The sequence below is a fragment of the Streptomyces beijiangensis genome (genome assembly GCF_017315755.1).
GTDB lineage: Bacteria > Actinomycetota > Actinomycetes > Streptomycetales > Streptomycetaceae > Streptomyces > Streptomyces beijiangensis.
Genome location: NZ_JAFLRJ010000016.1, coordinates 1 through 53283 on the forward strand (window position 1 = coordinate 1; position 53283 = coordinate 53283).

The window sequence follows — 53283 nt, forward strand, 5'->3', positions numbered from 1 at the left end:
CTCCTCCTCTGGGGCTCCGCCCCAGGCCCCCGCTCCTCAATCGCCGGAGGGGCTTGAGTTTGCCTGGCGTGGGCTTGCGTATGCGGGCATATCAAGCCCGTCCGGCGATTGAGGACAAGCGGCCGGAGGTCGCTTGCGGGGGTGCAGGGGGCGAAGCCCCCGCAAGGCGGGGCGCAAGGCTCGGGCCCGCGCCCACCTGGCACTCCCCACGGGTCTCGTAGGCTGGACCCCGTGCAGGAACTCCACGAAGCGCCCCTCGCCCCCCTGACCACCTTCCGCCTCGGCGGACCCGCCACCCGGCTGATCACGGCGGAGACCGACGCCGAGGTGATCGAAGCGGTCCGCGAAGCGGATGCGAGCGCCACGCCCCTGCTCGTCATCGGCGGCGGCTCCAACCTGGTCATCGGAGACGAGGGCTTCCGGGGTACGGCCCTGCGCATCGCGACCCGCGGCTTCGCACTCTCCGGTACGAAGCTGGAGCTGGCCGCCGGCGAGATCTGGACGGACGCCGTCGCCCGCACAGTCGCGGCGGGCCTGGCCGGTATCGAGTGCCTCGCCGGGATTCCCGGCTCCGCCGGTGCGACCCCGATCCAGAACGTGGGTGCGTACGGCCAGGAGGTCTCCGCCACGATCACCGAAGTGATCGCCTACGACCGCGAAACCGCCGAGACGGTGACGATCCCCGCGGCCGACTGCCACTTCTCGTACCGCCACAGCCGCTTCAAGCAGGACCCGGACCGCTTCGTCGTCCTGCGTGTCCGCTTCGAACTGGAGGACGCGGACGGCCTTTCGGCCCCCATCAAGTACCCGGAGACGGCCCGCGCCCTCGGCGTCGAGGCGGGCGACCGCGTCCCCGCGGCGAAGGCACGCGAGACGGTCCTGGGACTGCGCGCGGGCAAGGGAATGGTCCTTGACCCCGCCGACCACGACACCTGGTCGGCCGGCTCCTTCTTCACCAACCCGATCCTGACGGCACAGCAGTACGAGGCCTTCCTCGCCAGGGCCCGCGAACACCTCGGCCCGGACGTCACCCCGCCCGCGTACCCGGCGGGGGAGGGCCTGACGAAGACGTCGGCGGCCTGGCTGATCGACAAGGCGGGCTTCACCAAGGGATACGGCTCGGGGCGGGCCCGTATCTCCACCAAGCACACGCTGGCGCTCACCAACCGCGGCGAGGCCACGACGGCGGACCTGCTGACCCTGGCCCGCGAGGTGGTGACAGGGGTACGCGACACCTTCGGCGTCACCTTGGTCAACGAACCGGTGACGGTGGGCGTCTCCCTCTGAATCAGGCGGCCAGCCAGTCGTCCACCCCGGCCAGCAGCTTCGCCTGTATGTCCGACGGTGCGGCCGAACCCCTGACCGACTGCCGTGCCAGCTCGGCCAGCTCCGCGTCGGTGAACCCCTGGTGCTTGCGCGCCAGCTCGTACTGCGCCGCCAGCCGCGATCCGAACAGGAGCGGGTCGTCGGCGCCCAGCGCCATCGGCACCCCCGCGTCGAACAGCCGCCGCAGCGGCACGTCCTCGGGCTTCTCGTAGACCCCCAGCGCCACATTGGACGCCGGGCACACCTCGCAGGTCACCCCGCGCTCCGCCAGCCGCCGCAGCAGCAGCGGGTCCTCGGCCGCCCGCACCCCGTGCCCGATCCGCGCCGCGTGCAGGTCGTCCAGGCAGGCCCGTACGGAAGAGGGCCCGCTCAGCTCACCGCCGTGCGGCGCGGCCAGCAGGCCGCCCTCGCGCGCGATCGCGAAGGCGCGGTCGAAGTCCCGTGCCATGCCCCGGCGTTCATCATTGGACAGTCCGAAACCCACCACCCCCCTGTCCGCATAACGCACGGCGAGCCGCGCGAGTGTCCGTGCGTCCAGCGGGTGTTTCATCCGGTTCGCAGCGACGACCACCCGCATCCCGAGTCCGGTCTCGCGGGAAGCCGCGTCGACCGCGTCCAGAATGATCTCCAGTGCGGGGATCAGCCCGCCCAGCAGGGGCGCGTACGAGGTCGGGTCGACCTGGATCTCCAGCCACCCCGACCCGTCCCTGACGTCCTCCTGGGCGGCCTCCCGCACCAGCCGCTGGATGTCCTCGGGGGTGCGCAGACAGGACCGCGCGATGTCGTAGAGCCGCTGGAAGCGGAACCAGCCCCGCTCATCGGTGGCCCGCAGTTTCGGCGGTTCGCCGCTGGTGAGCGCCTCGGGCAGGTGGACGCCGTACTTGTCGGCCAGTTCCAGCATGGTCGTGGGCCGCATCGACCCGGTGAAGTGCAGATGCAGATGAGCCTTGGGCAACAGCCTGATGTCTCTACTGGCGGCTTCGCCGCGGGCACGTACGTACTCCATCCCAAGATCCTGCCGCACGCACCCGCCTACCCGGTAGCGGCTTTCCCCTTATGTGTAGTTGCCCGAACGAAGAAACGGGTCCCCGGCCGAAGCCGCGGACCCGTTTCTATTTCCGTACGAACTAGTTGCGTACGAACTAGTCGCGCGCCTCGCCCAGCAGCTTCTGCAGCCGCGAGACGCCCTCGATCAGGTCCTCGTCGCCCAGGGCGTACGAGAGCCGCAGGTAGCCAGGGGTCCCGAAGGCCTCACCCGGCACCACGGCGACCTCGACCTCGTCGAGGATCAGTGCGGCGAGCTCGGTCGAGGTCTGCGGGCGCTTGCCCCGGATCTCCTTGCCGAGCAGCCCCTTCACCGAGGGGTACGCGTAGAAGGCGCCCTCCGGCGTCGGGCAGACGATTCCGTCGATCTCGCTGAGCATCCGCACGATGGTCTGCCGGCGCCGGTCGAAAGCGGTACGCATCTCGGCGACCGCGTCCAGGCTCCCGGAGACGGCGGCCAGCGCGGCGACCTGCGCCACATTGCTGACGTTCGACGTGGCGTGCGACTGCAGGTTGGTCGCGGCCTTGACGACGTCCTTCGGGCCGATGATCCACCCCACGCGCCAGCCGGTCATCGCGTACGTCTTGGCGACGCCGTTGACCACGATGCACTTGTCGCGCAGCTCGGGCACGATCGCCGGCAGCGAGGTGAAGGTGGCGTCCCCGTAGACGAGGTGCTCGTAGATCTCGTCGGTGAGCACCCACAGACCGTGCTCGACGGCCCAGCGGCCGATCGCCTCGGCGTCGGCCTCGCTGTATACGGCGCCGGTCGGGTTGGAAGGCGAGACGAAGAGGACGACCTTGGTCCGCTCGGTGCGGGCGGCTTCGAGCTGCTCCACGGAGACCCGGTAGCCGGTGGTCTCGTCGGCCACGACCTCGACCGGGACACCGCCCGCGAGCCGGATCGACTCGGGGTACGTCGTCCAGTACGGAGCCGGGACGATGACCTCGTCGCCCGGGTCGAGGATCGCGGCGAAGGCCTCGTAGATCGCCTGCTTGCCACCGTTGGTGACCAGCACCTGGGAGGCGTCCACCTCGTAACCGGAGTCGCGCAGCGTCTTGGCGGCGATGGCGGCCTTGAGCTCGGGGAGCCCGCCGGCCGGGGTGTAGCGGTGGTACTTGGGGTTGCGGCAGGCTTCGATCGCGGCCTCGACGATGTAATCGGGCGTCGGGAAGTCGGGCTCACCGGCCCCGAAGCCGATCACCGGACGCCCGGCGGCCTTGAGTGCCTTGGCCTTGGCGTCGACGGCGAGGGTCGCGGACTCGGAGATAGCACCGATGCGGGCGGAGACCCTGCGCTCGGTAGGAGGAGTTGCAGCGCTCATACGGCCCATCGTCCCAGACCCGAAACGTACTCGGCACACAGGTTTCACGGACTGGGCAGGAATGATCTGTTCGACGTCAGCGCCGTGAGCACGTACACTCACTCACCGTTGGCCCACACCGACCACATCTTCGGATGCGGTAGGTTGGGGGAACCACAAAGGGTCGTAGCTCAATTGGTAGAGCACTGGTCTCCAAAACCAGCGGTTGGGGGTTCAAGTCCCTCCGGCCCTGCTACACACACCTTCGCCGGTTGTGTGCGCATGTAAGTACTTCATTGATTGCCATGCGGCTCCACCGGGCGCGGCATGGTCACGACCCGGAATCAGGTGAGAGATCGTGACGGACGCCGTCGGCTCCATCGACATGCCTGATGCGCAAGATGAGGCGCCGGAGTCGAGCAAGAAGGCGCGCAAGGGTGGAAAGCGCGGCAAGAAGGGCCCCTTCGGCCGTCTCGCGCTCTTCTACCGCCAGATCGTTGCGGAACTCCGCAAGGTGGTCTGGCCGACGCGCAACCAGCTGTCGACGTACACGACAGTGGTCATTGTCTTTGTAGTCATCATGATTGGCATCGTGACCGTGATTGACTATGGGTTCAACCAGGCCGTCAAGTACGTCTTTGGCTGATCCCGCGAAGGGCGCCCGGAGCGGCGCCCCTTTCGCATGTTCCACACCTTTGTATCCAGGAAGAAGCAGCCACCGTGTCTGACCCGAACCTGAACGAGTCCGCCGAGGCCGAGCTCGACATCGTCGAGGCGGCAGACGCTGTGGACCCTGACCAGGCAGAAGCTGCTGATGCCGCTGCTGGCGTACCGGCCGAAGAGGCCGCTGTGCACATCGAGGACGAGGCCGTAGCGGTCGCCGAAGTCGACGAGGACGAAGCAGCCGTCGAGGCTGTCGAGGCCGACGCCGATGTCGAGGCGGACGCTGCCGAGACCGACGAAGCCCAGAACGATGACGCCCAGAGCGACGATGCCGAGACCGACGACTCCGAGAGCGACGAGGAGCCGGCCGAGGCCGAGCCCGTCGCGGCTCTCGACCCGGTCGAGGCCCTGCGCGAGGAGCTCCGCGGTCTGCCCGGCGAGTGGTACGTCATCCACACGTACGCCGGGTACGAGAAGCGCGTGAAGGCCAACCTGGAGCAGCGCGCCGTCTCGCTGAACGTGGAGGAGTTCATCTATCAGGCCGAGGTGCCTGAAGAGGAAATCGTCCAGATCAAGAACGGCGAGCGCAAGAACGTCCGCCAGAACAAGCTTCCCGGTTACGTGCTGGTCCGCATGGACCTCACCAACGAGTCCTGGGGCGTTGTCCGCAACACCCCCGGAGTCACCGGATTCGTCGGCAACGCCTACGACCCGTACCCGCTGACGCTGGACGAGATCCTCAAGATGCTCGCCCCGGAAGCCGAGGAGAAGGCCGCCAAGGCCGCCGCGGAAGAGGCCGGCCTGCCGGTGCCGCAGCGCAAGATGGAGGTCCAGGTACTGGACTTCGAGGTCGGCGACTCGGTCACGGTCACGGACGGTCCGTTCGCGACGCTCCAGGCCACGATCAACGAGATCAACGCCGACTCGAAGAAGGTCAAGGGCCTCGTCGAGATCTTCGGCCGCGAGACTCCGGTCGAGCTCAGCTTCGACCAGATCCAGAAGAACTGACACGTTCTGGACACACGCCTACCGACCAGGTCAGACAGGCTCTCGCAGCCGGTCTGACCTGCTTGGTTTTTGGTCGCGCAGCTATACCCGTTATCGTTGTGCGGTATGCCTCCATCCGGATGACCGGATGAGGGCGAAAAACTCTCACTAGGACCCGGAGAGAGCAATGCCTCCCAAGAAGAAGAAGGTCACGGGGCTTATCAAGCTCCAGATCAACGCGGGCGCCGCTAACCCGGCGCCGCCGGTCGGCCCCGCACTGGGCCAGCACGGCGTCAACATCATGGAGTTCTGCAAGGCCTACAACGCCGCGACCGAGTCGCAGCGCGGCATGGTCGTGCCGGTGGAGATCACGGTCTACGACGACCGCTCCTTCACCTTCATCACCAAGACTCCGCCGGCCGCGAAGCTGATCCTCAAGGCCGCAGGTGTGGACAAGGGCTCAGGCGAGCCGCACAAGACGAAGGTCGCCAAGCTCACGGCTGCCCAGGTCCGCGACATCGCCACGGTCAAGCTCCCCGACCTGAACGCCAACGACCTCGACGCCGCGTCGAAGATCATCGCTGGCACCGCCCGTTCGATGGGCATCACGGTCGAGGGCTGATCCAGCCCCCGTCTGACCTCTCAGTGGCAGGACCAGCGCTGGTCCGCACCACGACTCCATACCTGACACCACAGGAGCAGCAGTGAAGCGCAGCAAGACTCTCCGCGCTGCGGACGCCAAGATCGACTCGGCGCGCGCATACGCGCCGCTCGAGGCCGTCCGTCTCGCCAAGGACACCTCCGGCACGAAGTTCGACAGCACTGTCGAGGTCGCCATGCGTCTGGGCGTTGACCCGCGCAAGGCCGACCAGATGGTCCGTGGCACCGTGAACCTCCCGCACGGCACCGGCAAGACCGCCCGGGTCCTGGTCTTCGCGACCGGCGACCGTGCAGAGGCCGCGCTCGCCGCGGGCGCCGACATCGTCGGCTCCGACGAGCTCATCGACGAGGTCGCGAAGGGCCGTCTGGACTTCGACGCCGTCGTCGCCACCCCGGACCTCATGGGCAAGGTCGGCCGCCTCGGCCGCGTGCTCGGTCCGCGTGGTCTGATGCCGAACCCGAAGACCGGCACCGTCACCCCCGACGTCGTGAAGGCTGTCAACGACATCAAGGGCGGCAAGATCGAGTTCCGCGTCGACAAGCACTCGAACCTGCACTTCATCATCGGCAAGGTCTCGTTCGACGAGACCAAGCTGGTGGAGAACTACGCAGCGGCGCTGGACGAGATCCTCCGTCTGAAGCCGTCCGCCGCCAAGGGCCGCTACATCAAGAAGGCGACCCTGGCCACGACGATGGGTACCGGCATCCCGCTGGACGCCAACCGCACCCGCAACCTCCTCGTCGAGGAGGACCCGGCCTCCGTCTGATCCTCAGGGATTCTTCGGTAGCCGCGGGACACGCGACTCGTTGAACAACCGGGCCCCGCACCTCTATTCGAGGTGCGGGGCCCGGCTGCATTTCGTTTACGCCGGGGGCCGGGGGAGCGGATTTGCCTCTTGCCGTCCCCTTCGCGTAATCTTCCGAAGAAGCCAAAGACCGCTGGTCGTTGCCGTGTTCTCGCAAGAGAGTGCGGTGGCCGAAGGATCCGCTGGAAGCGGACGACCTGCGCAGGTGACTGTGGATGTGTTCCCGGCCGCTGTTCTTCAATGAACACAGCCGGTAGAGCTCACGCCCCGTGCACCTGTGCCGGGGCGTTTTCGTTTTCCAGCCCCTTCTGAGCGGTCCTCATCACCCGGAAGGAGGCCGACGCTCTATGGCAAGGCCCGACAAGGCTGCCGCGGTAGCCGAGCTCGCGGACCAGTTCCGCAGCTCGAACGCCGCCGTGCTGACCGAGTACCGGGGTCTCACCGTGGCGCAGCTCAAGACGCTGCGTCGTTCGCTCGGTGAGAACGCCCAGTACGCCGTGGTGAAGAACACGCTGACCAAGATTGCGGCCAACGAGGCCGGGATCACTTCGCTGGACGACCACTTCAGTGGTCCGACGGCGGTTGCCTTCATCACCGGTGACCCGGTGGAGTCGGCGAAGGGTCTTCGTGACTTCGCCAAGGAGAACCCGAACCTGATCATCAAGGGCGGTGTCCTTGACGGTAAGGCGCTGTCCGCCGATGAGATCAAGAAGCTTGCGGACCTCGAGTCCCGCGAGGTTCTGCTCGCAAAGCTGGCCGGTGCCATGAAGGGCAAGCAGACTCAGGCTGCACAGCTCTTCCAGGCGCTGCCGTCGAAGTTCGTCCGCACTGCGGAAGCCCTTCGCGTCAAGCTTTCCGAGCAGGGCGGTGCCGAGTAATTCGGCTCGCGCAATGACCGACGCCACTCGGCGTAGGTCGCAGCGGGCCTTTACGCCCGCCGACATGTACCTCGGCACCTGCCGAATTAGTGGAAGGACCCGCCATCATGGCGAAGCTCAGCCAGGAAGACCTGCTCGCCCAGTTCGAGGAGCTCACCCTCATCGAGCTCTCCGAGTTCGTTAAGGCGTTCGAGGAGAAGTTCGACGTCACCGCCGCCGCGGCCGTCGCCGCTGCCCCGGCCGGTGGCGCTGCCGCCCCCGAGGCCGCTGAGGAGCAGGACGAGTTCGACGTCATCCTCACCGGTGCCGGCGAGAAGAAGATCCAGGTCATCAAGGTCGTGCGTGAGCTCACCTCGCTGGGTCTGAAGGAGGCCAAGGACCTCGTCGACGGCGCTCCGAAGCCGGTCCTCGAGAAGGTCGCCAAGGAGGCCGCCGAGAAGGCTGCCGAGTCCCTCAAGGGCGCCGGCGCCTCGGTCGAGGTCAAGTAAGTACCTGACACCCGGCTACGGCCGCGTGGAGGCGAGTCTTCCGACTCTCTGAACCGAAGGGCGATCACCCGTAAGGGTGATCGCCCTTCGGCGTATGGTGACGCCCGGGCGGCAGCCTTGCTCTTCCGGCTGTGACGAGTATGGTGATCTTCGTTGTGCGCCGGACTGTGCCGCAGCGGGTACCAAGAGACCCTTGACGAACCGCACGCAGCGCGCAATTCTCAGGACGCGTCGTCACTTCGATCCGCATCCGAGGCATGGATCGAAGACGAACAGGGCAGGATCGTTGTGCGCCTCTGGCGCATGGTTTTCCGCAGGTCAGCAGCGCAGGTCAGCAGAACAGTGAAAGATCTGAGGGTGTCAAAAAACCCGCACTGGACATCGGTGTGCCTAGTGGCTACACTGACCCTTTGCGCTGCCTGTTAGCTGCCCCCTGCCCGTCACCAGGGGCATGCCCTTGCTTGAGCATCGAAGACCGAACTTTCCCGACCTGGCCTTTCCGGCTGATTCGGGAATGGGCTGTCTCTGTGCCCCGCCGGGACCGGTACGCGCGTAGTGAGTCCGAGCCCTCGGAAGGACCCCCTCTTGGCCGCCTCGCGCAACGCCTCGACCTCCAATACGAACAACGGCGCCAGCACCGCCCCGCTGCGCATCTCCTTTGCAAAAATCAAGGAGCCCCTCGAGGTTCCGAACCTTCTTGCGCTGCAGACCGAGAGCTTTGACTGGCTCCTCGGTAACGCCGCATGGAAGGGTCGCGTCGAGGCCGCTCTCGAGAGTGGACAGGACGTCCCCACGAAGTCCGGTCTGGAAGAGATCTTCGAGGAGATCTCGCCGATCGAGGACTTCTCCGGGTCGATGTCGCTGACCTTCCGCGACCATCGTTTCGAGCCCCCGAAGAACTCGATCGACGAGTGCAAGGAGCGCGACTTCACGTTCGCGGCCCCGCTCTTCGTCACCGCCGAGTTCACCAACAACGAGACCGGCGAGATCAAGTCCCAGACGGTCTTCATGGGCGATTTCCCGCTCATGACGAACAAGGGCACCTTCGTCATCAACGGCACCGAGCGTGTCGTTGTGTCGCAGCTGGTCCGCTCGCCGGGTGTCTACTTCGACTCCTCCATCGACAAGACGTCCGACAAGGACATCTTCTCCTCCAAGATCATCCCTTCCCGGGGTGCCTGGCTGGAGATGGAGATCGACAAGCGCGACATGGTCGGTGTCCGCATCGACCGCAAGCGCAAGCAGTCCGTCACCGTCCTGCTCAAGGCTCTCGGTTGGACCACCGAGCAGATCCTCGAGGAGTTCGGCGAGTACGAGTCGATGCGCGCCACCCTGGAGAAGGACCACACCCAGGGCCAGGACGACGCGCTGCTCGACATCTACCGCAAGCTGCGCCCGGGCGAGCCGCCCACGCGTGAGGCTGCTCAGACGCTGCTCGAGAACCTCTACTTCAACCCGAAGCGCTACGACCTCGCGAAGGTCGGCCGCTACAAGGTGAACAAGAAGCTCGGCGCGGACGAGCCGCTGAACGCGGGTGTCCTCACCAGCAAGGACATCACCGCCACCATCAAGTACCTGGTCCGGCTGCACGCCGGCGAGGTCGAGACGGTCGGCGAGTCGGGCCGGTCCATCGTCGTCGAGACCGACGACATCGACCACTTCGGCAACCGTCGTCTGCGTAACGTCGGCGAGCTCATCCAGAACCAGGTCCGCACGGGTCTGGCTCGGATGGAGCGCGTCGTGCGTGAGCGCATGACGACCCAGGACGTCGAGGCGATCACGCCGCAGACCCTGATCAACATCCGGCCTGTCGTCGCCTCCATCAAGGAGTTCTTCGGCACCAGCCAGCTGTCGCAGTTCATGGACCAGAACAACCCGCTGTCGGGTCTCACCCACAAGCGCCGTCTGTCGGCGCTTGGCCCGGGTGGTCTCTCCCGTGAGCGGGCCGGCTTCGAAGTCCGTGACGTGCACCCCTCGCACTACGGCCGCATGTGCCCGATCGAGACGCCTGAAGGCCCGAACATCGGTCTGATCGGCTCGCTCGCCTCCTACGGTCGCGTCAATGCGTTCGGCTTCGTCGAGACGCCTTACCGCAAGGTCGTCGAGGGCGTCGTCACCGACGACGTCGACTACCTGACGGCTGACGAAGAGGACCGATTCGTCATCGCCCAGGCCAACGCGACGCTGGGTGAGGACATGCGCTTCACCGAGTCGCGCGTCCTGGTCCGCCGCCGTGGCGGGGAGATCGACTACATCCCCGGCGACGACGTCGACTACATGGACGTCTCGCCGCGCCAGATGGTGTCGGTCGCGACCGCGATGATCCCGTTCCTCGAGCACGACGACGCCAACCGTGCCCTGATGGGCGCGAACATGATGCGTCAGGCCGTGCCGCTGATCACGTCCGAGGCTCCGCTCGTCGGCACCGGCATGGAGTACCGCTGTGCGGTCGACGCCGGTGACGTACTCAAGGCGGAGAAGTCGGGTGTCGTCCAGGAAGTCTCCGCGGACTACATCACCGTCACCAACGACGACGGCACGTACACCACGTACCGCATCTCGAAGTTCTCCCGCTCGAACCAGGGCACCTCGGTCAACCAGAAGGTTGTCGTCAACGAGGGCGACCGCGTGATCGAGAGCCAGGTTCTGGCCGACGGTCCCGCGACCGAGATGGGCGAGATGGCGCTCGGCAAGAACCTCCTCGTGGCGTTCATGCCGTGGGAGGGCCACAACTACGAAGACGCGATCATCCTCAGCCAGCGTCTGGTGCAGGACGACGTCCTCTCCTCGATTCACATCGAGGAGCACGAGGTCGACGCCCGTGACACCAAGCTCGGCCCGGAGGAGATCACCCGGGACATCCCGAACGTCTCCGAAGAGGTTCTCGCGGACCTCGACGAGCGCGGCATCATCCGTATCGGTGCCGAGGTCACGGCCGGTGACATCCTCGTCGGCAAGGTCACGCCCAAGGGCGAGACCGAGCTGACGCCGGAGGAGCGCCTGCTCCGTGCCATCTTCGGTGAGAAGGCGCGCGAAGTGCGCGACACCTCGCTGAAGGTCCCGCACGGCGAGATCGGCAAGATCATCGGTGTCCGCGTCTTCGACCGCGAAGAGGGCGACGAGCTGCCGCCGGGCGTGAACCAGCTGGTTCGTGTCTACGTCGCGCAGAAGCGCAAGATCACCGATGGTGACAAGCTCGCCGGCCGTCACGGCAACAAGGGCGTCATCTCGAAGATCCTGCCGATCGAGGACATGCCGTTCCTGGAGGACGGCACCCCGGTCGACATCATCCTCAACCCGCTGGGTGTCCCGTCCCGAATGAACCCGGGGCAGGTACTGGAGATCCACCTCGGCTGGCTCGCCAGCCGCGGCTGGGACGTCTCCGGCCTCGGCACCGAGTGGGCCCAGCGACTGCGGGACATCGGCGCCGACCAGGTCGCCCCCGGCACCAACGTCGCGACCCCGGTCTTCGACGGTGCCCGCGAGGACGAGATCACCGGCCTTTTCCAGGCCACGATCCCGAACCGCGACGGGGACCGGCTGGTCCAGCCCTCGGGCAAGGCCAACCTGTTCGACGGCCGCTCCGGTGAGCCGTTCCCCGAGCCGGTCTCGGTCGGCTACATGTACATCCTCAAGCTGCACCACCTGGTCGACGACAAGCTCCACGCGCGTTCGACCGGACCGTACTCGATGATCACCCAGCAGCCGCTGGGTGGTAAGGCGCAGTTCGGTGGTCAGCGATTCGGTGAGATGGAGGTGTGGGCGCTGGAGGCTTATGGCGCCGCGTACGCACTCCAGGAACTCCTCACCATCAAGTCCGACGACGTGACCGGCCGCGTGAAGGTCTACGAGGCCATCGTCAAGGGCGAAAACATCCCCGAGCCCGGCATTCCCGAGTCCTTCAAGGTGCTCATCAAGGAAATGCAGTCGCTCTGCCTCAACGTGGAGGTGCTGTCCTCGGACGGCATGTCCATCGAGATGCGCGACACGGACGAGGATGTCTTCCGCGCTGCGGAAGAGCTCGGTATCGACCTGTCCCGGCGTGAGCCGAGCAGCGTCGAAGAGGTCTGACGGGCCTGGCCGGGACTTCCCTCGGGGAGTCCCGGCCGCCCCGGACCGTTCAGACCATGTTTGACACTCGACCCTGAAAGAGGGATTGACGACAAGTGCTCGACGTCAACTTCTTCGACGAGCTGCGGATCGGCCTTGCCACCGCGGACGACATCCGGACCTGGTCGCACGGCGAAGTAAAGAAGCCGGAGACCATCAACTACCGCACGCTCAAGCCGGAAAAGGACGGGCTCTTCTGCGAGAAGATCTTCGGTCCGACCCGGGACTGGGAGTGCTACTGCGGTAAGTACAAGCGTGTCCGCTTCAAGGGCATCATCTGCGAGCGCTGCGGCGTCGAGGTCACTCGCGCCAAGGTGCGTCGTGAGCGGATGGGCCACATTGAGCTGGCCGCCCCTGTCACGCACATCTGGTACTTCAAGGGCGTCCCGTCCCGTCTGGGATACCTGCTCGACCTCGCGCCGAAGGACCTCGAGAAGGTCATCTACTTCGCCGCGTACATGATCACCTTCGTGGACGAGGAGCGCCGGACGCGCGACCTGCCCTCGCTGGAGGCTCACGTCTCCGTCGAGCGTCAGACCGTGGAGAACCGCCGCGACTCCGACCTGGAGGCCCGCGCCAAGAAGCTCGAGACCGACCTGGCCGAGCTCGAGGCCGAGGGTGCCAAGGCCGACGTGCGCCGCAAGGTGCGCGAAGGCGCCGAGCGCGAGATGAAGCAGCTGCGTGACCGTGCGCAGCGCGAGATCGACCGTCTCGACGAGGTCTGGGCCCGCTTCAAGAACCTCAAGGTCCAGGACCTGGAGGGCGACGAGCTCCTCTACCGCGAGCTGCGTGACCGTTTCGGCACGTACTTCGACGGCTGCATGGGTGCCGCCGCACTGCAGAAGCGCCTCGAGTCCTTCGACCTCGACGAGGAGGCCGAGCGCCTCCGCGAGATCATCCGCAGCGGCAAGGGCCAGAAGAAGACCCGTGCGCTCAAGCGCCTGAAGGTCGTCTCCGCGTTCCTGCAGACGGCCAACAAGCCCAAGGGCATGGTCCTCGACTGCGTCCCGGTCATCCCGCCGGACCTGCGTCCGATGGTGCAGCTGGACGGTGGCCGCTTCGCGACCTCCGACCTGAACGACCTGTACCGCCGCGTGATCAACCGCAACAACCGCCTGAAGCGGCTTCTCGACCTCGGTGCTCCCGAGATCATCGTGAACAACGAGAAGCGCATGCTCCAGGAGGCCGTGGACGCCCTCTTCGACAACGGTCGTCGTGGTCGCCCGGTCACCGGTCCCGGTAACCGCCCGCTCAAGTCCCTCAGCGACATGCTGAAGGGCAAGCAGGGTCGTTTCCGTCAGAACCTTCTCGGCAAGCGTGTGGACTACTCCGCGCGTTCCGTGATCGTCGTCGGCCCGCAGCTCAAGCTGCACCAGTGCGGTCTGCCGAAGGCCATGGCGCTGGAGCTCTTCAAGCCGTTCGTGATGAAGCGTCTGGTCGACCTGAACCACGCGCAGAACATCAAGTCGGCGAAGCGCATGGTCGAGCGTGGCCGCACCGTCGTGTACGACGTCCTCGAAGAGGTCATCGCCGAGCACCCGGTGCTGCTGAACCGTGCACCCACCCTGCACCGCCTCGGCATCCAGGCCTTCGAGCCCCAGCTGGTCGAGGGCAAGGCCATCCAGATCCACCCGCTCGTCTGCACCGCGTTCAACGCGGACTTCGACGGTGACCAGATGGCCGTGCACCTGCCGCTTTCGGCAGAGGCGCAGGCCGAGGCCCGCATCCTGATGCTGTCCTCGAACAACATCCTGAAGCCGGCCGACGGCCGTCCGGTCACGATGCCGACCCAGGACATGGTCCTCGGTCTGTTCTTCCTGACCACCGACGGCGAACTCCGTGACACCAAGGGCGAGGGCCGTGCATTCGGCTCCACGGCCGAGGCGACCATGGCGTTCGACAACGGTGAGCTGGCGCTGCAGTCGCAGGTCGACATCCGCTTCCCGGTGGGCACCATCCCGCCGCGTGGCTGGGTGCCGCCGGTCGCCGAAGAGGGCGAGCCCGAGTACCAGCCGGGTGACACCTTCCGGCTGCGTACGTCCCTGGGCCGCGCGCTCTTCAACGAGCTGCTGCCCGAGGACTACCCGTTCGTCGACTACTCGGTGGGCAAGAAGCAGCTCTCCGAGATCGTCAACGACCTGGCCGAGCGTTACCCCAAGGTCATCGTGGCGGCGACGCTCGACAACCTGAAGGCGTCCGGCTTCCACTGGGCGACCCGTTCCGGCGTCACCGTCGCCGTTTCGGACATCGTCGTCCCGGAGGCCAAGAAGGCCATCGTCCAGGGCTACGAGGCTCAGGACGAGAAGGTCCAGAAGCAGTACGAGCGCGGTCTGATCACCAAGGACGAGCGCACGCAGGAGCTCATCGCGATCTGGACCAAGGCGACCAATGAGGTTGCCGAGGCGATGAACGCGAACTTCCCCAAGACGAACCCCATCTTCATGATGGTCGACTCGGGTGCCCGAGGAAACATGATGCAGATGCGTCAGATCGCCGGTATGCGTGGTCTGGTGTCGAACGCGAAGAACGAGACGATCCCGCGTCCCATCAAGGCGTCGTTCCGTGAGGGCCTGACCGTCCTCGAGTACTTCATCTCCACGCACGGTGCCCGTAAGGGTCTGGCTGACACCGCCCTGCGTACCGCCGACTCGGGTTACCTGACCCGTCGTCTGGTGGACGTCTCGCAGGACGTCATCATCCGCGAGGAGGACTGTGGCACCGAGCGCGGTCTGAAGCTGAAGATCGCGGTCAAGGACGAGACCGGTGTACTCCGCAAGACGGATGACGTCGAGACCTCGGTCTACGCCCGCATGCTCGCCGAGGACGTCGTCATCGACGGCAAGGTCATCGCGCCGGCCAACGTCGACCTGGGCGATGTGCTCATCGACGCGCTGATCGGCGCCGGTGTCGAGGAGGTCAAGACCCGTTCGGTCCTGACCTGCGAGTCCGCGGTCGGCACCTGTGCCTTCTGCTACGGACGCTCGCTGGCCACCGGCAAGCTGGTCGACATCGGTGAGGCGGTCGGCATCATCGCCGCCCAGTCCATCGGTGAGCCCGGTACCCAGCTGACGATGCGTACCTTCCACACCGGTGGTGTGGCGGGTGACGACATCACCCAGGGTCTGCCCCGTGTTGTCGAGCTCTTCGAGGCCCGTCAGCCCAAGGGTGTCGCCCCGATCTCGGAGGCGGCAGGCCGCGTCCGTATCGAGGAGACCGAGAAGACCAAGAAGCTCGTGGTCACGCCGGACGACGGCTCGGAGGAGACTCCGTTCCCGATCTCCAAGCGTGCCCGCCTGCTGGTGGGCGAGGGCGACCACGTCGAGGTGGGCCAGAAGCTCACCGTGGGTGCCACCAACCCGCACGACGTGCTCCGGATCCTCGGTCAGCGCGCGGTGCAGATCCACCTGGTCGGCGAAGTCCAGAAGGTCTACAACAGCCAGGGCGTGTCGATCCACGACAAGCACATCGAGATCATCATCCGGCAGATGCTGCGCCGAGTGACGATCATCGAGTCGGGCGACGCCGAGCTGCTTCCGGGCGAGCTCGTCGAGCGCGGCAAGTTCGAGACCGAGAACCGTCGTGTGGTCACCGAGGGCGGTCACCCCGCCTCCGGCCGTCCGCAGCTGATGGGTATCACCAAGGCCTCGCTGGCGACGGAGTCGTGGCTCTCCGCGGCTTCCTTCCAGGAGACGACCAGGGTTCTGACGGACGCGGCGATCAACGCCAAGTCCGACTCCCTGATCGGCCTCAAGGAGAACGTCATCATCGGTAAGCTCATCCCGGCCGGTACGGGTCTGTCCCGTTACCGCAACATCCGGGTGGAGCCCACCGAGGAGGCCAAGGCAGCGATGTACTCGGCCGTCGGTTACGACGACATCGACTACTCGCCGTTCGGCACCGGCTCCGGCCAGGCCGTCCCGCTGGAGGACTACGACTACGGTCCGTACAACCAGTAGGAGCCATTGAGCTGCGTCCACTGGGCGGTCACCCCTCGCGGGTGGCCGCCCAGTGGCGTGTTCCGGTGTGTCTTCTGCCACGTCTGCGGTCGGTCTGTCCTGCGCGTGGGCATTTGTTTTGACCGCAGCCGATGCGGTAGGTACGATCTGACCTTGTGCCTGGGGTGTGCCCTGGCTCCTGTGTGTGTCCTCAACCGCACGGCGAGCCTAATCACGGCCACCGCAATCTGCGCCTTTTCCGCCTCGCGGCGGGGATCTGCATGATTCGACACACCCGACCGCGTGGGTCGGGGATGTTCCAGGTTAGTTTCACCGACGGCACACAGAAACCGGAGACGTAGTGCCTACAATCCAGCAGCTGGTCCGGAACGGCCGGCAGGACAAGGTCAAGAAGAACATGACGCCCGCGCTCGAGGGTTCGCCCCAGCGTCGCGGTGTTTGCACCCGTGTCTTCACGACCACCCCTAAGAAGCCCAACTCGGCGCTCCGCAAGGTTGCGCGTGTTCGTCTGACCTCCGGCATCGAGGTCACGGCGTACATCCCGGGTGAGGGACACAACCTGCAGGAGCACTCGATCGTGCTCGTGCGCGGCGGCCGTGTGAAGGACCTGCCGGGTGTTCGTTACAAGATCATCCGCGGTTCGCTTGACACCCAGGGTGTCAAGAACCGCAAGCAGGCCCGCAGCCGCTACGGCGCCAAGAAGGAGAAGTAAGAATGCCTCGTAAGGGCCCCGCCCCGAAGCGCCCGGTCATCATTGACCCGGTCTATGGTTCTCCTCTTGTCACGTCGCTGATCAACAAGATCCTGCTTGACGGCAAGCGTTCCACCGCCGAGCGGATCGTCTACGGCGCCATGGAAGGTCTTCGCGAGAAGACCAACGCCGACCCGGTCATCACGCTGAAGCGCGCGCTTGAGAACGTCAAGCCCTCGCTCGAGGTCAAGTCCCGCCGTGTCGGTGGCGCGACCTACCAGGTGCCGATCGAGGTCAAGCCCGGCCGCGCCGCGACCCTGTCGCTCCGCTGGATCGTCGGTTACTCCCGCGCCCGTCGCGAGAAGACCATGACCGAGCGCCTCATGAACGAGCTCCTCGACGCCTCGAACGGCCTCGGTGCGGCCGTCAAGAAGCGTGAGGACACGCACAAGATGGCCGAGTCCAACAAGGCCTTCGCGCACTACCGCTGGTAGTCCCTACCCACCTCGAGACCGAGAGAAGACTGAGCCTTATGGCCACCACTTCGCTTGACCTGGCCAAGGTCCGCAACATTGGGATCATGGCCCACATCGACGCGGGTAAGACGACCACCACTGAGCGGATCCTCTTCTACACCGGCGTGAGCTACAAGATCGGTGAAGTCCACGATGGCGCAGCCACCATGGACTGGATGGAGCAGGAGCAGGAGCGCGGCATCACGATCACGTCTGCCGCGACGACCTGCCACTGGCCGCTCAATGAGGTTGATCACACGATCAACATCATCGACACCCCGGGTCACGTCGACTTCACCGTCGAGGTGGAGCGTTCGCTCCGCGTCCTCGACGGTGCTGTCACCGTGTTCGACGGTGTCGCGGGCGTCGAGCCCCAGTCCGAGACTGTCTGGCGTCAGGCGGACCGCTACGGCGTTCCGCGTATCTGCTTCGTCAACAAGCTCGACCGTACGGGTGCCGAGTTCCACCGCTGCGTCGACATGATCTCCGACCGCCTCGGTGCGGTCCCGATCGTGATGCAGCTGCCCATCGGTGCCGAGATGGACTTCCAGGGCGTCGTCGACCTCGTGACGATGAAGGCCTTCGTGTGGTCCGCCGAGGCGGCCAAGGGCGAGGCGTACGACATCGTCGACATCCCCGACACTCACGTCGAGGCTGCTGACGAGTGGCGTGGCAAGCTCCTTGAGACCGTCTCTGAGCACGACGACGAGATGATGGAGCTGTACCTCGAGGGCGTCGAGCCCACCGAGGACCAGCTGTACGCCGCCATCCGTCGTATCACCCTTGCTTCCAAGGGTGCTGCCGACTCGGTCACCGTTTCCCCGGTGTTCTGTGGCACCGCGTTCAAGAACAAGGGCGTTCAGCCCCTGCTCGACGCGGTCGTCCGCTACCTGCCTTCCCCCCTCGACGTCGACGCCATCGAAGGCCACGACGTCAAGGACCCGGAGAAGGTCGTCAAGCGTCTGCCGTCGGACGACGAGCCGTTCTCCGGCCTGGCGTTCAAGATCGCGAGCGACCCGCACCTGGGCAAGCTCACCTTCGTCCGGATCTACTCCGGTCGCCTGGAGGCCGGCACCTCGGTGCTGAACTCCGTCAAGGGCAAGAAGGAGCGCATCGGCAAGATCTACCGCATGCACGCGAACAAGCGTGAAGAGATCCCCTCGGTGGGTGCCGGTGACATCGTCGCCGTCATGGGTCTGAAGCAGACCACCACCGGTGAGACCCTGTGCGACGACAAGAAGCCAGTCATCCTGGAGTCCATGGACTTCCCGGCGCCGGTCATTCAGGTCGCGATCGAGCCGAAGTCCAAGGGTGACCAGGAGCGTCTGGGCGTCGCCATTCAGCGTCTCGCTGAAGAGGACCCCTCGTTCCAGGTGCACTCCGACGAGGAGACCGGCCAGACCATCATCGGTGGTATGGGCGAGCTTCACCTCGAGGTGCTCGTCGACCGCATGAAGCGCGAATTCCGCGTCGAGGCGAACGTCGGCAAGCCCCAGGTCGCGTACCGCGAGACGATCCGCAAGGCCGTCGAGCGTATCGACTACACGCACAAGAAGCAGACTGGTGGTACTGGCCAGTTCGCGAAGGTGCAGATCGCCATCGAGCCCATCGAGGGCGGCGACGCCTCGTACGAGTTCGTCAACAAGGTCACCGGTGGCCGTATCCCCAGGGAGTACATCCCCTCGGTGGACTCGGGCGCCCAGGAAGCCATGCAGTTCGGCATCCTGGCCGGTTACGAGATGGTCGGCGTCCGCGTCACCCTTCTCGACGGTGGTTACCACGAGGTCGACTCCTCGGAGCTCGCCTTCAAGATCGCCGGTTCGCAGGCGTTCAAGGAGGGTGCCCGCAGGGCGTCCCCCGTGCTTCTCGAGCCGATGATGGCCGTCGAGGTCACCACGCCCGAGGACTACATGGGCGATGTGATCGGCGACCTGAACTCCCGCCGTGGCCAGATTCAGGCCATGGAGGAGCGCAGCGGCGCCCGCGTCGTGAAGGGCCTCGTGCCCCTCTCGGAGATGTTCGGCTACGTCGGCGATCTCCGCAGCAAGACCTCGGGTCGCGCAAGCTACTCGATGCAGTTCGACTCCTACGCCGAGGTTCCGCGGAACGTCGCCGAGGAGATCATCGCGAAGGCCAAGGGCGAGTAACTCTTCCGAGTAGACGCTTTAGGCTTATCACCGGAGCCACTGGGGCATTCCGTACAATCCGTACAGAATGCCCCGGGCCCCGGCATCCCAGCAAAGATCACCTGGCGCCGATGAAGCAAGGCGTACAGAACCACTCCGCAGGAGGACCCAGTGGCGAAGGCAAAGTTCGAGCGGACTAAGCCGCACGTCAACATCGGCACCATCGGTCACATTGACCACGGTAAGACGACCCTCACGGCCGCCATTACCAAGGTGCTGCACGACGCGTACCCCGACCTGAACGAGGCTTCGGCCTTTGACCAGATCGACAAGGCTCCCGAGGAGCGTCAGCGCGGTATCACGATCTCGATCGCGCACGTCGAGTACCAGACCGAGTCGCGTCACTACGCGCACGTCGACTGCCCCGGGCACGCCGACTACATCAAGAACATGATCACGGGTGCCGCGCAGATGGACGGCGCGATCCTCGTGGTTGCCGCCACCGACGGCCCGATGCCGCAGACCAAGGAGCACGTGCTCCTGGCCCGCCAGGTCGGCGTTCCGTACATCGTTGTCGCGCTGAACAAGGCCGACATGGTGGACGACGAGGAGATCCTGGAGCTCGTCGAGCTCGAGGTTCGTGAGCTCCTCTCCGAGTACGAGTACGCGGGCGACGACCTTCCGGTCGTCAAGGTCTCGGCGCTCAAGGCGCTCGAGGGCGACAAGGAGTGGGGCCAGTCGGTCCTGAACCTGATGGCCGCCGTCGACGAGTTCATCCCGCAGCCCGAGCGTGACGTCGAGAAGCCGTTCCTGATGCCGATCGAGGACGTCTTCACGATCACCGGTCGTGGCACGGTCGTCACCGGTCGTATCGAGCGCGGTGTCCTCAAGGTCAACGAGACCGTCGACATCGTCGGTATCAAGACCGAGAAGACCACCACCACGGTCACCGGCATCGAGATGTTCCGCAAGCTGCTCGACGAGGGTCAGGCGGGCGAGAACGTCGGTCTGCTCCTCCGTGGCATCAAGCGCGAGGACGTCGAGCGCGGCCAGGTCATCATCAAGCCGGGTTCGGTCACGCCGCACACGGACTTCCTGGCCCAGGCCTACATCCTGTCGAAGGACGAGGGTGGCCGTCACACCCCCTTCTTCAACAACTACCGCCCGCAGTTCTACTTCCGCACGACGGACGTGACCGGCGTTGTGACCCTCCCCGAGGGCACCGAGATGGTCATGCCGGGCGACAACACTGAGATGAACGTTGCGCTCATCCAGCCCGTCGCGATGGAAGAGGGCCTGAAGTTCGCCATCCGTGAGGGTGGCCGTACCGTCGGCGCCGGCCAGGTCACCAAGATCCTCAAGTAATTTCTTGAGCGTCTGACCTGGTAGCTCGACACTGAGCACCAAGAGGGGCCCCGCACCGAGAGGTGCGGGGCCCCTTTGCTCTGTCCCGGTGCGGTACGGGGCTACACCGAGCGCGTCGGCCGCCACAGCCAGGGTCGCGCGTCCGGGCCCAGACCCACCACGCTCACGCCTCTCGGGCCGTCGTGCAGGGTCGGCCCGTCCAGGGCGACGACTCCCTCGGGCCGGGTCAGCACCTTGCCGTTGAGCAGGAGCTGGACCTGTCCTCGGTCGTCCTTGCCGAGCAGGGCGGGGCCCTCGGGCCTGCCCACGACCGTCAGCTTCGAGGTCGCCGGCCTGCGCAGGATCAGATCGACGGTGCCGTCGGGTGCGGGCAGCGCGACGGGGGAGTCCCCGGGCACCGGCAGGCCGGTGAGTCCTGGCGTCAGCGGCCGGCCCGGCGCGCTCTGCGTCCACTCGTGCACGGTGTCGCGTCCGGCCGCGTACACATGCACCCGCCCCGCGGTGTCGACCGTCGCGCTCAGCCCGTCCTGTACCTGGCCGCCGCCCAGGCTGCGCCAGGGGCCCCACTGGCCCGCGGCGCTCCGGATGCGCGTGCTGATGCCCTGCGCCGCGTTCCGTACGAAGAGATGGACCTGCCCGTCGGGTGCGGCCACCGCCACCGGCACGCCCAGACGGCGGCCGCGGTCGGCGGTCGTCTCCGGGTTCCCGAGACCGGTCCAGGGGCCGAACTCCCCGCCGGGCGTGCGCTGTTCGAGCACCACGATCTCGCGGGTGTTGTGGGACCCGTGCCCTGCGAGGGTGTCGAAGCGCAGTCCGAAGAGCAGCTGTCTGCCGTCCTTGAGGGCCGCGGAACCCAGGACGGGCGCGAGCGGTCCGCCGCCGAGGTCGTCGGGCGCCGACCACTGGCCGCTGCCGGGGGAGGTCTCGCGCCAGCGCACCGCGCGCAGGCCGAGCACGCCGTACGCGACGAGCCCGCCGCCGGGGCCGGTGCCGAGGGCAGGCCGCGGTCCCGGGTAGCGGTAGTGGGTGGAGCGGACCCAGCCCTTCTTGTTCCGTACGGGGGCGGTGCCGCCCACGCCGTAGTCGCCGCAGCCGCCGGGGTTTCCGCAGCTCCAGGCCGGGCTGCCGCCGTACGGGACGAGGTGCGATGCCTTCTGGCGCATGACGGCGGCGGGGAGGTTCTTGGGCCAGTGGCGGTTGTAGTAGCCGCGGAAGGCGGTGGCCACGAAGGCGGGCACGTCGCCGCCGTCCCTGGTCGACTCGGCGACCCAGCGGATCATCGCCGCCCAGCTGAAGGAGGCGGTCGCCGTGTGGTCGGCGTGGTCGGAGTAGCCGGGCTGCTCGCTGTCCCTGATCCGGGCGGCCGTGGGGCTGTGCTGGATGTCCGGGTCGGGGTCGAGGGTCTGGACGACCGTGGGGCGGTAGGTGCTCATCAGGCCGGTCAGGGCGTCGACCAGTTCGTCGTAGTCGTACGCCTGGGCCTTCTGCAGCGGCGAGTCCTCGGCCACGACGGTGCGCAGGTTGAGCCCCCTGGACTGCCAGAGGGTGGGCAGCCCGAGACGGCCGAAGGAGAGGTGCATGGCGGTGTTGAGGAAGATCAGCTCGACCTTGCGGCCGTCGGCGGCGAGGGTGTCGATCTCGGCCAGGTGGCCGCCGCGGAGGGTGGTGACGCCCTTCTGCCAGGGGGTGAACCGGTCCAGGCCGAGCAGGGTCGCGTACGCCTGGCGCAGGCCCTGGTGTCGGGCGGAGGAGTAAGCGGCCTTGTCGGGCGGGGGCTTGGGGCCGCCGGGCGCGCGGTTGACGCCGGTGTGCTCGCCGCCGGTGGTGTAGACGCAGACCAGTGAGGTCCCGCCGTCCAGCATCCGCTGGGTGTCCGGGTTCATGAAGTACAGGTCGTCGTCCGGGTGGGCCATGATCTGCATCACCAGCCGGCTGTGGCCCGCGGAGATCGCCTTGCCGGGCAGCGGGTCGGCCTGCGGCGCCTTGCGGCGGGGGGCCTCTGGGACCGAGCAGGCGGTGAGCGCCAGGCCGGCGGCGGTGGCTCCCAGACCGGCAAGCAGGACCCGTCGTGGCAGGTCAGAACCGTGCAATGTGCTCAACGAGCCGCTCCGTCCGAGCCCCCCGCACGGGCCGTCCCGTGCTCGTACTGACCTGTGTGACGGGGAATTTTGCCCGGGGGTTGCTTCGGGGATGCGGCATGTGCGTCGAATGCACTCGGGTGAGGTACTCTCTCCGGCCGCGATTGGCGTACGCAGTGCCCCATATGGCACACTGTTCAGGTTGCTCGGTTTGAGTGCCGATGCTGCGCGTCTCCCGTCGGGAGAACCGGAAGCGAGTCCCACAGTACTCGTCGACCTCTGTCGCAAGGCAGTGCAGGTCGGACGTACGGGAATCTTTCGGGAAGTGCAGTGAGGTGCCGGACCAGGCGCCCGGTGGGTGATCCATCCCCGGCCTGCGGTCGTTTCGGTCCGCGAACCCTTGGTAGGGAAATCCTTCGGGATATCCATGCGGGGGGAACGCGACACACCCGACCGCGTGGGTCGGAGGACGATCGCAGAACCGACCGGGTACCAGAGCGTTTCCAAGAGACAGGACTACGAAGTAGCCATGGCGGGACAGAAGATCCGCATCCGGCTCAAGGCCTACGACCACGAGGTCATCGACAGCTCGGCGAAGAAGATCGTCGAGACGGTGACCCGCACTGGTGCGTCGGTCGCAGGCCCGGTGCCGCTGCCCACTGAGAAGAACGTGTACTGCGTCATCAAGTCCCCGCACAAGTACAAGGACGCGCGGGAGCACTTCGAGATGCGCACGCACAAGCGCCTCATCGACATTCTCGACCCCACCCCGAAGACGGTTGACTCGCTGATGCGTCTCGACCTGCCGGCTGGCGTCGACATCGAGATCAAGCTCTGAAGGGACGGGCCGAGATGAGCAAGAACATCAAGGGCGTCCTGGGCGAGAAGCTCGGCATGACCCAGGTCTGGGACGAGAACAACCGGGTTGTCCCGGTGACCGTCGTCAAGGCCGGTCCGTGCGTCGTGACGCAGGTCCGTACGAACGACAACGACGGCTACGAGTCGGTCCAGATCGCCTTCGGCGAGATTGACCCGCGCAAGGTGAACAAGCCCCTCAAGGGTCACTTCGCCAAGGCCGACGTGACTCCCCGCCGCCACCTGGTGGAGCTCCGCACCCCTGACGCCAGCGAGTACACGCTGGGCCAGGAGATCACTGCTGGAGTCTTCGAGTCGGGCATCAAGGTCGATGTGACCGCGAAGTCCAAGGGCAAGGGCTTCGCCGGTGTCATGAAGCGTCACAACTTCAAGGGCGGCAAGGCATCTCACGGTGCCCACCGCGTGCACCGTAAGCCTGGTTCCATCGGTGGCTGTGCCACCCCCGGCCGTGTCTTCAAGGGCATGCGCATGGCGGGTCGCATGGGCAACGAGCGGGTCACCACCCAGAACCTGACCGTCCACGCCGTTGACGCCGAGAAGGGTCTGCTGCTCATCAAGGGCGCCGTCCCCGGTCCCAACGGTGGCCTCGTCCTGGTCCGCACTGCGGCCAAGGGGGTTTGAGGAACCGATGAGCACCATTGACATCCTTTCGCCGGCAGGCGACAAGACCGGTACCGTCGAGCTCCCCGCGGAGATCTTCGACGCCAAGGTGAGCATTCCGCTGCTCCACCAGGTCGTTGTCGCACAGCTGGCCGCTGCCCGTCAGGGCACGCACAAGACCAAGCGTCGCGGCGAGGTCCGTGGTGGTGGGCGCAAGCCTTACCGCCAGAAGGGCACCGGCCGCGCCCGTCAGGGTTCGACCCGCGCTCCGCAGTTCGTTGGCGGTGGCGTCGTTCACGGCCCGCAGCCGCGTGACTACTCGCAGCGGACCCCCAAGAAGATGAAGGCCGCCGCTCTGCGCGGTGCCCTCACCGACCGGGCCCGTAACGCTCGTATCCACATCGTCACCGATGTGGTCGAGGGTGCGGTTTCCACGAAGGCCGCCAAGTCCCTGCTGGGCAAGATCAGCGAGCGCAAGCACGTGCTCCTGGTCGCGCACACGTCGGACGAGGCCGCGTGGCTGTCCGCCCGCAACCTGCCCCAGGTGCACCTCCTGGCGCCGGGCCAGCTGAACACGTACGACGTGCTCGTCTCCGACGACGTGGTCTTCACCAAGGCCGCCTTCGAGTCCTTCGTGTCTGGCCCCAAGGCCACCACTGAGACCGAAGGGAGTGACGTCTGATGGCTGAGACCGTCACCAGCAAGACCTTCACGGACCACCGCGACATTCTTGTCAAGCCGGTTGTCTCCGAGAAGAGCTACGCGCTGCTCGACGAGAACAAGTACACGTTCATCGTCGCGCCCGGCTCCAACAAGACCCAGATCAAGCAGGCCGTGGAAGCGGTCTTCTCGGTCAAGGTCACAGGGGTCAACACGATCAACCGGCAGGGAAAGCGCAAGCGGACCAAGACCGGTTTCGGCAAGCGCGCTGACACCAAGCGCGCCATCGTGACCCTTGCCGAGGGCGACCGTATCGACATCTTCGGCGGTCCGACCGCCTGACGGCGGTCTGGATCGTCCGGAATCGGACGAGGACTGAGAAATGGGAATCCGCAAGTACAAGCCGACTACGCCGGGCCGTCGTGGCTCCAGCGTCGCCGACTTTGTCGAGATCACGCGGTCCACGCCGGAGAAGTCGCTGGTTCGCCCTCTGCACAGCAAGGGCGGCCGTAACAACACCGGCCGGATCACGGTTCGTCACCAGGGTGGCGGCCACAAGCGCGCCTTCCGAGTGATCGACTTCCGTCGTCACGACAAGGACGGCGTGCCGGCGAAGGTCGCTCACATCGAGTACGACCCGAACCGCACCGCCCGCATCGCGCTGCTGCACTACGCAGACGGCGAGAAGCGCTACATCATTGCCCCGGCCAAGCTGGTCCAGGGCGACCGGATTGAGAACGGCCCTGGCGCCGACATCAAGCCGGGCAACAACCTGCCGCTGCGCAACATCCCGGTGGGTACGACCATCCACGCCATCGAGATGCGTCCCGGCGGCGGAGCGAAGATTGCCCGTTCCGCGGGTTCTTCGGTCCAGCTGCTGGCGAAGGAGGGCGCTTACGCCCACCTTCGTATGCCGTCCGGTGAGGTCCGCCTGGTCGACGTCCGCTGCCGCGCCACGATTGGCGAGGTCGGCAACGCCGAGCAGTCGAACATCAACTGGGGCAAGGCCGGCCGTATGCGCTGGAAGGGCGTACGCCCGAGCGTTCGCGGTGTGGCGATGAACCCGGTCGACCACCCGCACGGTGGTGGTGAGGGTAAGACCTCCGGTGGTCGTCACCCGGTCTCCCCGTGGGGTCAGAAGGAGGGTCGTACTCGCTCGCCGAAGAAGGCATCGAGCAAGTACATCGTCCGCCGCCGCAAGTCGAACAAGAAGCGCTAGGAGCGGGTTTAGATGCCGCGCAGTCTCAAGAAGGGGCCTTTCGTCGACGGACACCTTGTCAAGAAGGTGGACGTACAGAACGAGGCAGGCTCCAAGAACGTCATCAAGACCTGGTCCCGGCGCTCGATGATCATCCCCAGCATGCTGGGGCACACCATCGCGGTGCACAATGGCAAGATCCACATCCCGGTGTTCGTCACCGAGTCGATGGTCGGCCACAAGCTCGGCGAGTTTGCGCCGACCCGCACCTTCCGCGGCCACGTCAAGGACGACCGCAAGTCAAAGCGCCGTTAAGGCGGGGTGCAAAGACTATGAACGACACCGAAGGGACAACCATGGAAGCCAGGGCCCAGGCGCGGTACATCCGCGTCACGCCCATGAAGGCCCGCCGCGTGGTGGACCTTATCCGTGGCATGGATGCCACGGATGCTCAGGCGGTCCTGCGTTTCGCCCCGCAGGCCGCGAGCGTGCCGGTAGGCAAGGTGCTTGACAGCGCCATTGCCAACGCCGCGCACAACTACGACCACCCTGACGCGTCTTCGCTGGTCATCAGCGAGGCGTACGTGGATGAGGGTCCGACCCTGAAGCGGTTCCGTCCGCGTGCTCAGGGCCGTGCCTACCGGATCCGTAAGCGGACCAGCCACATCACCGTGGTCGTCAGCAGCAAGGAAGGAACCCGGTAATGGGCCAGAAGGTAAACCCGCACGGGTTCCGGCTCGGCATCACCACCGACTTCAAGTCGCGGTGGTACGCCGACAAGCTGTACAAGGACTACGTCAAGGAAGACGTCGCCATCCGCAGGATGATGACGTCCGGCATGGAGCGCGCCGGCATCTCGAAGGTTGAGATCGAGCGCACCCGTGACCGTGTGCGTGTGGACATCCACACCGCGCGTCCCGGCATCGTCATCGGCCGCCGTGGCGCCGAGGCCGACCGCATCCGCGGCGACCTCGAGAAGCTCACGGGCAAGCAGGTGCAGCTGAACATCCTCGAGGTCAAGAACCCCGAGATGGACGCTCAGCTGGTTGCTCAGGCCGTTGCCGAGCAGCTCTCCTCCCGCGTCTCCTTCCGTCGCGCCATGCGTAAGAGCATGCAGGGCACGATGAAGGCCGGCGCCAAGGGCATCAAGATCCAGTGCGGCGGTCGCCTCGGCGGCGCCGAGATGTCCCGGTCCGAGTTCTACCGCGAAGGCCGTGTGCCGCTGCACACCCTGCGCGCGAACGTGGACTACGGCTTCTTCGAGGCCAAGACGACCTTCGGTCGTATTGGCGTCAAGGTCTGGATCTACAAGGGCGACGTCAAGAACATCGCCGAGGTCCGCGCCGAGAACGCTGCGGCCCGTGCGGGTAACCGCCCGGCCCGTGGTGGTGCCGGTGGCGGCGCTGATCGTCCGGCCGGTGGCCGTGGCGGTCGCGGTGGCGAGCGTGGCGGCCGTGGCGGCCGCAAGCCGCAGCAGTCCGCGCCGGCAGCAGAGGCCCCCAAGGCCGATGCTCCCGCCGCCGCTGCTCCGGCTGAGAGCACCGGAACGGAGGCCTGACCGACATGCTGATCCCTCGTAGGGTCAAGCACCGCAAGCAGCACCACCCCAAGCGCAGTGGTATGGCCAAGGGTGGTACTGAGGTCGCATTCGGCGAGTACGGCATCCAGGCTCTGACGCCCGCGTATGTCACGAACCGCCAGATCGAGGCCGCTCGTATCGCGATGACCCGCCACATCAAGCGTGGCGGCAAGGTCTGGATCAACATTTACCCGGACCGTCCGCTCACCAAGAAGCCTGCCGAGACCCGCATGGGTTCCGGTAAGGGTTCTCCCGAGTGGTGGATCGCGAACGTCAAGCCCGGTCGGGTCATGTTCGAGCTGTCCTACCCGAATGAGAAGGTCGCTAAGGAGGCGCTCACCCGCGCCGCCCACAAGCTTCCGATGAAGTGCCGCATTGTGCGGCGCGAGGCAGGTGAGTCGTGATGGCGGCCGTCACTAAGGTGACCGAGCTGCGCGAGCTGAACGACGAGGACCTCGTCGCCAAGCTTCGTGAGGCCAAGGAAGAGCTGTTCAACCTCCGCTTTCAGGCGGCGACCGGACAGCTCGAGAACCACGGTCGGCTCAAGTCCGTCCGTAAGGACATCGCCCGGGTCTACACCCTGATGCGTGAGCGCGAGCTCGGTATCGAGACGGTGGAGAGCGTCTGATGAGCGAGAAGACTGTGACTGAGACGACTGAGAGCAACCGCGGCTTCCGCAAGACCCGTGAGGGTCTCGTCGTCAGCGACAAGATGGACAAGACCGTTGTCGTCGCTGTCGAGGACCGCGTGAAGCACGCGCTGTACGGCAAGGTCATCCGCCGTACGAACAAGCTCAAGGCTCATGACGAGGCCAACGCTGCGGGCGTCGGCGACCGCGTTCTCCTGATGGAGACCCGGCCGCTGTCCGCCACGAAGCGGTGGCGCGTCATCGAGATCCTCGAGAAGGCCAAGTAAGCAGGTAATTCCCGTCAGGGAATTGCTGTGAACACAGCCTGAGGGGTTTCCCTCAGGCAGGTTCCGCCAGGCTCGGCAGGGGCTTCTTCACCGAAGCCCCTGCCGGGAACCGGCAGACGATCAGGAGATAGACGTGATCCAGCAGGAGTCGCGACTGCGTGTCGCCGACAACACTGGTGCCAAGGAAATCCTTTGCATCCGTGTTCTCGGTGGCTCGGGTCGCCGCTACGCGGGCATCGGTGACGTCATCGTTGCCACCGTCAAGGACGCGATCCCCGGCGGTAACGTGAAGAAGGGTGACGTCATCAAGGCGGTCATCGTTCGCACCGTCAAGGAGCGTCGTCGTCAGGACGGCTCGTACATCCGCTTCGACGAGAACGCCGCCGTCATTCTGAAGAACGACGGCGACCCTCGCGGCACCCGTATCTTCGGCCCGGTCGGCCGTGAGCTGCGCGAGAAGAAGTTCATGAAGATCATCTCGCTCGCGCCGGAGGTGCTGTAAGCATGAAGATCAAGAAGGGCGACCTGGTTCAGGTCATCACCGGTAAGGACCGCGGCAAGCAGGGCAAGGTCATCATGGCCATCCCTACTGAGAACCGTGTCCTCGTCGAGGGTGTCAACCGGGTCAAGAAGCACACCAAGGCCGGTCAGACCGCTCGCGGTTCGCAGACCGGTGGCATTGTGACGACCGAGGCTCCGGTCCACGTCAGCAACGTGCAGCTGGTTGTTGAGAAGGACGGCAAGAAGGTCGTTACTCGCGTCGGCTTCCGTTTTGACGACGAGGGCAACAAGATCCGCGTTGCCAAGCGCACCGGTGAGGACATCTGATGACTACCACCACCGCGCCGCGTCTGAAGCTGCGCTACCGCGAGGAGATCGCCGGCAAGCTGCGTGAGGAGTTCTCCTACGAGAACGTCATGCAGATCCCCGGTCTCGTCAAGATCGTGGTCAACATGGGTGTGGGCGACGCCGCCCGCGACTCCAAGTTGATCGACGGCGCCATCCGCGACCTGACCACGATCACCGGCCAGAAGCCGGCCGTGACCAAGGCCCGCAAGTCCATCGCGCAGTTCAAGCTGCGCGAGGGCCAGGCGATCGGTTGCCACGTCACCCTCCGCGGTGACCGCATGTGGGAGTTCCTGGACCGTACGCTGTCGCTCGCGCTGCCGCGTATCCGTGACTTCCGTGGTCTGTCGCCGAAGCAGTTCGACGGCCGTGGCAACTACACCTTCGGTCTCACCGAGCAGGTCATGTTCCACGAGATCGACCAGGACAAGATCGACCGCACGCGGGGCATGGACATCACCGTGGTCACCACGGCGACCAACGACGACGAGGGTCGTGCGCTGCTTCGTCACCTCGGCTTCCCGTTCAAGGAGAACTGACCGTGGCGAAGAAGTCCCTGATTGCCAAGGCCGCCCGCAAGCCCAAGTTCGGTGTGCGCGCGTACACCCGCTGCCAGCGTTGTGGCCGTCCGCACTCCGTCTACCGCAAGTTCGGCCTCTGCCGCGTGTGCCTTCGTGAGATGGCTCACCGTGGAGAGCTCCCGGGCGTGACCAAGAGCTCCTGGTAGTCCCGTAAATACGGGCATTATCCAGGGCTCTCGGTAAGTATCTGGTCGGCAGGAGCCCTCCCTTTCATGCCGTAGGCTAGAAGGGTTGGGCGCCTGCCGCTCATGACCGACTTACTACGCCGTAGGTCCCCGCACCGCACCCGTCCTGCCTCTGAGTAGGGAGAGGGATGGCGCATACAGGAAACCCCGGCGAGAGAGGCCGAAGGCCAATTCATGACCATGACTGACCCCATCGCAGACATGCTTACTCGTCTGCGTAACGCTAACTCGGCGTATCACGACGATGTCGCGATGCCGCACAGCAAGATCAAGTCGCACATCGCGGAGATCCTCCAGCAGGAGGGCTTCATCACCGGCTGGAAGGTCGAGGATGCCGAGGTCGGCAAGAAGCTCGTCCTCGAGCTGAAGTTCGGCCCGAACCGCGAGCGTTCGATCGCCGGCATCAAGCGCATCTCGAAGCCGGGTCTGCGTGTTTACGCGAAGTCCACCAGCCTGCCGAAGGTTCTCGGCGGCCTGGGCGTGGCGATCATCTCCACGTCCCACGGTCTCCTGACCGGCCAGCAGGCCAGCAAGAAGGGCGTAGGTGGGGAAGTCCTCGCCTACGTCTGGTAGTCGGGAAAGGAAGGAAAGCTCATGTCGCGTATCGGCAAGCTCCCCATCCCGGTTCCCGCTGGTGTGGACGTCACCATCGATGGCCGCACGGTCGCAGTGAAGGGCCCCAAGGGTTCCCTCACGCACACCGTTGCCGCGCCCATCGAGATTGTTAAGGGCGAGGCCGGCGTTCTCAACGTCACCCGTCCCAACGACGAGCGTCAGAACAAGGCCCTGCACGGCCTGTCCCGCACGCTGGTGGCGAACATGATCACCGGCGTGACCACGGGTTACGTGAAGGCGCTCGAGATCAGCGGTGTCGGTTACCGCGTCCAGGCGAAGGGCTCCAACCTGGAGTTCGCGCTCGGATACAGCCACTCGATCACCATCGAGGCCCCCGAAGGCATCACCTTCAAGGTCGAGACGCCCACGAAGTTCACTGTCGAGGGCATCGACAAGCAGAAGGTCGGCGAGGTCTCGGCGAAGATTCGCAAGCTGCGGAAGCCCGACCCGTACAAGGCCAAGGGCATCAAGTATGCCGGCGAGGTTATCCGCCGCAAGGTCGGAAAGGCGGGTAAGTAAGCCATGGCATACGGTGTAAAGATTGCCAAGGGTGACGCGTACAAGCGCGCTGCCATCAAGCGTCGCCACATCCGCGTCCGCAAGCACGTCTCCGGTACGCCGGAGCGTCCTCGTCTGGTCGTGACGCGCTCCAACCGCAACATCGTTGCTCAGGTCATCGACGACATCGCGGGCCACACGCTCGCGTCGGCGTCGACCCTGGACACTTCGATTCGCGGTGCAGAGGCCGACAAGAGCGCCCAGGCACAGAAGGTCGGCGCACTTGTCGCCGAGCGTGCCAAGGCTGCTGGCGTCGAGGCCGTCGTGTTCGACCGTGGTGGCAACAGGTACGCCGGGCGCATTGCCGCTCTGGCTGACGCCGCCCGCGAAGCCGGGCTGAAGTTCTAAGCCCCGTTCCCGGGACTAACGGACGTAACAGAGAGAGGTAAATCCAATGGCTGGACCCCAGCGCCGCGGAAGCGGTGCCGGTGGCGGCGAGCGGCGGGACCGGAAGGGTCGCGACGGCGCTGCCGCCGAGAAGACCGCTTACGTTGAGCGTGTCGTAGCGATCAACCGCGTTGCCAAGGTTGTCAAGGGTGGCCGTCGCTTCAGCTTCACCGCGCTCGTCGTGGTCGGAGACGGAGACGGCACCGTAGGTGTCGGTTACGGCAAGGCCAAGGAAGTTCCCGCGGCCATCGCCAAGGGTGTCGAGGAAGCGAAGAAGAACTTCTTCAAGGTTCCGCGCATCCAGGGCACGATTCCTCACCCGATCACGGGCGAGAAGGCTGCGGGCGTCGTTCTGCTCAAGCCGGCGTCCCCCGGTACCGGCGTTATCGCCGGTGGCCCGGTGCGTGCCGTGCTCGAGTGCGCCGGCGTTCACGACATCCTGTCGAAGTCGCTCGGCTCGTCGAACGCGATCAACATCGTGCACGCGACGGTGACGGCCCTCAAGGGCCTGCAGCGTCCCGAGGAGATCGCGGCTCGCCGTGGTCTGCCCCTCGAGGACGTGGCCCCCGCGGCCCTGCTCCGTGCACGTGCTGGGGCGGGTGCGTAATGGCCCGCCTCAAGATCACGCAGACGAAGTCGTACATCGGTAGCAAGCAGAACCACCGCGACACCCTGCGTTCGCTCGGGCTCAAGCGCCTGCACGACGTAGTTGTCAAGGAGGACCGCCCCGAGTTCCGCGGAATGGCTAACACCGTCCGCCACCTCGTGACGGTTGAGGAGGTCGACTGACATGGCGGAGAACAACCCGCTGAAGGTCCACAACCTCCGGCCCGCCCCGGGTGCCAAGACCGCCAAGACCCGTGTCGGTCGTGGTGAAGGCTCCAAGGGTAAGACCGCAGGTCGTGGTACCAAGGGCCAGAAGGCCCGTTACCAGATCCCGGAGCGCTTCGAGGGCGGGCAGATGCCCCTCCACATGCGTCTCCCGAAGCTCAAGGGCTTCAAGAACCCGTTCCGCACCGAGTTCCAGGTCGTGAACCTGGACAAGCTCGCCGAGCTCTACCCGCAGGGTGGAGAGGTCACGGTGGCCGATCTGGTCGCCAAGGGTGCGGTACGCAAGAACAGCCTCGTCAAGGTCCTGGGCCAGGGCGAGATCTCCGTGAAGGTGACGGTTTCGGTTGACGCCGTCTCCGGCTCCGCCAAGGAGAAGATTGCCGCCGCTGGTGGCACGGTCAACGAGCTCGTCTAAGACGACTTGATGGCTTGAACATCGAACGGGGATGCCTCCCAAAAGGGGCATCCCCGTTCGGTCGTTCCTAGGGGGGCGGGGCGGCCGGTATGGTGGCGTGCACTGTCTAAATCTGCGTGTGGTGGGTCCGTATGGCACACCACGCGTTTTTTGGCTGATACGTAACCCGTCATCCATCGAATCTCAATACCGTCACCTCTGACGCAGAAGCGCGGGGGTCGCAGGAGGCACCGTGCTCACCGCGTTCGCCCAGGCGTTCAAGACGCCTGACCTGCGCAAGAAACTGCTCTTCACGCTCGGCATCATCGTGGTGTACCGGCTCGGGGCGCATGTCCCGATCCCAGGCGTCAGCTACACGAACGTGCAGATCTGCATGGACCAGACGAAGTCGAGTCAGGGTCTTTTCGGTCTGGTCAACATGTTCAGTGGCGGCGCACTGCTCCAGATCACGATTTTTGCCCTCGGGATCATGCCGTACATCACGGCGAGCATCATCTTGCAGCTGCTGACCGTGGTGATTCCGCGGCTGGAGGCCCTCAAGAAGGAGGGGCAGTCGGGTCAGACGAAGATCACGCAGTACACGCGTTATCTCACCGTCGCCCTTGCCATCCTTCAGGGCACCGGCCTGGTGGCCACGGCCCGTACCGGTGCGCTCTTCGGCAGCTGCACCGTTGCGAACCAGATCGTGCCCAACCAGTCGATCTTCACCACCGTCGTCATGGTCATCACCATGACCGCCGGCACCTGTGCGGTCATGTGGCTCGGTGAGCTCGTGACCGACAAGGGCATCGGCAACGGTATGTCGATCCTGATGTTCGTCTCGATCGCCGCCGGGTTCCCGAGCGCCCTGTGGGCCATCAAGTCCTCGGGTCATCTCGCGGGCGGCTGGATCGAGTTCTCCGCGGTGATCCTCGTGGGATTCGCGATGGTGGGTCTGGTGGTCTTCGTCGAACAGGCGCAACGCCGGATCCCAGTGCAGTACGCGAAGCGCATGGTCGGGCGGCGGTCGTACGGGGGCACTTCGACGTACATCCCGCTGAAGGTCAATCAGGCGGGTGTGATCCCGGTCATCTTCGCCTCGTCGCTGCTCTACATCCCGGCGCTGATCGTTCAGTTCAGCGGCTCCAACGCGGGCTGGGCACTGTGGGTCAAGGACAACCTGACCAAGGGGGATCACCCGTATTACCTGGTCACGTACTTCCTGTTGATCGTGTTCTTCGCCTTCTTCTACGTGGCGATCTCGTTCAACCCCGAGGAAGTCGCGGACAACATGAAGAAGTATGGTGGCTTCATCCCGGGCATCCGGGCTGGCCGACCGACCGCGGAGTACCTGAGTTACGTACTCAACCGGATCACCTGGCCGGGGTCGCTGTACTTGGGCCTGATTGCTCTCGTCCCAACGATGGCGTTGGTGGGCTTCGGAGCGAACCAGAACTTCCCGTTCGGCGGGACAAGCATCCTGATCATCGTGGGTGTGGGTCTGGAGACCGTGAAGCAGATCGAGAGCCAGCTCCAGCAGCGTAATTACGAAGGGTTCCTCCGCTGATGCGTATCGTCCTCGTCGGACCGCCCGGTGCAGGCAAGGGGACGCAGGCCGCGTACCTTGCCAAGAACCTGTCGATCCCGCACATCTCCACGGGCGACCTCTTCCGTGCCAACATCAGCCAGGGCACGGAGCTGGGCAAGGCTGCCAAGGCGTTCATGGACGCCGGCAACCTGGTACCCGACGAGGTCACCATCGGGATGGCGAAGGACCGCATGGCCCAGCCTGACGCCGAGGGCGGATTCCTCCTCGACGGTTTCCCGCGGAACGTCTCGCAGGCCGAGGCGCTCGACGAGTCCCTGAAGGCCGACGGCCAGAAGCTCGACGCGGTGCTGGACCTGGAGGTCCCCGAGGACGAGGTCGTGAAGCGGATCGCCGGCCGGCGGATCTGTCGTAACGATTCCAGCCATGTTTTCCACGTCGCCTACAGCGCTCCGAAGCAGGAGGGCGTCTGCGACACCTGTGGGGGCGAGCTGTACCAGCGCGGCGACGACACCGAGGAAACGGTCCGTCGTCGGCTGGAGGTCTACCACGCCGAGACCGAGCCGATCATCGACCACTACAAGGCCCAGGGCCTGGTGGTCACGATCTCCGCTCTCGGCAAGGTCACCGAGGTGACCAAGCGGGCCATGGAGGCCCTGGGTCGCTCCGACGCGTAGTGGCTTTTCAACAGCCATACTGGCCGTGTCGCCCTTCGTGGGCGGCACGGCCAGAGTCATTCATGCAGTGCAACAGAGATCAGGAAGGCGCCAGGCGCAATGGTGGAGATCAAGACCCCGGAGCAGATCGCGAAGATGCGCGAGGCGGGGCTGGTGGTCGCCGCCATTCACGCGGCGACCCGTGAGGCCGCGGTACCCGGCGCCACCACGAACGATCTGGACCAGGTCGCTCGGAAGGTGCTCGCCGAGCACGAGGCCAAGCCGAACTTCCTCGGGTACGGGGGATTCCCCGCGACGATCTGCACCTCGGTGAACGAGGTCGTGGTCCACGGGATCCCGGACGAGAAGACCGTCCTGAAGGACGGCGACATCATCTCGATCGACTGCGGCGCCATCATCGACGGCTGGCACGGGGACGCGGCCTACACGGCGTTCGTCGGCACCGGGCACGCGCCGGAGCTCATCGAGCTCTCCCGGGTGACCGAAGAGTCGATGTGGGCCGGTATCGCCGCGATGAAGAAGGGCGGCCGGCTCGCGGACGTCTCCAAGGCGATCGAGGGCTACATCCGCCGCCAGCCGCGTCCCGCGTCGGGCAAGTACGGGATCATCGAGGACTACGGCGGCCACGGCATCGGCTCCGAGATGCACATGGACCCGCATCTGCTGAACTACGTCGACCGGCGCCGGCTCATCGGCCGGCACAACCCGAAGCTGGTGCCGGGCTTCTGCCTCGCGATCGAGCCGATGGTTTCGCTCGGTACGGCCCGGACAGAGGTCCTGGAGGACGACTGGACCGTCATCACGACGGACGGGACCTGGTCCTCGCACTGGGAGCACTCCGTGGCGCTGACGGAGGAGGGGCTGCTCGTGCTGACGGCTCCTGACGGGGGCAAGGCGAAGCTGGCGGAGTACGGGATCACTGCTGCTCCCGATCCGTCTGCCTGAGTGGTCCTCGGGGTCACGGGTGGCTCTGGACCCGTCGGGCTGAGCAGGGCGGGGAGGAATCGCCCCGGAACATGGGCTCGCTCTGCTTAATGATCTTGACAATGGGGCATTCTTCCTCGATTCGTCTTTACGGATGCCCTGACGTAGACTGACTCGTCGGCTCTCGTGCACCCGCATGTCTTCATGCCCGCATGAAAGCTGATCAAGGTAGCCGATTCGAAGGGCGAAGCGTGGCCAAGAAGCAAGGTGCCATCGAAATCGAGGGCACCGTGATCGAGTCCCTCCCGAACGCGATGTTCAGGGTGGAACTCCAGAACGGTCACAAGGTCCTCGCGCACATCAGCGGCAAGATGCGGATGCACTACATCCGTATCCTCCCTGATGACCGGGTCGTTGTGGAGCTGTCTCCGTACGACCTGACGCGTGGCCGGATCGTCTACCGATACAAGTAGATCTTGCCCGCACTCACGTTCCGGCGTGGGTGGTGGCACTGACCCGGAGAACCTGACATCCCATGAAGGTCAAGCCGAGCGTCAAGAAGATCTGCGACAAGTGCAAGGTGATCCGCCGTCACGGTCGGGTCATGGTCATCTGCGACAACCTGCGCCACAAGCAGCGCCAGGGCTGACGCACACCGATCTGCACCTCGCAGTTCTTCGCGCGACGCAAGCGAAATGCTCATACGCAGGACCCGCCTAGTCACTGAGTGACTGGCGACACCCTCGGTGGAGGCCGAGGACCTGGACTGTACCTAGTACGGCGGTCGAGGGCTGGTTCTGTGGAAGACCTCCGAATAACAACTGGAGCCATTGAATGGCACGCGTTTCAGGTGTTGACATCCCGCGCGAAAAGCGCGTGGAGGTTGCCCTCACCTACGTCTTCGGCGTCGGCCGTACCCGGTCGAAGGAGATCCTCGCCTCGACCGGCGTGAACCCCGACACCCGTGTTCGTGACCTGGCCGAGGAAGACCTGGTCAAGATCCGCGAGTACGTGGACGCCAACCTGCGCACCGAGGGTGACCTCCGTCGCGAGGTCGCCGCCGACATCCGCCGCAAGGTGGAGATCGGTTGCTACCAGGGTCTGCGTCACCGTCGTGGTCTGCCGGTTCACGGCCAGCGCACCAGCACGAACGCTCGTACCCGCAAGGGCCCGCGTCGCGCGATCGCCGGTAAGAAGAAGCCGGGCAAGAAGTAGTCCACAGCGGACTCATCAGCGGTCTTCGCTGTAGGACCGACCACCTCCCTCTCCATCTGGAGTTAAGACATGCCCCCCAAGGGTCGTCAGGGCGCAGCCAAGAAGGTGCGTCGCAAGGAAAAGAAGAACGTCGCTCACGGCCACGCGCACATCAAGAGCACGTTCAACAACACCATCGTCTCGATCACGGACCCCTCGGGCAACGTGATCTCCTGGGCCTCCGCCGGCCACGTCGGCTTCAAGGGCTCGCGCAAGTCCACTCCGTTCGCCGCGCAGATGGCCGCCGAGTCGGCTGCCCGTCGCGCGCAGGAGCACGGCATGCGCAAGGTTGACGTCTTCGTCAAGGGTCCGGGTTCCGGTCGCGAGACCGCCATCCGTTCGCTGCAGGCGACCGGCCTCGAGGTCGGTTCGATCCAGGACGTGACGCCGACCCCGCACAACGGTTGCCGTCCGCCCAAGCGCCGCCGCGTCTGACGCAGCAGAGCTTGTAGTTTTTTCGGTTCGGGCGGTACGGCCACTTCGGTCCGTATCGCCCGTACCCTTTGTAGTGACTGGGGGCGTCAAATAGTGGGCGCCCACGACTGAAGGATCACCACATGCTTATCGCTCAGCGTCCGTCGCTGACCGAAGAGGTCGTCGACGAGTACCGCTCGCGCTTCGTCATCGAGCCGCTGGAGCCGGGTTTCGGCTACACGCTCGGTAACTCGCTGCGCCGTACGCTTCTTTCCTCGATCCCGGGTGCTGCTGTTACCAGCATTCGTATCGACGGTGTCCTGCACGAGTTCACCACCGTGCCGGGCGTCAAGGAAGACGTCACCGACCTCATCCTCAACATCAAGCAGCTCGTCGTCTCCTCGGAGCACGACGAGCCCGTCGTGATGTACCTGCGCAAGCAGGGCCCGGGTCTCGTGACCGCCGCCGACATCGCGCCCCCGGCCGGTGTCGAGGTCCACAACCCGGATCTGGTTCTTGCCACGCTCAACGGCAAGGGCAAGCTGGAGATGGAGCTGACCGTCGAGCGCGGTCGCGGCTATGTCTCCGCCGTCCAGAACAAGCAGCTGGGCCAGGAGATCGGCCGTATCCCGGTCGACTCCATCTACTCCCCGGTGCTCAAGGTCACGTACAAGGTCGAGGCGACCCGTGTCGAGCAGCGCACCGACTTCGACAAGCTGATTGTCGACGTCGAGACCAAGCAGGCCATGCGCCCGCGTGACGCCATGGCGTCCGCCGGTAAGACCCTGGTCGAGCTGTTCGGTCTGGCGCGCGAGCTCAACATCGACGCCGAGGGCATCGACATGGGCCCGTCGCCGACGGACGCGGCCCTGGCCGCTGATCTCGCCCTGCCGATCGAGGAGCTCGAGCTCACCGTTCGGTCGTACAACTGCCTCAAGCGCGAAGGCATCCACTCCGTGGGCGAGCTCGTTGCCCGCTCGGAGGCCGACCTGCTCGACATCCGTAACTTCGGTGCGAAGTCGATCGACGAGGTCAAGGCGAAGCTGGCCGGCATGGGCCTCGCGCTCAAGGACTCGCCTCCCGGCTTCGACCCGACCGCCGCCGCTGACGCCTTCGGCGCGGACGACGACGCGGACGCCGGTTTCGTGGAGACCGAGCAGTACTGATTCACCTTCGGCGGGGGTGCCCGGGTTTTGACGGGTGCCCCGCGTCGGGGCTGAGGCTTTGTCCTCAATCGCCGGACGGGCTTGATATGCCTGACCGGCTCAAGACTTCCGGGCCTTCGGGCTCGGGTTCCGGCGGGCAGACGCTCGTCGGGCACTGACATCGGTACCTCGTACGGCCGGTGCAGATCACAAGGAGAAAGACCATGCCCCGTCCCGCAAAGGGCGCCCGTCTGGGCGGCAGCGCTGCGCACGAGAAGCTTCTTCTCATCAACCTCGCGAAGTCGCTGTTCGAGCACGGCCGCATCACCACGACCGAGGCCAAGGCCCGCCGCCTGCGTCCGGTCGCTGAGCGTTTCATCACCAAGGCCAAGAAGGGCGACATCCACAACCGTCGCCTGGTGCTGCAGTCGATCACGGACAAGAGCATCGTGCACACGCTCTTCACCGAGATCGCCCCGCGGTACGAGAACCGCCCCGGTGGCTACACCCGCATCACCAAGATCGGCAACCGTCGTGGCGACAACGCCCCGATGGCGGTCATCGAGCTGGTCGAGGCACTGACCGTTGCCCAGCAGGCGACGGGCGAGGCCGAGGCCGCGACCAAGCGTTCCGCCAAGGACGCCGAGGCCGCTCCGGTCGAGGTCGTCGAGGACGCCAAGCCGGTTGAGGCTGAGCCCACCGCGTAGCGGTTGGTTGATGCAGTGAAGGACGCCTGAGGCGTTCTGGGAACTGCTTTGTACGGGCCCGCATCTCCCCCTCGGGGCGGTGCGGGCCCGTTCTCTTTTGAGAGGATTCGCTGGTGAGCGATGAGGTGGAGCCCGGCTTCGTACGGGTGCGGTTCGATCTGGGGTACGACGGCACCGGTTTCTCCGGCTGGGCCAGGCAGCCCAGCGGGCTGCGGACCGTCCAGGGCGAGATCGAGGACGCGCTGAAGACCGTGACCCGGTCGGGCGTGATGTTCCCGCTGACCGTGGCCGGGCGGACCGACGCGGGCGTGCACGCGCGCGGGCAGGTGGCCACCGCGGATCTGCCGGAGGCGGTCTGGGCCGAGCACCGCGAGAAGCTGCTGAAGCGGCTGGCCGGGCGGCTGCCGCGGGACGTACGGATCTGGAGCGCGGCCGAGGCGCCGTCAGGTTTCAACGCGCGGTTCGCGGCGGTGTGGCGGCGGTACGCGTACCGGGTGACCGACCGGCCCGGGGGCGTCGATCCGCTGCTGCGGGGTCATGTCCTGTGGCACGACTGGCCGTTGGACGTCGACGCCATGAACGCGGCTGCCGCGGGGCTGGTGGGGGAGCACGACTTCGCCGCGTACTGCAAGAAGCGCGAGGGCGCCACCACCATCCGTACGCTGCAGGAACTGAGCCTCGTGCGGGGGGACGACGGGATCGTCACCGCCACCGTGCGCGCCGATGCCTTCTGCCACAACATGGTGCGGTCGCTGATCGGTGCGCTGCTGTTCGTGGGGGACGGGCACCGGCCGGTGGAGTGGCCCGCGAAGGTGCTGGCCGCCGGGGTGCGCGACTCGTCCGTGCATGTCGCGAAGGCGCACGGGCTGACGCTTGAGGAAGTCGGCTATCCCGCCGACGAGTTGCTGGCCGCGCGGAGCAAGGAAGCGCGGAACGTACGGACGCTGCCGGGGGCCGGCTGCTGCTGACCCCCGGGGCGCGTCAGCTCGTGGGGGCCGTGGCCGCGGCCGATGCCTGGGTGCGGCCACGGGCGTAGATCTGGTTGAAGACGAAGGTGCCGAGGTCGTCGCTGGCCTGGAAGACCGGCTTGTCCTTCAGGGTCACCTTCTTGCCGTTCGCGTAGCCGCCCTGGGTGAAGTAGGCGTACCGGCCGATGGAGTTGGCGCGGCGCAGGCAGACCGTGGCGTGGCAGAAGTCGGCGACTCCTGAGCCGGCCAGCGGGGTGATGCCGCCGGACGCCTGGGACTTGGCCTTGAGGGCCGCTGCCTCGGTGTCGAAGACCGCGACGCCGACTGTGATCGACACGCCGTTCCTGACGTAGGTGGCGCGGATGACCTGGCGGCAGCCGTTCTTCTTGAGTACGGAGCCGAGCGCGCCCTGGGCGACCGCGGCGCAGTTGGTGGTGCGGTTCGTGGCGCCCTTGGTGTAGGGGCGGTTGCCCATCGTCAGCTTCTTGCCGGGGAAGAGCGTGCCGGCGTTCAGCGGCGCCTTGTCCTTCTGGGCGCTGGAGATGAAGTCCTTGGGGTTCAGCACCGGCCTGGGCGCCACCGAGGAGAAGGTCGGCTGCGGGCCGCCGCTCTCGCTGGGGAGGGTCGCGGGGGCGGGCAGCTGACTGGCGTTCTTGTCGTTCGACGTGGAGTTCTTGTTCGAGGTGACCACCGCCGTCGCCACGATCCCGGCGATCGCGGCGGTGGCCAGTACGCCACCGCCGATGAACAGCAGTTTCCTGCGCCGGCCGCGCGCCTCGGACTCCTCGGCGAGTGCCGCCCAGTCCGGTGTCTGTGTGTCCCCCGGGCCCCAGGAGGGCCCCCCTTGCCCAATGCTCATGGTGCGCATCTTAGACCGAGAGGTTTAGGCGTCGCGGCGCTGCAGCAGGGTCCATCCCACGGCGAGGGCTCCGGCCGCGTAGGCGGCCAGTACGGCCAGGCCCGTCCAGGGGGCGAGCGGGGCCGTACCGGCGCCCGTGGTGGTCTGGACGGCGAGGCCCGCCGTCATGGGGGAGAACTTCTGGACCAGGTGCAGGGTGTGCGTCGACATGTTGAGCAGTTGGGTGGCCAGGTACGGGCCGTAGAGGAGCGCGAGGACCGTTCCGGTGGCCGCGGCCGTGTGCCGTACGGCCAGGGCGATGCCCACGCTCAGCAGGGCCACCAGCAGGAGGTAGAGGACCGTGCCGAGCACGGCCCGCTGCAACGAGCCGTCGGAGAGCGGGAGTTGGTGGGTCCCATGCTGGGCGGAGCGGCCCGCCAGGAGGGCGCCCAGGACCCCTGGGAGGGCCGCCAGGAGCACGGCGGCGGTCACGGTGAGGGCCTTGGCCGTGAAGACCGTCGTACGGCGGGGACTGGCGGACAGGGTGAGCAGGATCAGGCGCGGGTGGTACTCGGAGGTGACCACCGCCACCGCGACCGCCACGGCGGCGAGCTGCGCGAAGTAGACGCCGGAGAGGGCGAGTGCGGTGGGGTCGGGACTGACCTCTTGGGGGTTGGTGCCCGCCGCGATCAGGGCCGTGAGGGCCGTCATGACGGCGGGCAGTGCCAGGAGCGTCCAGAGATTGGCCGGGACCGTACGGAGCTTCGTCCACTCCCCGTGCAGGGCGCCGGTCATGCGTCCCGCCGGGTGAGCCGCCAGTGTGCGGCGCCGAGGGCGGCGGCCGCGTACAGGCACAGGACCGCGAAGCCCGCCCAGGGGCCGATCGAGGTCTCGGTGAGGGTCTTGGTCTGGGTCAGGGCGCGTCCGGCGATCGGAGTGGCGCGCTCCACCCAGGTGTTGACGGAGACCGAGGTGATCTGGGAGATGATCGGGACGACGATGAGGAGCGCGAAGATCGTCACGATCGCGGGGACCGTGCGGCGGAACATGGCGCCCACGCCCAGGCAGAACACGGCCAGTACGGCGAGGAAGGCCGCGCCGCCGACCACCGCGCGCAGGGTGGTGGGGTCGGTGAGCGATGTGGTGGGGAAGATCGGCGGCTTGTAGCCGTTCTTGGTCATGATCGGCCGTGCGATGAGAAACGCGGCGATGGTGGTCGGCAGGGCGACCGCGAAGACCGTGGCTCCGAGGATCGCGGCCTTGGCGGCCAGGACGCGGCCGCGCTTGGGGCTGGCGGTGAAGGTGGTTCGGATGGTGCGCGTTTTGTACTCGGACGTCATGAACAGCACACCGAGCGCGACCACGGTGATCAGGCTGAGCTGGATGGCGGACTGGGTCTCCTTGACCTGGTCCGCTTCGTCGAGGTCGTCACCCACACCGCCGATGCCGATGTAGCCGAGGTCGCCGTTGCCGGTGAGGGTGACGGTGGAGGCGGTCTGCTGGAGGGTGCCTGCGGGCCTCTTCTCGTCGTTGGGGAGCGGGTGCGCGGCGGGGGGCGAGGTGGTGTCGGTGCGGGTCCACGCGGTGGCGGGGGCCGGGGTGGTGTGGTCGAAGACCGCGCGGCCCGTGGTGAGCTGCAAGTGGGCTGTGACCGAGCCGGGGCTGACCTGTTTGGCGACGCTGATGGCCGGTGAGGTGACGAAGAGGCCGGCCTCGGTCCGGGCGGGGAGGCCGGGGACGGCGAGCGTGCCGACCTTGTGCCAGCTGAGTCCGTCGGCGGATTCGTAACCGGTGACACTCTGGCCGGTACGGGTCAGGCGGAGCCAGCGGGGCTGACCCGACGGGGTGTCGGCGGTGAGTTCCGTCTTGGCGTTCACCTGCATGCGGACGCCGTGTCCCGGGGTGAGCATCAGGGAGGCGGAGGGGGATCCGCCGGTGGTGCCGTCCTTGATCATCAGACCGGCCTTCGCCCAGCCGGACTTGGAGGTGAGCGATGCGACGCGGGTGGTGAGGGTGGTGTTCCCGGTGACCGGGGTGTGGGCGAAGGTGAACTGGTCGCGGGTCAGCGGGCCGTCGTAGCTGGTGACGGAGCCCTTCGCGGTGACGACGGTCAGCAGGAGGGTCACGGCCACCAGGGCGAACAGGGCGAACGCGGTGGAGCGTACCGAGCGGAGCTTGGTCCACTCGGCGCGCAGGGCGCGGATCATGACGTCTCCAGAGCTGCTGTGTCGGCGGTGAACTCCGTGGCTCCACGGGTGAGTTCGAGGTAGGCCTCTTCGAGGGACGCGCGGTGCGCGGAGATCTCGGAGAAGGGGATCCCGGCTTCGGTGAGGAGCGATACGACACGTTCGCCGGGCAGGCCGGCGACGGTGAGGGTGCCGGGGGCGTTCGCGGAGACCGTGGCGCCCTCGCGCGCCAGTACGGTCATCGCCTCCGGGAGGCGCGCCGTGCGCAGGGTGATGCGGTTGCCGGAGGTCGTCGCGAGGAGTTCGCCGACGTCCGTGTCGGCGAGGAGGCGGCCGCGGCCGATGACCAGGAGGTGCTCCGCGGTGTCCTGGAGCTCGCCCATCAGGTGGCTGGAGATCAGGACCGTACGGCCTTCCGCGGCAAGGGACTTGAGGAAGCCGCGTATCCACTGGATGCCCTCGGGGTCGAGCCCGTTGACCGGCTCGTCGAGGATCAGGACCTGCGGGTCGCCGAGGAGTGCTGCCGCGATGCCGAGCCGCTGGCGCATCCCGAGGGAGAAGCCGCCCGCGCGCTTCTTGGCGACGGAGGTGAGGCCGACCTGTTCGAGGACCTCGGTGACGCGGCGGCGCGGGATGCCGTTGTAGTGCGCCATCCACAGGAGGTGGTCGACGGCGCGGCGGCCGGGGTGGACCGCTTCGGCGTCGAGGAGCGCGCCGACGACGGTGAGGGGGTCGCGGAGCGTTGCGTACGGGCGGCCGCCGATCAGGGCCTTGCCGCTGTCGGGGGCGTCCAGGCCCAGGATCATGCGCAGCGTGGTGGACTTGCCGGCTCCGTTGGGGCCGACGAATCCGGTGACCTTGCCGGGGGCGACCGTGAAGGTCAGGCCGTCGACGGCGGTGGTCGGACCGTAGTGCTTGCGCAGGGCGCTGACTTCGATTGCTGTGTCCGGTGGCATGACAACGAAGGTAGGGAGCGGGCGCGGTGCGGCCATCCCGTCGGGGTGGTGTCTTCGCCGGGGGAGGCTCCCCCGCGCGGGGGAGGACAGAGCGGGCGTGCCCGCCCACAATGGGCCCGTGACCTGGACGAGTGCGGTGTGGAAGAAGGCGGCGGGAGCGCCCGACCTGCCGCTCGTGGCTGCCGCGGTGCTGAGTTTCTTCGCGGTGATCGAGGCGTCGGCGCCCGCGGGCAGGCTGCCTGCGGATCTGTTCACGGTGCTGGTGCTCGCCGTCTTCTCGACGGCGCCGCTCGCTCTCGTACGCGGACATCTGCTGGTCTCCGCCGTCGTGATCTGCGCCTCGGTGCTGCTCGCGATGCTCGCCGTCGGGCACCCGGCCTGGTCGGCGACGGTCGCGATGGTGGTGGTCCTCGCGCTGGTCGGGGTGCGCTGTTCCACGCGTACGGCCGTCGGCTTCGCCGTTCCTTTTGCCGTGTACGCGCTCTGGGCGGGCGGCCGGGGCCTGCCGCTCGGGCTGCTCTGCGCGGCGGTGGCGGCGCTGGCCGCGGGCAACTGGCGGCGGGCGGGGCGTGAGGCGCGGCGGCGCACCGCGGCGGACTGGGCGTACGCGGACACCGTCCTGGAGCACGCGGCCCGGGGTGAACGGGCGCGTATCGCACGGGAGTTGCACGACATCGTGGCCCATCACCTCTCGATGCTGTCGGTGCAGGCCGAGACCGCGCGGCTGACCACGCGCGGGATGCCGCCCGAGGGTGCGGCGCGGCTGCTCGCCATCGGGGGGACGGCGCGGCTCGCGCTGACCGAGATGCGGCGGCTGCTCGGGGTGCTGCGGGAGGACGTACCGGCGGCCGACACGGTGGTGGAGCGGGCGCCGCAGCCCGGCCTTCACCAGCTGGTCGAGCTGGTCGACGAGGCGCGGGAGACGGCGGCGGGTGCGGTGCGGCTGACGGTACGGGGGCACGTGGTGGCGCTCGACCCGGGCGTCGAGCTCACCGCGTACCGGATCGTGCAGGAGGCGCTGACCAATGCGCGGCGGCATGCGCCAGGGGTGGGCGTGGATATCGAACTGGCCTATGGGGAACGGGAGTTGAGCGTGACGGTACGAGACGGCGGACCCGGCTGCACGGAGGCATCGGGCGGCCACGGGCTGCTCGGGATGCGGGAGCGGGCGGCGGCGGCCGGGGGCACGCTGCGCACGGGGAGCGGGCCCGCGGGCGGCTTCGTCGTCGAGGCCGTACTGCCGGCGCGGGAGGCCGTCCGGTGACCACCCGCATTGTGGTCGCCGACGACCAGGACGTCGTACGCGCCGGATTCGGCGCCCTCCTCGACACCCAGCCCGACTTCGAGGTCGTCGGCAGCGCCTCGGACGGCGCGGCCGCGGTGCGTGTCTGCCGCCAGGTGCGGCCCGACATCGTGCTCATGGACGTACGGATGCCGGAGATGGACGGCATCGAGGCGACGCGGCGGATCGTCGCCGAGCGGGCGGACACCCGGATCGTCATGCTGACGACCTTCGATCTCGATGAGCATGTGTACGACGCGCTGGCCGCGGGGGCCAGCGGGTTCCTGCTCAAGGACATGGTCGCCGAGCGGCTCTTCGAGGCGGTGCGGGTGGTCGCCGCGGGGGAGGCGCTGCTCGCGCCGACGGTCACCCGGCGGCTCATCGGGGAGTTCGTGCGGCTGAGGCCGCGCACGGGCGCCGTACCGCTGGAGGCGCTGACCCCGCGCGAGCGGGAAGTGCTGGTGCTGATCGCCGAGGGGCTCTCCAACCCGGAGATCGCGGTCCGTCTCGTGGTGAGCGGCGAGACCGTGAAGTCCCATGTGAGCCGCGTCCTGACCAAGCTGGGGGTGCGCGACCGGGCACAGGCGGTGGTGGCGGCGTACGAATCGGGTCTGGTCGTCCCGCGCTCCCCGTAAAGCAGTTGTCCCCGGGCGGGCGCCGTGGGCGACAATCCGTTCCATGGGACATCTTGAGGCGGGACATCTTGAGTACTACTTGCCGGACGGGCGGGTGCTGCTCGGTGACGCCTCGTTCCGGGTGGCCGAGGGGTCTGTCGTCGCCCTGGTCGGCGCCAATGGCGCGGGCAAGACGACGCTGCTGCGGATCATCTCCGGGGAGCTGAAACCGCACGGCGGAAGCGTGTCGGTGAGCGGCGGGCTCGGTGTGATGTCGCAGTTCGTGGGCTCGGTGCGCGACGAGCGGACCGTACGTGACCTGCTGGTCTCCGTGGCGCAGCCGCGGATCAAGGAGGCGGCGCAGGCGGTGGACGCCGCCGAGGAGCTGATCCTCAGCCGGGACGACGAGGCCGCGCAGATGAGTTACGCGCAGGCGCTGAGCGACTGGGCCGAGGTGCGCGGGTACGAGGCGGAGACGCTCTGGGACATGTGCACCATGGCCGCGCTCGGGGTGCCGTACGAGAAGGCGCAGTGGCGCGAGGTGCGGACCCTCAGCGGCGGTGAGCAGAAGCGGCTCGTGCTTGAGGCGCTGCTGCGCGGGCCCGACGAGGTGCTGCTGCTCGACGAACCGGACAACTATCTGGACGTCCCCGGCAAGCGCTGGCTGGAGCAGCAGCTGAAGGAGACCCGTAAGACGGTCCTCTTCGTCTCGCACGACCGCGAGCTGCTCTCCCGGTCCGCCGAGAAGATCGTGAGCGTCGAGGCGGGGGCCGCCGGGTCCGACGTATGGGTGCACGGGTCAGGTTTCGGTACGTACCACGAGGCCAGGCGGGAGCGCTTCGCCCGCTTCGAGGAGCTCAAGCGGCGCTGGGACGAGGAGCACGCGCGGCTGAAGGCGCTGGTGCTGCGGCTCCGCAACCAGGCGGCGATCAGCCCGGACATGGCGTCGCGCTACCACGCGATGCAGACCCGCTTCAAGAAGTTCGAGGACGCGGGGCCGCCGCCCGAGCCGCCGCGCGAGCAGGACATCAAGATGCGGCTGCGCGGCGGGCGGACCGGGGTGCGGGCCGTGACGGTCGAGAACCTTGAGCTGACCGGCCTGATGAAGCCCTTCTCCCTGGAGGTCTTCTACGGGGAGCGGGTCGCGGTCCTCGGCTCGAACGGCTCCGGCAAGTCGCACTTCCTGCGGCTGCTCGCCGGGGAGGACGTGGCGCACACCGGGACGTGGAAGCTGGGCGCGCGGGTGCTGCCCGGGCACTTCGCGCAGACGCACGCGCACCCGGAGCTGGCGGGGAAGACGCTGGTGGACATCCTGTGGTCCGCGCACGCGAAGGACCGGGGCGGGGCGATGGGCGTACTGCGGCGGTACGAGCTGGAGCGCCAGGGCGACCAGCCCTTCGAGAAGCTCTCGGGCGGCCAGCAGGCGCGCTTCCAGATCCTCCTCCTCGAACTGGAGGGGACGACGGCGCTGCTGCTCGACGAGCCGACGGACAACCTGGACCTGGAGTCGGCCGAGGCGCTGCAGGAAGGCCTTGAGGCGTACGACGGGACTGTGCTCGCCGTCACGCACGACCGGTGGTTCGCGAAGACCTTCGACCGCTATCTGGTCTTCGGTTCCGACGGGGTCGTACGGGAGTCGACGGAGCCGGTGTGGGACGAGCGGAGGGTGGAGCGGGCGCGGTAGAGGGCCGGACCGGGTTCCGGCGGCCCTCGGCGGACGCCCGTCGCGGCGTTGGGGAGCGGTGCGGAGGGTGGAGCGGGCGCGGTAGCGGCTGCGCCGGGCGGAGTCCGGGGGCAGCGCCGGCCCGGTAACGGCAGCGCGTTTTGACCCATCCGGGGCGGCGCGGGTAGTCTCGGGGATTGTTATACGTATCGGCTTCGTCGTTCTCATGCGAAGGGCCCTTGCGTAGGTTCCCTGGAGCAGTTACCAGTGGCTCGCATACGGGCAGCGTCCCGGCACTGTGAGCCCCAGCTGCATGATCGCTTCAGAGGTGACATGTGTCTGCCCCCATCCACTGAAGAAGCGAAGGCTACGAAGTGCGTACGTACAGCCCCAAGCCTGGCGATGTCACTCGCCAGTGGCACATCATCGACGCGCAGGACATCGTCCTGGGCCGTCTGGCGACCACGGCAGCGATCCTCCTCCGAGGCAAGCACAAGCCGACCTATGCCCCGCACATGGACATGGGTGACTTCGTCATCATCATCAACGCCGAGAAGATCCACCTCTCCGGCAACAAGAAGACCCAGAAGATGGCGTACCGCCACTCCGGTTTCCCGGGCGGTCTCCGCTCCATGCGCTACGACGAGCTCATGGCGAAGAGCCCCGAGAAGGCCGTCGAGAAGGCCATCAAGGGCATGATCCCCAAGAACACCCTCGGCCGTCAGATGATCTCGAAGCTCAAGATCTACGCGGGCGACCAGCACCCCCACGCTGCCCAGCAGCCGGTGCCGTACGAGATCACCCAGGTCGCGCAGTAGTTCCGGCCACACCCCCAAAGACGTTTTAGAAAGATCTGAGGAGAATCGTGGCCGAGTCCACTGTTGAGACGCCCGTCGAGGGCACCGAAGGTACCGAGAGCGAAGAGGTTTTCGCCGAGGTCACCACCTTCGAGTCCGAGGTTCCCGTCGACGGCGAGTACACCAGCGAGTCCCTCGCGGGCCGCTTCGGTGACCCGCAGCCGGCGGCCGGCCTCGGCCGTCGCAAGAACGCCATCGCCCGCGTCCGGATCGTTCCGGGCACCGGCAAGTGGAAGATCAACGGGCGTACGCTCGAGGACTACTTCCCGAACAAGGTCCACCAGCAGGAAGTCAACGAGCCCTTCAAGGTGCTCGAGCTCGACAACCGCTACGACGTTGTCGCCCGCATCTCGGGTGGCGGCGTCTCCGGTCAGGCCGGTGCGCTCCGTCTCGGTGTCGCCCGTTCCCTGAACGAGGCCGACGTGGACAACAACCGCGCCATCCTGAAGAAGAACGGCTTCCTCAAGCGCGACGACCGTGCGGTCGAGCGCAAGAAGGCCGGTCTCAAGAAGGCCCGTAAGGCCCCGCAGTACAGCAAGCGTTAATCGCTGGCTGCTTGTCTGCTTGTTCGTTCGCCCCGGCGGCACTCTTCGTGCCGCCGGGGCGTTCGTTTATCGGTGCCTCCGGCGTATAACGGCAAGAGGCGCTCAGAACTTTGCTTTTTCGGAGCATTTTCGGAGGACATCAGTGGGACGACTCTTCGGCACTGACGGCGTACGCGGTGTCGCCAACGCAGACCTGACGGCCGAGCTCGCGCTCGGGCTCTCGGTCGCTGCGGCGCATGTACTCGCTGCGGCGGGAACGTTCGAGGGCCACCGGCCCACCGCGGTGGTCGGGCGTGACCCCCGCGCCTCGGGTGAGTTCCTGGAGGCGGCGGTCGTCGCCGGTCTCGCGAGTGCGGGCGTGGATGTGCTGAAGGTCGGGGTGCTGCCCACCCCCGCGGTGGCGTACCTCACCGGTGCGCTGGGCGCGGATCTGGGCGTCATGCTCTCCGCGAGCCACAACGCCATGCCGGACAACGGTGTCAAGTTCTTCGCGCGCGGCGGCCAGAAGCTCGCCGACGAGCTGGAGGACGCCATCGAGCGCGTCTATGAGCAGCACCGCAGCGGTGAGCCGTGGGAGCGGCCGACCGGTTCCGGGGTCGGGCGCGTGCGCTCGTACGACCAGGGCTTCGACCAGTACGTCGCCCATCTGATCGGCGTGCTGCCGAACCGCCTCGACGGGCTGAAGGTGGTGCTCGACGAGGCGCACGGCGCCGCCGCCAGGGTCTCGCCCGAGGCCTTCACCAGGGCCGGCGCGGAGATCGTCACCATCGGCGCTTCGCCGGACGGTCTCAACATCAACGACGGATGCGGATCCACGCACCTGGGGCTGCTGAAGGCCGCCGTCGTCGAGCACGGTGCCGCCCTCGGCATCGCGCACGACGGGGACGCGGACCGCTGCCTCGCCGTCGACGCCGCGGGCCAGGAGGTCGACGGGGACCAGATCCTCGCCGTACTGGCGCTCGCCATGCGCGAGGCGGGGACGCTGCGCGGGAACGCCGTGGTCGGGACCGTGATGTCCAACCTCGGCTTCAAGATCGCCATGGAGCGGGAGGGCATCGAGCTCGTCCAGACCGCGGTCGGCGACCGGTACGTCCTGGAGTCGATGAAGCAGCACGGTTACGCGCTCGGCGGCGAGCAGTCCGGGCACGTGATCGTCCTGGACCACGCGACGACCGGCGACGGCACGCTGACCGGGCTGATGCTGGCCGCGCGTATGGCGGCGACGGGCCGCTCGCTGGCCGACCTCGCCGGGGTCATGGAGCGGCTGCCGCAGGTCCTGGTGAACGTGCCGGACGTGGACAAGTCGCGCGTCACCACTTCCGCGGAGCTGACGGCCGCCGTGGCCGACGCCGAGCGTGAGCTGGGCACGACCGGGCGCGTACTGCTGCGGTCCTCGGGGACCGAGCCGCTGGTACGGGTCATGGTCGAGGCGGCCGACATCGAGCACGCCCGGTCGGTGGCCGCGCGGCTGGCCGATGTCGTCAAGTCCGCGCTGGGCTAGGCCTTTTCCGTCTTTGCCGGAGTACGTTCACGCTGCTTCGTCCAGAACCACTTCTGGGCGAGCAGCGTGAGCGTGCCGGCGACGATGATGCCCAGCAGGTTCAGCAGGAGCTGCTGGGTGGAGTGCCAGGTCTGATCGAAGTCGCTGTACGACAGGGCCACCGCCGCGTTCGCCGCCGCCGGGACCGTCGTCACCGAGATCGCCACGCCCACCAAGGCGCCCGACTTGGCAGAGGTGAGCGAGAGCATGCCGGCCGCGCCCGCCAGAGCCGCCACCACGAACGAGAGCCAGTCAGGGGCGAAGATGAAGCTGGTGTTGGGGCGGTCCGCCTCCAACTGAGCCTTGCTGAACAGGTCGAACGCGTCCATGGCGTAGCTGAAGCAGACCGTCACCACCATCGCGAACGCGAAACCGCCGATCAGCGCGATCAGCGAGCGCAAGGCCAGGCGCGGGGCGCGCTGGACGATGGCCGTGCAGACACCCGCGAGCGGTCCGAACTCCGGGCCCACCGCCATCGCGCCCACGATCAGGATCGAGTTGTCCAGGACCACACCGCACGCGGCGATCATCGTGGCGATGGCCAAGAACGCGATGTACGTGACCGAGAGAGTCGACTCCTCGTGGGTCACGTCCGTGAGGTGCTCCCACAGGACCGCGTCCGCGCCCTCGCCCGGCGCGTCCCGCTCGGCCTTGTCGGCACGGGCGGAGAGCGACAGGTCGATGTTCTCGACGGCGATCGAACCGGTCTCGGCGATCCCCAACGCCCTGATTGCCGCGATGAGTTCGTCTCCCGCCTCGCGCGCCACGTCGCACAGGACGAGGTCGCCCGCGGGGGTGCGGGCCGCGCCCGGCAGTACCACGAGGTGGGTCGTGCCGACCGTGGACTCGATGGCGTCCACGACCTCCTTGGTCCGGTCGGCGGGGACGATCAGGCGGAGGTGCAGCACGGTTGCGTACCCCTAGAGCTTGCGGAGTGAGAGGCGCTGGACCTTGTGGTCCGGGCCCTTGCGTACGACGAGATTCGCACGTCCGCGGGTCGGAGCCACGTTCTCGATGAGGTTCGGCTTGTTGATGGTGCGCCAGGTGGTGCGTGCGTAGTCGAGGGCTTCTTCCTCGGAGACCTGGGTGTACTTGCGGAAGTACGAGAAGGGGTTCTGGAAGGCCGTCTCACGGAGCTTGCGGAAGCGGTTGAGGTACCAGGTCTCGATGTCCTCGGGGCGCGCGTCGACGTAGACCGAGAAGTCGAAGTAGTCGGCGAGGCCCACGCGGGTCTTTCCGTCGCTGCCGGGGAGGGCCGGCTGCAGGACGTTGAGGCCCTCGACGATGAGGATGTCGGGGCGCCGGACGGTGAGGCGCTCGCCGGGCACGATGTCGTAGATCAGGTGCGAGTAGACGGGTGCGGACACCTCGTCCTTGCCCGCCTTGATGTCGGCCACGAAGCGGGTGAGCGCGCGGCGGTCGTACGACTCGGGGAAGCCCTTGCGCGCGACCAGGTCGCGCTTCTTGAGCTCGGCGAGCGGATAGAGGAAGCCGTCGGTGGTGACGAGCTCGACGCGGGGGTGCTCGGGCCAGCGGGCCAGGAGCGCCTGGAGGAGGCGGGCGACGGTGGATTTGCCGACGGCGACCGAGCCTGCGACCCCTATGACGAAAGGGGTGCCGTGCTGGGTGCCATGGCCGTTGCCCGCGTCGCCCAGGAAGGTGTTGAGGGAGCCGCGGAGGGAGTCGGAGGCCTGGACGTAGAGGTTGAGGAGGCGGGAGAGCGGGAGGTAGATGTCGCGGACCTCGTCGAGGTCGATGACGTCGCCGAGCCCGCGCAGCCGCTCCAGCTCCTCGGCGGTGAGGGGCAGCGGCGTCTTCTCGCGGAGGGCGCTCCACTCGCTGCGGGTGAGGTCCAGGTACGGGGACGGCTCGGCTCTGCGATGGGTGCTTCGTGGCGGCGAAGTGATCACTTGGCCATTGTCGGGGGTACGGGGCCGTTGTGGGG

General features: G+C 66.8%; 59 protein-coding genes and 1 tRNA gene. 51 read left to right on the top strand and 9 right to left on the bottom strand.

Going from position 1 to position 53283, the window contains the following annotated elements:
* Positions 1–231 precede the first annotated feature (231 nt).
* A complete protein-coding gene (locus J0695_RS01890; protein ID WP_206959472.1) occupies positions 232–1287 on the top strand; it encodes a UDP-N-acetylmuramate dehydrogenase in 1056 nt (351 codons plus the stop codon).
* 1 nt (position 1288) lies between these two features.
* Here the strand turns inward: J0695_RS01890 and J0695_RS01895 are convergent, their stop codons facing one another.
* Positions 1289–2332, bottom strand: a complete 1044-nt coding sequence (locus tag J0695_RS01895) for an adenosine deaminase (RefSeq protein WP_206959473.1) — start codon at positions 2330–2332, stop codon at positions 1289–1291.
* A gap of 136 nt (positions 2333–2468) precedes the next feature.
* A complete protein-coding gene (locus J0695_RS01900; protein WP_206959474.1) occupies positions 2469–3695 on the bottom strand; it encodes a pyridoxal phosphate-dependent aminotransferase in 1227 nt (408 codons plus the stop codon).
* Positions 3696–3854: 159 nt separating this feature from the next.
* On the opposite strand from J0695_RS01900, the gene J0695_RS01905 reads away from it, so the two are divergent.
* The 13 genes from J0695_RS01905 to tuf all read left to right on the top strand — a co-directional run bounded on the left by J0695_RS01905 (position 3855) and on the right by tuf (position 20919).
* A tRNA-Trp gene (locus tag J0695_RS01905) sits at positions 3855–3927 on the top strand.
* A 105-nt stretch (positions 3928–4032) separates the two neighbouring features.
* Positions 4033–4320, top strand: coding sequence for a preprotein translocase subunit SecE (secE, locus tag J0695_RS01910; protein ID WP_206959475.1), 288 nt, complete (start codon positions 4033–4035; stop codon positions 4318–4320).
* A 74-nt stretch (positions 4321–4394) separates the two neighbouring features.
* A complete protein-coding gene (nusG, locus tag J0695_RS01915; RefSeq protein ID WP_206959476.1) occupies positions 4395–5345 on the top strand; it encodes a transcription termination/antitermination protein NusG in 951 nt (316 codons plus the stop codon).
* A 166-nt stretch (positions 5346–5511) separates the two neighbouring features.
* Complete coding sequence (gene rplK / locus J0695_RS01920) at positions 5512–5946, top strand: 50S ribosomal protein L11 (RefSeq protein ID WP_206959477.1); 435 nt, start codon at positions 5512–5514, stop codon at positions 5944–5946.
* 82 nt (positions 5947–6028) lie between these two features.
* Complete coding sequence (gene rplA, locus J0695_RS01925) at positions 6029–6751, top strand: 50S ribosomal protein L1 (protein ID WP_206959479.1); 723 nt, start codon at positions 6029–6031, stop codon at positions 6749–6751.
* 386 nt (positions 6752–7137) lie between these two features.
* On the top strand, positions 7138–7668 hold the full coding sequence (gene rplJ, locus J0695_RS01930; protein WP_206959480.1) for a 50S ribosomal protein L10: 531 nt from the start codon (positions 7138–7140) through the stop codon (positions 7666–7668).
* A gap of 107 nt (positions 7669–7775) precedes the next feature.
* Positions 7776–8156 (top strand): 50S ribosomal protein L7/L12, encoded by a 381-nt coding sequence (rplL, locus tag J0695_RS01935; RefSeq protein WP_206959481.1) that lies wholly within the window; start codon positions 7776–7778, stop codon positions 8154–8156.
* 585 nt (positions 8157–8741) lie between these two features.
* On the top strand, positions 8742–12227 hold the full coding sequence (gene rpoB / locus J0695_RS01940; RefSeq protein ID WP_206959482.1) for a DNA-directed RNA polymerase subunit beta: 3486 nt from the start codon (positions 8742–8744) through the stop codon (positions 12225–12227).
* Positions 12228–12322: 95 nt separating this feature from the next.
* Positions 12323–16222, top strand: coding sequence for a DNA-directed RNA polymerase subunit beta' (locus J0695_RS01945; protein ID WP_206959483.1), 3900 nt, complete (start codon positions 12323–12325; stop codon positions 16220–16222).
* Positions 16223–16562: 340 nt separating this feature from the next.
* Positions 16563–16934: a 30S ribosomal protein S12 gene (gene rpsL, locus J0695_RS01950; RefSeq protein WP_050372972.1), complete on the top strand. Its 372-nt coding sequence runs from the start codon at positions 16563–16565 to the stop codon at positions 16932–16934.
* 2 nt (positions 16935–16936) lie between these two features.
* The gene (gene rpsG / locus J0695_RS01955; protein ID WP_206959491.1) at positions 16937–17407 is read left to right on the top strand and encodes a 30S ribosomal protein S7; all 471 of its coding nucleotides are present in this window, start codon (positions 16937–16939) and stop codon (positions 17405–17407) included.
* Positions 17408–17445: 38 nt separating this feature from the next.
* Entirely contained in the window at positions 17446–19575 is a 2130-nt protein-coding gene (gene fusA, locus J0695_RS01960; RefSeq protein WP_206959492.1) for an elongation factor G, read from the top strand.
* A gap of 150 nt (positions 19576–19725) precedes the next feature.
* Positions 19726–20919 (top strand): elongation factor Tu, encoded by a 1194-nt coding sequence (gene tuf, locus J0695_RS01965; RefSeq protein WP_206959493.1) that lies wholly within the window; start codon positions 19726–19728, stop codon positions 20917–20919.
* Between the two features lie 101 nt (positions 20920–21020).
* On the opposite strand, the gene J0695_RS01970 is transcribed toward tuf, so the two are convergent.
* Positions 21021–23018, bottom strand: a complete 1998-nt coding sequence (locus J0695_RS01970; RefSeq protein WP_372445685.1) for a PIG-L family deacetylase — start codon at positions 23016–23018, stop codon at positions 21021–21023.
* Between the two features lie 508 nt (positions 23019–23526).
* Between J0695_RS01970 and rpsJ the strand changes: the two genes are divergently transcribed.
* From rpsJ to truA, 31 genes are all read left to right on the top strand, one after another.
* Positions 23527–23835 carry a 30S ribosomal protein S10 gene (gene rpsJ / locus J0695_RS01975; protein ID WP_014054162.1) on the top strand — a complete coding sequence of 103 codons (309 nt, stop codon included), beginning with the start codon at positions 23527–23529 and terminating at the stop codon, positions 23833–23835.
* Positions 23836–23849: 14 nt separating this feature from the next.
* On the top strand, positions 23850–24494 hold the full coding sequence (gene rplC, locus J0695_RS01980; RefSeq protein ID WP_206959499.1) for a 50S ribosomal protein L3: 645 nt from the start codon (positions 23850–23852) through the stop codon (positions 24492–24494).
* A 7-nt stretch (positions 24495–24501) separates the two neighbouring features.
* Complete coding sequence (gene rplD / locus J0695_RS01985) at positions 24502–25155, top strand: 50S ribosomal protein L4 (RefSeq protein ID WP_206959500.1); 654 nt, start codon at positions 24502–24504, stop codon at positions 25153–25155.
* Positions 25155–25475, top strand: coding sequence for a 50S ribosomal protein L23 (rplW, locus tag J0695_RS01990; RefSeq protein ID WP_206959503.1), 321 nt, complete (start codon positions 25155–25157; stop codon positions 25473–25475). The genes rplD and rplW overlap by 1 nt, the downstream gene beginning before the upstream one ends.
* Positions 25476–25515: 40 nt before the next feature.
* A complete protein-coding gene (rplB, locus tag J0695_RS01995) occupies positions 25516–26352 on the top strand; it encodes a 50S ribosomal protein L2 (RefSeq protein ID WP_206959505.1) in 837 nt (278 codons plus the stop codon).
* A 12-nt stretch (positions 26353–26364) separates the two neighbouring features.
* Positions 26365–26646, top strand: coding sequence for a 30S ribosomal protein S19 (rpsS, locus tag J0695_RS02000; protein ID WP_206959507.1), 282 nt, complete (start codon positions 26365–26367; stop codon positions 26644–26646).
* A gap of 41 nt (positions 26647–26687) precedes the next feature.
* Positions 26688–27035, top strand: a complete 348-nt coding sequence (rplV, locus tag J0695_RS02005; RefSeq protein WP_206959587.1) for a 50S ribosomal protein L22 — start codon at positions 26688–26690, stop codon at positions 27033–27035.
* On the top strand, positions 27035–27889 hold the full coding sequence (rpsC, locus tag J0695_RS02010) for a 30S ribosomal protein S3 (protein WP_206959508.1): 855 nt from the start codon (positions 27035–27037) through the stop codon (positions 27887–27889). Before rplV ends, rpsC begins: the two co-directional genes overlap by 1 nt.
* Before the next feature lie 5 nt (positions 27890–27894).
* Positions 27895–28314, top strand: a complete 420-nt coding sequence (gene rplP, locus J0695_RS02015; protein WP_164264448.1) for a 50S ribosomal protein L16 — start codon at positions 27895–27897, stop codon at positions 28312–28314.
* Positions 28314–28538 (top strand): 50S ribosomal protein L29, encoded by a 225-nt coding sequence (gene rpmC / locus J0695_RS02020; RefSeq protein WP_206959511.1) that lies wholly within the window; start codon positions 28314–28316, stop codon positions 28536–28538. The genes rplP and rpmC overlap by 1 nt, the downstream gene beginning before the upstream one ends.
* The gene (rpsQ, locus tag J0695_RS02025) at positions 28538–28825 is read left to right on the top strand and encodes a 30S ribosomal protein S17 (protein ID WP_206959520.1); all 288 of its coding nucleotides are present in this window, start codon (positions 28538–28540) and stop codon (positions 28823–28825) included. Before rpmC ends, rpsQ begins: the two co-directional genes overlap by 1 nt.
* A gap of 133 nt (positions 28826–28958) precedes the next feature.
* Complete coding sequence (gene rplN, locus J0695_RS02030; RefSeq protein ID WP_023539336.1) at positions 28959–29327, top strand: 50S ribosomal protein L14; 369 nt, start codon at positions 28959–28961, stop codon at positions 29325–29327.
* A 2-nt stretch (positions 29328–29329) separates the two neighbouring features.
* Entirely contained in the window at positions 29330–29653 is a 324-nt protein-coding gene (rplX, locus tag J0695_RS02035) for a 50S ribosomal protein L24 (RefSeq protein ID WP_206959522.1), read from the top strand.
* Positions 29653–30210, top strand: coding sequence for a 50S ribosomal protein L5 (gene rplE, locus J0695_RS02040; protein WP_206959536.1), 558 nt, complete (start codon positions 29653–29655; stop codon positions 30208–30210). Before rplX ends, rplE begins: the two co-directional genes overlap by 1 nt.
* Positions 30211–30212: 2 nt before the next feature.
* Positions 30213–30398, top strand: a complete 186-nt coding sequence (locus J0695_RS02045; RefSeq protein WP_030368403.1) for a type Z 30S ribosomal protein S14 — start codon at positions 30213–30215, stop codon at positions 30396–30398.
* A 213-nt stretch (positions 30399–30611) separates the two neighbouring features.
* Positions 30612–31010 carry a 30S ribosomal protein S8 gene (gene rpsH, locus J0695_RS02050; protein ID WP_206959538.1) on the top strand — a complete coding sequence of 133 codons (399 nt, stop codon included), beginning with the start codon at positions 30612–30614 and terminating at the stop codon, positions 31008–31010.
* Between the two features lie 21 nt (positions 31011–31031).
* Positions 31032–31571: a 50S ribosomal protein L6 gene (rplF, locus tag J0695_RS02055; RefSeq protein ID WP_206959539.1), complete on the top strand. Its 540-nt coding sequence runs from the start codon at positions 31032–31034 to the stop codon at positions 31569–31571.
* Between the two features lie 3 nt (positions 31572–31574).
* A complete protein-coding gene (gene rplR, locus J0695_RS02060) occupies positions 31575–31958 on the top strand; it encodes a 50S ribosomal protein L18 (RefSeq protein ID WP_206959540.1) in 384 nt (127 codons plus the stop codon).
* Positions 31959–32004: 46 nt separating this feature from the next.
* The gene (gene rpsE, locus J0695_RS02065) at positions 32005–32604 is read left to right on the top strand and encodes a 30S ribosomal protein S5 (protein WP_206959541.1); all 600 of its coding nucleotides are present in this window, start codon (positions 32005–32007) and stop codon (positions 32602–32604) included.
* The gene (rpmD, locus tag J0695_RS02070; protein ID WP_024491595.1) at positions 32604–32786 is read left to right on the top strand and encodes a 50S ribosomal protein L30; all 183 of its coding nucleotides are present in this window, start codon (positions 32604–32606) and stop codon (positions 32784–32786) included. The genes rpsE and rpmD overlap by 1 nt, the downstream gene beginning before the upstream one ends.
* A 1-nt stretch (position 32787) precedes the next feature.
* Positions 32788–33243, top strand: a complete 456-nt coding sequence (rplO, locus tag J0695_RS02075) for a 50S ribosomal protein L15 (protein WP_206959542.1) — start codon at positions 32788–32790, stop codon at positions 33241–33243.
* Between the two features lie 232 nt (positions 33244–33475).
* Positions 33476–34789 (top strand): preprotein translocase subunit SecY, encoded by a 1314-nt coding sequence (gene secY / locus J0695_RS02080; protein WP_206959543.1) that lies wholly within the window; start codon positions 33476–33478, stop codon positions 34787–34789.
* A complete protein-coding gene (locus J0695_RS02085; protein WP_206959544.1) occupies positions 34789–35445 on the top strand; it encodes an adenylate kinase in 657 nt (218 codons plus the stop codon). The genes secY and J0695_RS02085 overlap by 1 nt, the downstream gene beginning before the upstream one ends.
* Before the next feature lie 99 nt (positions 35446–35544).
* Positions 35545–36390 (top strand): type I methionyl aminopeptidase, encoded by an 846-nt coding sequence (gene map / locus J0695_RS02090; protein WP_206959545.1) that lies wholly within the window; start codon positions 35545–35547, stop codon positions 36388–36390.
* A 230-nt stretch (positions 36391–36620) separates the two neighbouring features.
* The gene (gene infA, locus J0695_RS02095) at positions 36621–36842 is read left to right on the top strand and encodes a translation initiation factor IF-1 (protein ID WP_014047798.1); all 222 of its coding nucleotides are present in this window, start codon (positions 36621–36623) and stop codon (positions 36840–36842) included.
* A 62-nt stretch (positions 36843–36904) separates the two neighbouring features.
* Positions 36905–37018, top strand: coding sequence for a 50S ribosomal protein L36 (rpmJ, locus tag J0695_RS02100; RefSeq protein WP_003956441.1), 114 nt, complete (start codon positions 36905–36907; stop codon positions 37016–37018).
* Positions 37019–37203: 185 nt separating this feature from the next.
* The gene (gene rpsM, locus J0695_RS02105; RefSeq protein WP_206959554.1) at positions 37204–37584 is read left to right on the top strand and encodes a 30S ribosomal protein S13; all 381 of its coding nucleotides are present in this window, start codon (positions 37204–37206) and stop codon (positions 37582–37584) included.
* Positions 37585–37653: 69 nt separating this feature from the next.
* Positions 37654–38058: a 30S ribosomal protein S11 gene (gene rpsK / locus J0695_RS02110; protein WP_003956432.1), complete on the top strand. Its 405-nt coding sequence runs from the start codon at positions 37654–37656 to the stop codon at positions 38056–38058.
* A gap of 122 nt (positions 38059–38180) precedes the next feature.
* Complete coding sequence (locus J0695_RS02115) at positions 38181–39203, top strand: DNA-directed RNA polymerase subunit alpha (RefSeq protein WP_010473911.1); 1023 nt, start codon at positions 38181–38183, stop codon at positions 39201–39203.
* Positions 39204–39406: 203 nt separating this feature from the next.
* Positions 39407–39889 (top strand): 50S ribosomal protein L17, encoded by a 483-nt coding sequence (gene rplQ, locus J0695_RS02120; RefSeq protein WP_206959556.1) that lies wholly within the window; start codon positions 39407–39409, stop codon positions 39887–39889.
* Positions 39890–40002: 113 nt separating this feature from the next.
* The gene (gene truA, locus J0695_RS02125) at positions 40003–40857 is read left to right on the top strand and encodes a tRNA pseudouridine(38-40) synthase TruA (RefSeq protein ID WP_206959558.1); all 855 of its coding nucleotides are present in this window, start codon (positions 40003–40005) and stop codon (positions 40855–40857) included.
* 13 nt (positions 40858–40870) lie between these two features.
* On the opposite strand, the gene J0695_RS02130 is transcribed toward truA, so the two are convergent.
* From J0695_RS02130 to J0695_RS02145, 4 genes are read right to left on the bottom strand one after another with little or no spacing between them, the layout of a single operon-like run.
* Positions 40871–41716 (bottom strand): hypothetical protein, encoded by an 846-nt coding sequence (locus tag J0695_RS02130; protein WP_206959561.1) that lies wholly within the window; start codon positions 41714–41716, stop codon positions 40871–40873.
* Between the two features lie 24 nt (positions 41717–41740).
* Positions 41741–42490 carry a hypothetical protein gene (locus tag J0695_RS02135; RefSeq protein ID WP_242552088.1) on the bottom strand — a complete coding sequence of 250 codons (750 nt, stop codon included), beginning with the start codon at positions 42488–42490 and terminating at the stop codon, positions 41741–41743.
* Positions 42487–43902, bottom strand: coding sequence for an ABC-2 membrane transporter-related protein (locus tag J0695_RS02140; RefSeq protein ID WP_206959562.1), 1416 nt, complete (start codon positions 43900–43902; stop codon positions 42487–42489). The genes J0695_RS02135 and J0695_RS02140 overlap by 4 nt, the downstream gene beginning before the upstream one ends.
* Complete coding sequence (locus tag J0695_RS02145; RefSeq protein ID WP_206959566.1) at positions 43899–44837, bottom strand: ABC transporter ATP-binding protein; 939 nt, start codon at positions 44835–44837, stop codon at positions 43899–43901. Before J0695_RS02145 ends, J0695_RS02140 begins: the two co-directional genes overlap by 4 nt.
* A 118-nt stretch (positions 44838–44955) precedes the next feature.
* Between J0695_RS02145 and J0695_RS02150 the strand changes: the two genes are divergently transcribed.
* From J0695_RS02150 to glmM, 6 genes are all read left to right on the top strand, one after another.
* Positions 44956–46101: a sensor histidine kinase gene (locus tag J0695_RS02150; protein ID WP_307798367.1), complete on the top strand. Its 1146-nt coding sequence runs from the start codon at positions 44956–44958 to the stop codon at positions 46099–46101.
* Positions 46098–46754: a response regulator gene (locus J0695_RS02155; protein ID WP_206959568.1), complete on the top strand. Its 657-nt coding sequence runs from the start codon at positions 46098–46100 to the stop codon at positions 46752–46754. The genes J0695_RS02150 and J0695_RS02155 overlap by 4 nt, the downstream gene beginning before the upstream one ends.
* A 43-nt stretch (positions 46755–46797) precedes the next feature.
* Positions 46798–48417: an ABC-F family ATP-binding cassette domain-containing protein gene (locus J0695_RS02160; protein WP_206959569.1), complete on the top strand. Its 1620-nt coding sequence runs from the start codon at positions 46798–46800 to the stop codon at positions 48415–48417.
* Positions 48418–48770: 353 nt separating this feature from the next.
* On the top strand, positions 48771–49214 hold the full coding sequence (gene rplM, locus J0695_RS02165) for a 50S ribosomal protein L13 (RefSeq protein WP_206959570.1): 444 nt from the start codon (positions 48771–48773) through the stop codon (positions 49212–49214).
* Between the two features lie 47 nt (positions 49215–49261).
* Positions 49262–49798, top strand: coding sequence for a 30S ribosomal protein S9 (gene rpsI / locus J0695_RS02170; protein WP_206959572.1), 537 nt, complete (start codon positions 49262–49264; stop codon positions 49796–49798).
* Between the two features lie 142 nt (positions 49799–49940).
* Entirely contained in the window at positions 49941–51299 is a 1359-nt protein-coding gene (gene glmM / locus J0695_RS02175) for a phosphoglucosamine mutase (RefSeq protein WP_206959575.1), read from the top strand.
* Here glmM and J0695_RS02180 read toward each other — a convergent pair.
* Positions 51296–52246 (bottom strand): DUF389 domain-containing protein, encoded by a 951-nt coding sequence (locus tag J0695_RS02180; protein WP_206959576.1) that lies wholly within the window; start codon positions 52244–52246, stop codon positions 51296–51298. The two genes, glmM and J0695_RS02180, sit on opposite strands and share 4 nt — an antisense overlap.
* A 12-nt stretch (positions 52247–52258) precedes the next feature.
* Complete coding sequence (gene coaA, locus J0695_RS02185) at positions 52259–53248, bottom strand: type I pantothenate kinase (RefSeq protein ID WP_206959591.1); 990 nt, start codon at positions 53246–53248, stop codon at positions 52259–52261.
* Positions 53249–53283 lie beyond the last annotated feature (35 nt).

Excerpts from the sequence above, each read along its gene's own strand:
- rpmC (WP_206959511.1), top strand. The coding sequence starts at position 28,314 with ATGGCGGCCGTCACTAAGGTGACCGAGCTGCGCGAGCTGAACGACGAG.
- rpsH (WP_206959538.1), top strand. The coding sequence starts at position 30,612 with ATGACCATGACTGACCCCATCGCAGACATGCTTACTCGTCTGCGTAAC.
- rpsQ (WP_206959520.1), top strand. The coding sequence starts at position 28,538 with ATGAGCGAGAAGACTGTGACTGAGACGACTGAGAGCAACCGCGGCTTC.
- J0695_RS02160 (WP_206959569.1), top strand. The coding sequence starts at position 46,798 with ATGGGACATCTTGAGGCGGGACATCTTGAGTACTACTTGCCGGACGGG.
- J0695_RS02135 (WP_242552088.1), bottom strand. The coding sequence starts at position 42,490 with ATGACCGGCGCCCTGCACGGGGAGTGGACGAAGCTCCGTACGGTCCCG.
- rplQ (WP_206959556.1), top strand. The coding sequence starts at position 39,407 with ATGCCCCGTCCCGCAAAGGGCGCCCGTCTGGGCGGCAGCGCTGCGCAC.
- rplK (WP_206959477.1), top strand. The coding sequence starts at position 5,512 with ATGCCTCCCAAGAAGAAGAAGGTCACGGGGCTTATCAAGCTCCAGATC.
- rpmJ (WP_003956441.1), top strand. The coding sequence starts at position 36,905 with ATGAAGGTCAAGCCGAGCGTCAAGAAGATCTGCGACAAGTGCAAGGTG.
- J0695_RS02145 (WP_206959566.1), bottom strand. The coding sequence starts at position 44,837 with ATGCCACCGGACACAGCAATCGAAGTCAGCGCCCTGCGCAAGCACTAC.
- rplC (WP_206959499.1), top strand. The coding sequence starts at position 23,850 with ATGAGCAAGAACATCAAGGGCGTCCTGGGCGAGAAGCTCGGCATGACC.
- rpsJ (WP_014054162.1), top strand. The coding sequence starts at position 23,527 with ATGGCGGGACAGAAGATCCGCATCCGGCTCAAGGCCTACGACCACGAG.
- rpmD (WP_024491595.1), top strand. The coding sequence starts at position 32,604 with ATGGCCCGCCTCAAGATCACGCAGACGAAGTCGTACATCGGTAGCAAG.
- rpsS (WP_206959507.1), top strand. The coding sequence starts at position 26,365 with ATGCCGCGCAGTCTCAAGAAGGGGCCTTTCGTCGACGGACACCTTGTC.
- rplV (WP_206959587.1), top strand. The coding sequence starts at position 26,688 with ATGGAAGCCAGGGCCCAGGCGCGGTACATCCGCGTCACGCCCATGAAG.
- J0695_RS02115 (WP_010473911.1), top strand. The coding sequence starts at position 38,181 with ATGCTTATCGCTCAGCGTCCGTCGCTGACCGAAGAGGTCGTCGACGAG.
- rplD (WP_206959500.1), top strand. The coding sequence starts at position 24,502 with ATGAGCACCATTGACATCCTTTCGCCGGCAGGCGACAAGACCGGTACC.
- map (WP_206959545.1), top strand. The coding sequence starts at position 35,545 with ATGGTGGAGATCAAGACCCCGGAGCAGATCGCGAAGATGCGCGAGGCG.
- rplX (WP_206959522.1), top strand. The coding sequence starts at position 29,330 with ATGAAGATCAAGAAGGGCGACCTGGTTCAGGTCATCACCGGTAAGGAC.
- rpsE (WP_206959541.1), top strand. The coding sequence starts at position 32,005 with ATGGCTGGACCCCAGCGCCGCGGAAGCGGTGCCGGTGGCGGCGAGCGG.
- J0695_RS01895 (WP_206959473.1), bottom strand. The coding sequence starts at position 2,332 with ATGGAGTACGTACGTGCCCGCGGCGAAGCCGCCAGTAGAGACATCAGG.
- rpsC (WP_206959508.1), top strand. The coding sequence starts at position 27,035 with ATGGGCCAGAAGGTAAACCCGCACGGGTTCCGGCTCGGCATCACCACC.
- J0695_RS02085 (WP_206959544.1), top strand. The coding sequence starts at position 34,789 with ATGCGTATCGTCCTCGTCGGACCGCCCGGTGCAGGCAAGGGGACGCAG.
- J0695_RS01900 (WP_206959474.1), bottom strand. The coding sequence starts at position 3,695 with ATGAGCGCTGCAACTCCTCCTACCGAGCGCAGGGTCTCCGCCCGCATC.
- rplJ (WP_206959480.1), top strand. The coding sequence starts at position 7,138 with ATGGCAAGGCCCGACAAGGCTGCCGCGGTAGCCGAGCTCGCGGACCAG.
- rplW (WP_206959503.1), top strand. The coding sequence starts at position 25,155 with ATGGCTGAGACCGTCACCAGCAAGACCTTCACGGACCACCGCGACATT.
- rplO (WP_206959542.1), top strand. The coding sequence starts at position 32,788 with ATGGCGGAGAACAACCCGCTGAAGGTCCACAACCTCCGGCCCGCCCCG.
- rplF (WP_206959539.1), top strand. The coding sequence starts at position 31,032 with ATGTCGCGTATCGGCAAGCTCCCCATCCCGGTTCCCGCTGGTGTGGAC.
- rplE (WP_206959536.1), top strand. The coding sequence starts at position 29,653 with ATGACTACCACCACCGCGCCGCGTCTGAAGCTGCGCTACCGCGAGGAG.
- rplR (WP_206959540.1), top strand. The coding sequence starts at position 31,575 with ATGGCATACGGTGTAAAGATTGCCAAGGGTGACGCGTACAAGCGCGCT.
- rplL (WP_206959481.1), top strand. The coding sequence starts at position 7,776 with ATGGCGAAGCTCAGCCAGGAAGACCTGCTCGCCCAGTTCGAGGAGCTC.
- J0695_RS02140 (WP_206959562.1), bottom strand. The coding sequence starts at position 43,902 with ATGATCCGCGCCCTGCGCGCCGAGTGGACCAAGCTCCGCTCGGTACGC.
- J0695_RS02130 (WP_206959561.1), bottom strand. The coding sequence starts at position 41,716 with ATGAGCATTGGGCAAGGGGGGCCCTCCTGGGGCCCGGGGGACACACAG.
- fusA (WP_206959492.1), top strand. The coding sequence starts at position 17,446 with ATGGCCACCACTTCGCTTGACCTGGCCAAGGTCCGCAACATTGGGATC.
- rpsK (WP_003956432.1), top strand. The coding sequence starts at position 37,654 with ATGCCCCCCAAGGGTCGTCAGGGCGCAGCCAAGAAGGTGCGTCGCAAG.
- rplB (WP_206959505.1), top strand. The coding sequence starts at position 25,516 with ATGGGAATCCGCAAGTACAAGCCGACTACGCCGGGCCGTCGTGGCTCC.
- rpsM (WP_206959554.1), top strand. The coding sequence starts at position 37,204 with ATGGCACGCGTTTCAGGTGTTGACATCCCGCGCGAAAAGCGCGTGGAG.
- rplP (WP_164264448.1), top strand. The coding sequence starts at position 27,895 with ATGCTGATCCCTCGTAGGGTCAAGCACCGCAAGCAGCACCACCCCAAG.
- rpsG (WP_206959491.1), top strand. The coding sequence starts at position 16,937 with ATGCCTCGTAAGGGCCCCGCCCCGAAGCGCCCGGTCATCATTGACCCG.